Below are 56113 nucleotides of genomic sequence, written 5' to 3'. Positions count from 1 at the left end.
TGGCCGAGGCCGGGCGCGGCAACGACGCCCTCACCTGGTTCCACCGCACCGACGCCGTCGACCCCGAGCGTGCCACCGACGCCACCGAGCGGGCGCGCACCCTCGAGAAGCAGCTCGAGGACCAGGCGTGAGCCTGCTGGGATCCAGCGGGACCCCGCTCCAGGAGGCGTACGACGTCGCGGTGCTCGACCTCGACGGCGTGGTCTACCGGGGCCGCGACGCCGTGCCCGGTGCCCCGGAGGCGCTCAACGCCGCGCAGGCGCAGGGCATGCACCTGGCCTTCGTCACCAACAACGCCTCGCGTCCCCCGTCGACGGTCGGTGACCACCTGCGCTCGCTGGGCGTGGAGGCCAGCGACGACGACGTGGTGAACAGCGCGCAGGCAGCGGCCCGGCTGGCCTCCCAGCAGCTCGACCAGGGCGCGAAGGTGTTCCTCGTCGGCGGGCAGGGCCTCGACGAGGCGCTGCGCGAGCGCGGTCTGGTGCCGGTGTCCTCCGTGGACGAGGAGCCGGTGGCCGTCGTGCAGGGCTACGGCCCGGACCTGGCCTGGAAGCAGATCATGGCCGGCGCGACGCTGGTGGCCGACGGCCTCCCGTGGATCGCCAGCAACACCGACATGACCATCCCGACCGCGTCAGGGGCGGCGCCCGGCAACGGGGCGCTGGTGAAGCTGATCGCCGACTTCGCCGCTCGCGAGCCCCAGGTGGCGGGCAAGCCGCAGCCGCCGCTGTTCGAGGAGACGCTGGCGCGGGTGGGTGGCGAGCACCCGCTGGTCGTGGGCGACCGCCTCGACACCGACATCGAGGGCGCGGTCACCATGGGCTGGGACAGCCTGCTGGTGCTGACCGGCGTCACCGGGCTCGAGGAGCTCGTCGCGGCGGGTCCCGAGTGCCGACCGACGTACGTCGCGCCCGACCTGGCCGCGCTCGCCGCGCCACAGCCCGCTCCCGAGGTGCCCGAGGACGGCACCGCCACGCTGGGCGGCTGGTCGGCGCGCGTGGAGGAGGGGACGCTCCGGGTCAGCGGGGACGGCGAGCCGGCCGACTGGTGGCGGGTCGTCGCGGAGGTGTCCTGGCGCCACCTGGACGAGCACGGCGGGCCTGTCGCCACCGACGGCGTCGACCTGCCCGGGTAGCCTCGCGCGCATGAGCGACCCGACGCAGGCTCCTGTCTCACCGGTCCCGACGCCCGCGGCCTTCGCGGCGCGACCCGTCGCTCCCCGCGGTGGGGACGCCGAGGCCGAGGTCGAGCGGGTGCTGGCGACCCTGCAGCAGCTGGACGAGGCGCCGGTGTCCGAGCACGTCGTGGTCTTCGAGCAGGCGCACGAGTCGCTGCGCCGGGTGCTCTCCGGCGAGAGCGCCGCGCGCGGCTGAGCCGTGCCACCGCGACGGCTGCGCCTGGACGCCGAGCTGGTCCGTCGGGGGCTGGCCCGGTCGCGCGAGCACGCCTCGGTGCTGATCGCCGCCGGGCGGGTCAGCGTCAACAAGGCGGTCGCGACCAAGCCCGCCACCGGTGTCACCACCGACGCCGACCTCGTCGTGCGCGAGGACCCCGACCGGCCGGAGTACGCCAGCCGGGGCGGTCACAAGCTCGCGGGTGCCCTGGAGGCCTTCGCCCCGCTGGGCCTGCAGGTCGCGGGCCGTCGCGCGCTCGACGCCGGTGCCTCCACCGGCGGCTTCACCGACGTCCTGCTCCGGGCCGGGGTCCGTGAGGTGGTGGCCGTCGACGTGGGCTACGGCCAGCTGGTGTGGGCTCTGCAGAACGACCCACGGGTGGTGGTGCGTGACCGGACCAACGTGCGCGAGCTCGACCTCGGGCTGACCGAGGGACCCGTCGACCTGGTGGTCGGCGACCTGTCGTTCATCTCGCTCACGCTGGTGCTGGACGCCCTGATCGGCGTCACGGACCCCGACGGCGACCTGGCCCTCATGGTCAAGCCGCAGTTCGAGGTCGGGAAGTCGCGGCTCGGCAAGGGAGGCGTGGTGCGCGACCCCGCCCTGCGGGCCGAGACGGTGCTGACCGTGGCGCACGAGGCCGCCCGGCGGGGCTGGGGCCTGCGGGCCGTCGCCACCAGCCCGCTCCCGGGCCCCTCGGGCAACGTCGAGTTCTTCGTCTGGCTGCGCCGCGGCGAGCCGGCCCTGGACGACGAGCAGGTGGTCGACGCGGTCGTGGGCGACCCGGGTGCGTCGGTGCCGGGTGAGAGGGTGGACGAGTGACCCTCCCCGAGCCCGACCACCACCGCGGTCCCGCCCTCGGTGGCCCGCGCCGGATCCTGCTGCTCTCCCACACCGGCCGCGAGGAGGCCCGTGCCGTCACCCGGGCGGTGGTGAGCTCGCTGCTGGGCCACGGCCTGGTGGTGCGGATGCTCGAGGACGAGGCCAAGGAGGCCGAGCTCCCCGCGGACGTGGCGGTCGAGACCGTGACCCTCGACGAGGTCCGGGCCGAGGAGTGCGAGCTGGCCCTGGTCATCGGCGGCGACGGCACCATCCTGCGCGCCTGCGAGCTGACCCACGGGACCGCGACGCCCTTGCTGGGCGTCAACCTCGGACACGTGGGCTTCCTCGCCGAGGCGGAGAGCGAGGAGGTGGAGTCCATGATCGAGCGGGTCGTGGAGCGCCGCTACACCAGCGACGAGCGGATGACGCTCGACGTCTCGGTCTACCGCGACAAGGAGCTCATCGCCTCCACCTGGGCCCTCAACGAGGCCAGCGTCGAGAAGGCCGCCCGATCGCGGATGCTCGAGGTCGTGGTGGAGGTCGACGGCCGGCCGCTCAGCCGGTTCGGCTGCGACGGGATCGTGTGCGCGACGCCGACCGGCTCCACGGCGTACAACTTCAGCGCGGGGGGTCCCGTGGTGTGGCCCGAGGTCGAGGCCCTGCTCATGGTGCCGATCAGTGCGCACGCGCTGTTCTCGCGTCCGGTGGTGGTCGCGCCCTCCTCGGTCCTGGCCGTCGAGGTGCTGGCCCAGACGGCGGGTGCGGGCGTGCTGTGGTGCGACGGCCGCCGCACGGTCGACCTGCCCCCGGGTGCCCGCATCGAGGTGCGCCGCGGCGCCTCGCCGGTGCGCCTGGCCCGGCTCCACGAGGCGCCCTTCACCGATCGTCTCGTGGCCAAGTTCGGCCTGCCCGTCGAGGGCTGGCGAGGCGCCGCCGAGCGCAGGCGCCGCCAGCACGACGCCGACGTCGCCGACGTCGCTGCGGCGCACGACGCGGCCGACGCAACCGCCGGGTCCGCCTCGGGCGCCGCCGGTGCTGCTGTCCGGGCGAGCGACGGCGACCGGCCGTGATCGAGGAGATCCGGATCAGCTCGCTCGGCGTCATCGACGAGTCGGTGCTCGAGCTCGGCCCCGGCCTGAGCGTCATCACCGGTGAGACCGGCGCCGGCAAGACCATGCTGGTGACGGCCCTCGGGCTGCTGCTGGGCGGCCGCGCCGACAGCGGCTCGGTCCGCACCGGCTCGCGCGCCGCCCGGGTCGAGGGAGTCGTGCGGGCGGGACCCGAGGTGGCCGCCGTGACCGACGAGCACGGCGGCGAGGTCGAGGACGGCACGGTGCTGCTGGCCCGCCAGGTCTCCGCCGAGGGCCGTTCGCGCGCCTTCCTGGGCGGGGTCTCGGTGCCGGCCTCGGCGCTGGGGCGCGTGGGGTCGCTGCTGGTCGCCGTGCACGGCCAGTCCGACCAGCACCGGCTGCTGCGGCCCGAGGCGCAGCGCGACGCGCTCGACGACTACGCCGGCGCGCCGCTGGACGCGCTGCTCGCGCCCTACCGCGAGCACCACGCCCGGCTGCTGGCCGTGGAGGCCGAGCTGCGCGAGGTGCTCGGCTCGGCCCGGGAGCGTGCTCGCGAGGCCGACGTGCTGCGCCTGGGACTCGACGAGATCGAGGCCGTGGGTCCGGCGCCGGGGGAGGAGGTCACCCTGGCCGCCGACGAGACCCGGCTCGGCTTCGCCGACACCCTGCAGGCCGCCGCGGAGACCGCGCGCGAGGCGCTCTCCTCCGACCAGGACGCCCCCGACGCGCTCGGCACCGTCAGCGCGGCCCGACGGGCGCTGGAGAGCGTGCGCGAGCTCGACCCGGACGCCGCCGCGCTGGCCGACCGGGTCGCCGAGGTCAGCTACCTGCTCGCCGACGTCGCTGCCGACGTCGCGGGCTACTCCAGCGCGGTCGAGACCGACCCGGCCCGGCTGGCCGCGGTCTCGGAGCGCCGGGCCGCGCTGTCCTCGCTGACCCGCAAGTACGGCGAGACCGCCGAGGAGGTCCTCGCCTGGGCGGCCGAGGCCTCGCAGCGGCTGCTGCTCCTCGACGGCTCCGACGACCGGGTCGAGGAGCTGCGTGCCGAGCGGGCCGACCTGCGGACCCGGTTGGCCGAGGAGGCAGCGGGTCTGAGCGCGCTGCGGCGCGACGCCGCGACCCGCCTGGCCGCCTCCGTCACCGCCGAGCTGGACGCCCTGTCGATGCCGCACGCGCGCTTCGAGGTCGCCCTCGACCGGACCCCCGACGAGCGCGGCCTCGTCCTCGACGGCACCGGGTGGCGCTTCGGCCCCGCCGGCGTCGACGACGTCGAGCTGCTGCTCGCCGCCAACACCGGGTCGGAGCCCCGGCCGCTCACCCGTGGCGCCTCGGGCGGCGAGCTCTCCCGCGTGATGCTCGCCATCGAGGTCTCGCTCGCCGACACCCGCCCGGTGCCGACCTTCGTCTTCGACGAGGTGGACGCGGGCGTGGGCGGCAAGGCGGCCGTGGAGATCGGCCGCCGGCTGGCCGCGCTGGCCCGGCGCTCCCAGGTGCTGGTGGTGACCCACCTGCCGCAGGTCGCGGCGTTCGCAGACCGCCACGTCGTGGTCCGCAAGAGCAGCGACGGCAGCGTCACGACCTCCGGCCTCGAGGTGCTCGACGACTCCAGCCGGGTGCGCGAGCTGTCGCGGATGCTCGCCGGCCTGGAGTCCTCGGACACCGCGATGGCCCACGCGCAGGAGCTGCTCGACGTCGCGCAGGCCTCCCGGGGCTGAGCGGGTCCGAGCGGGTCCGGACGGGCCCGGTGCGCCCGAGCGGGTCTCGGTGCGAGCCGATGGCCACGAACCCGTCCCGGCCTTGATAGGGTCGAACCCCGTGGACAGTCGCACACTTCGAGCCCACGGGGAGCCCTCTTGGTAGCCAGGCAGCAGACCAAGCACGTCTTCGTCACCGGCGGCGTCGCGTCGTCCCTCGGCAAGGGCCTGACCGCCTCCAGCCTGGGACGTCTGCTCCGGTCGCGGGGGATGTCGGTCACGATGCAGAAGCTCGACCCGTACCTCAACGTGGACCCGGGCACGATGAACCCGTTCCAGCACGGTGAGGTCTTCGTCACCAACGACGGCGCGGAGACCGACCTCGACATCGGTCACTACGAGCGCTTCCTCGACACCGACCTCAACCAGATCGCCAACGTGACGACCGGTCAGGTCTACAGCTCGGTCATCGCCAAGGAGCGCCGCGGCGACTACCTCGGCGACACCGTGCAGGTGATCCCGCACATCACCAACGAGATCAAGGACCGCGTCCTGGCCATGGGCGGCGACGACATCGACGTCGTCATCACCGAGGTCGGCGGCACCGTGGGCGACATCGAGTCGCTGCCCTTCCTCGAGGCCGCGCGCCAGGTGCGCCACGAGATCGGCCGCGACAACGTCTTCTTCCTGCACGTCTCGCTGGTCCCGTGGATCGGGCCCTCGGGCGAGCTCAAGACCAAGCCGACCCAGCACTCCGTGGCCGCGCTGCGCTCCATCGGCATCCAGCCCGACGCGATCGTGTGCCGGGCCGACCGGGAGATCCCCGCGTCGGTCAAGCGCAAGATCTCGCTGATGTGCGACGTCGACGAGGAGGCCGTGGTGACCGCGGCCGACGCACCCTCGATCTACGACATCCCCAAGGTGCTGCACCGCGAGGGCCTCGACGCCTACCTGGTCCGCCGCCTCAACCTGCCCTTCCGCGACGTCGACTGGACGCTGTGGGACGACCTGCTGCGCCGGGTCCACCACCCCAACGAGGAGGTGACCATCGGTCTGGTCGGCAAGTACGTCGACCTGCCCGACGCCTACCTCTCGGTCGTCGAGGCGCTGCGCGCCGGTGGCTTCGCCCACGAGGCCAAGGTCACCATCGAGTGGATCCCCTCCGACGAGTGCGCCACCCCGGAGGGGGCCGCCCGGGCGCTCGCCGAGCTCGACGCCATCTGCGTGCCCGGCGGCTTCGGCATCCGCGGCATCGAGGGCAAGCTCGGCGCCCTGACGTACGCCCGGACCCACAAGGTGCCCACGCTCGGGCTCTGCCTGGGCCTGCAGTGCATGGTCATCGAGTACGCCCGCAGCGTCGCCGGCCTCACCGGGGCCGCGTCGAGCGAGTTCGACCCGCAGGTCAGCGAGCCGGTCATCGCCACGATGGCCGAGCAGCACGCCTTCGTCGACGGCGCCGGCGACCTCGGCGGCACCATGCGGCTGGGCCTCTACCCGGCCGACCTGCGCGAGGGCAGCGTGGTGCGGGCGGCGTACGGCGAGGCGCGCGTCGAAGAGCGCCACCGCCACCGCTACGAGGTCAACAACTCCTACCGCGACCAGCTCGAGGACGCCGGCCTGGTCTTCTCCGGCACCTCCCCGGACGCCACGCTGGTGGAGTTCGTCGAGCTGCCCGCCGAGGTGCACCCGTTCTACGTCTCGACGCAGGCCCACCCCGAGCTCAAGTCGCGTCCGACGCGGCCGCACCCGCTGTTCGCCGGCCTCGTCGGCGCGGCCATCCAGCGCCAGCGCGAGCTGCTCATCCCGATCGACGAGAGCGCGCTGCGTCGCCGCTGGGTGCCCGACGCGACCGACTCGCCGGCGCAGCCGGTCGAGGCCTAGGTGGCGCGCGTCGAGGGCATCGACGACGAGTTCCTGTCGTGGCCGGTGGTGGAGTCCCGTGACCTCCACCGCGACGCCTGGGTGGTGGCCCTGCGCGAGGACAGCGTGCAGCGGCCCGGTCACCCCGAGGAGGTGCTGCGCCGCCTGGTGATCGAGCACCCGGGGGCCGCGCTCGTGCTGGCCGTCGACGACCAGGAGCGGGCCTGCTGCATCCGGCAGTACCGCCACGCCGCCGGCGGCGTCTTCACCGAGCTCCCGGCCGGCATCTGCGACGTCGAGGGCGAGGACCCCCAGGTCACCGCCGAGCGCGAGCTGCGCGAGGAGGTCGAGCTGCAGGCCGAGCGCTGGCGCCACCTGCTCACCCTCAACCCCTCGGCCGGCATCACCACCGAGCTGCACCACATCTACCTCGCCACCGGCCTGTCGTACGCCGACCGCGGCGACTTCGAGCTGCACGGCGAGGAGGCGGAGCTGGAGACCGTCTGGGTCCCCGTCGACGAGCTCATCGACGCCGTCCTCGAGGGCCGGATCGCCGAGTCGCCGATGGCGGCCGCCGTCCTGGCGTACGACGCGCTGCGGCGCCGCGGGCGGCTCTGAGGCCGGCGACCCCCGAGGGACGACCACCCGGCGGGCGGGGCAGGGCCGTCGTGATGGGGTGGGGCCATGAGCACCCGTGCCCGTGTGGCCGACCTGCTGCGCGACCACCCCGTCCTCGACGGCCACAACGACCTGCTGTGGGCCGCCCGCGAGCTGGTCGGCTACGACTTCGACCGCCTCGAGCTGACCGACTCCGCGGCGTGCCGCGGGATCGGCACCCACACGGACCTGCCGCGGCTGCGCCAGGGCGGCGTCGGCGCCCAGTTCTGGTCGGTGTTCGTGCCGGCGACCCTGGCCGGTGACGCCGCCGTGGTGGCGACGCTCGAGCAGGTCGACGCCGCGCACACCATGATCGGGCGGTACGCCGACGCGCTGGCCCTCGCGACCACGGTCGAGGACGTCGAGCGGGCCTGGCGGTCGGGCCGGGTGGCGAGCCTGATGGGCGCCGAGGGCGGCCACCAGATCGGCGGGTCGCTCGGGACGCTGCGGATGCTGCACCGGCTGGGTGTGCGCTACCTGACGCTGACCCACAACGACAACGTGCCGTGGGCCGACTCGGCGACCGACGAGCCGGTGCTGGGCGGGCTGTCGGACCTCGGTCGCGAGGTGGTCGCCGAGATGAACCGGATCGGGGTGCTGGTCGACCTCAGCCACACCTCGGCCGACACCATGCGCGACGCCCTCGACACCACCACGCAGCCGGTCGTGTTCAGCCACTCCTCGGCCCGGGCGGTGACCGACCACCCGCGCAACGTGCCCGACGACGTGCTGGGCCGGCTGTCCGGCAACGGCGGGCTGTGCATGGTCACCTTCGTGCCGCACTTCGTGAACCAGGGCGTCCGCGACTGGGACGCGGAGATGCAGGAGGCGCTGGCGCCGCACGGCTACGCGGCGTACTCCCCGGAGGAGGAGGCGCTCGAGTCCCGCTGGGCCGAGGAGCACCCGCCGCCGCGGGCGAGCGTCGCCGACGTCGTGGCCCACCTCGAGCACGTCCGCGAGGTCGCCGGGATCGAGCACGTGGGCCTGGGGGGCGACTACGACGGCGTCGGGATGCTGCCCGACGGGCTGGAGGACGTCACGGGCTACCCGGTGCTGCTGGAGGCGCTGGCCGAGCGCGGCTGGAGCGACTCCGACCTCGCCGCGCTCACCAGCCGCAACGTGCTGCGCGTGATGCACGACGCGGGGCTGACCGACGCGGGGGAGGGCCGGGCCTAGACTCGGCCCCACCAGCGAGGAGGCGACGTGCGCGGCGACGGGACGAGCAGGGGTTCGACGCGTGGCTGAGGTCGTTCCCGGGGCCCTCGCGGGATCGGTCGCCACGGGGCCCAACGCCGTCGTGCGGGCCGTGCGCACCTACCTCGACCACCTGGTCGTCGAGCGCGGCCTGGCCCCCAACTCGGTCAGCTCCTACCGCCGCGACCTGCGACGCTACCTCGACCACCTCGACCGGCTCGGCATCAGCTCGCTCGACGCCGTCAGCGAGCAGACCATCAGCGGGTTCCTCATGGCGCTGCGCGAGGGCGACCGCGACCACCAGCCGCTGAGCGCGAGCTCGGCGGGGCGCACGGTGGTGGCGGTCCGCGGCTTCCACAAGTTCGCCCTCGCCGACGGACTGGCCACGAGCGACCCGTCGGCCGGCGTACGACCCCCGCCGCCGGCGAAGCGGCTGCCGAAGGCGATCTCGCTGGGCGACGTCGAGCGCATCCTGGACGCGGCCGGATCGGCCGGGACCGCGCTGGCGCTGCGCGACCGGGCGCTGCTGGAGGTGCTCTACGGCACCGGCGCCCGGATCTCCGAGGCCGTCGGCCTCGACGTCGACGACCTCGAGCTGGAGTCGGACGACCCCGCGGCGCACACGGTGCTGCTGCGCGGCAAGGGCTCGAAGGAGCGGGTGGTGCCGGTCGGCAGCTACGCCCGCGAGGCGGTGCGCGCCTACCTGGTCCGCGGCCGACCGGACCTGCTGGCCGCGACGGCGAGCGGGGGCCGGGGCGCGCCCGCCGAGAAGGCCGGCGCGATGTTCCTCAACGCCCGCGGCGGCCGGCTCTCGCGGCAGAGCGCCTGGGCCGTGATCGTGCGCGCCGCCGAGCGCGCCGGCGTGAGCGCCGAGGTCTCGCCCCACACCCTGCGGCACTCGTTCGCGACCCACCTGCTCGAGGGCGGCGCCGACGTCCGCGTCGTCCAGGAGCTCCTCGGCCACGCCTCGGTGACCACCACCCAGGTCTACACGCTCGTCACCGTCGACAGCCTGCGCGAGGTGTACGCCGCCTCGCACCCCCGGGCGCAGGGATAGCCCGGCGGTCCGGCCTGGTGGGTCGGACGTGGTGGGTCGTTGGTGGGTCGGTGGGTGCTCCGGTGGCCCCGATCGCCGCGTGGGCTCCCCGTGGCCGACCACACCGACGGACGGCTCGCGGGCTCGGGCACGTCGAACCGCGATCGGCTCGGCGTCATGCGAGCTGGCTGCTGGGGCGACCGCCTCGTACGACGCCCCGCGGGAGGTCGTGCGGACGGGGCGCCGGGGCGACCACCTCGCATGACGCCCCGGGGCCCCACCGGCCGACCCACCCTGCGACCCACCCGCCGACCCACCCCCCGGAGAGCCCCGGCCGTCCACAGGCGCGTCCACAGGTCTGACATCAGTTGTGGGTCCACGGCGCGGCGCTCCCCACAACCGGAAGGCCACAAGTCGACAATGTTGTGGACGACGTCGGTCTGGCTTGTGGCCCCTCGGAGGGGTGCATACAGTCGCCCGGCGGCTTGGCGGAAGTCGACATCGACGTGAGCCGGCCCCGTGGGGTGGGCTCACCTGGAAGGGGATCCACATGAGCGGCACGGACGGTTTCGGACAGCGTCACGGGAGCCCGACCTCGGGGAGCTCGGCGTCCGAGATGCCCCCGCTCGTGAGTCCGCCCCAGCCGCCGCGGGCCGAGCCCCGGGACGGCGAGCGGCTGGCCGAGACGCTGCCGTTCCGCGCCCGGCCCACCCAGCCGGTCGAGCAGCCCGGCGACCAGCCCGAGACGCTCGTCGACGTGGCTCCCGAGGTCGCGCCGGACGACGTGCCCGAGGTCGTCCTCGGCCCCACCGGTCGCCCGATGCCCGAGATCCCCGAGCCGGGGCCGCGCAGCACCACGGCCCGGGCCCGCGTGATCTCGATGTGCAACCAGAAGGGTGGCGTCGGCAAGACCACCACCACGATCAACCTCGGCGCCTCGCTGGCGGAGTTCGGACGCAAGGTGCTGCTGGTCGACTTCGACCCGCAGGGCTCGCTCTCGGTCGGCCTGGGTCTCAACCCCCACCAGATGGACCTGACGATCTACAACCTGCTGATGCAGCGCGACGTCGCGCTCGAGGAGGTCGTGGTCCCGAGCGGCGTGCCCGGGATGGACCTGCTGCCCTCCAACATCGACCTCTCGGCCGCCGAGGTCCAGCTGGTCCACGAGGTCGCCCGCGAGCAGACCCTGAGCCGCGTGCTCGCCCCGGCGCTGGAGCAGTACGACGTCATCCTCATCGACTGCCAGCCCTCGCTGGGCCTGCTGACCGTCAACGCGCTCACGGCCTCCGACGGCGTCATCGTGCCGCTGGAGTGCGAGTACTTCGCCCTGCGCGGCGTCGCCCTCCTCAAGACCACCATCGACAAGGTGCGCGAGCGGCTCAACCCGCGGCTGCACGTCGACGGCGTCCTCGGCACGATGTACGACGGCCGCACCCTGCACGGCCGCGAGGTCATGGAGCGCCTGGTCGAGGCCTGGGGCGACACCGTCTTCCACACCGTGATCCGCCGCACGGTGAAGTTCTCCGACTCGACCGTCGCCGGCGAGCCGATCACCAGCTACGCCTCCAGCTCGCCCGGTGCCGCGGCGTACCGCCAGCTCGCCAAGGAGGTGCTCGACCGATGCCCCGACGCGTGAGCCTGCCGGCCGCCGACGACCTGTTCCGTCCCAGCGGCGCGCCCGAGCAGGGCGACGCGCGCGAGCGGGGCACGGCAGCCCGCCAGCTCGCCACGGTCGCGCCCGTCGAGGAGGCGCCCGCGGCCGAGCCCGTCAAGCGGCCGAGCGGACGGGTGCGCCACGACGAGAAGATGACGGTCTACGTCACCGCCGACGAGCTGCTCGACCTCGAGCACGCCCGGCTCTCGCTGCGGCGCAGCCAGGGCATCGCCGTCGACCGGGGCCGACTGGTCCGGGTGGCGATCGCGATGGCGCTGGCCGACCTCGAGGCCAACGGCGAGGACAGCGTCCTGGTGCAGCGCCTCACCGGTGACTGAGGACGCGGGGACCCAGGTCGAGGCCACCGGCTTCGCCGTCCACCTCGCCAACTTCGAGGGTCCCTTCGACCTGCTGCTGAGCCTGATCAGCCGGCACAAGCTCGACGTCACCGAGGTCGCGCTCTCGCAGGTCACCGACGAGTTCATCGCCCACATCAAGGCCCACCAGGCGGCCGGTCCCGAGGGCGAGGGCTGGGACCTGGAGCAGACGACGTCGTTCCTGCTGGTGGCCTCGACGCTGCTCGACCTCAAGGCGGCCCGGCTGCTGCCGCAGGGCGACGTCGAGGACGAGGAGGACCTGGCGCTGCTCGAGGCCCGCGACCTGCTCTTCGCGCGGCTGCTGCAGTACCGCGCCTTCAAGCAGGTGGCCTCGCTGCTCGAGACCCGGATGCTGGGCGAGGAGCGCCGCCACCCGCGCGCCGTCGGCCTCGACGAGCGGTTCGCCACGCTGCTGCCCGAGGTGCTGATCGGGCTGGGGCTGGAGGAGCTCGCCCGGCTGGCGGCCCGTGCGATGGCGCCCAAGCCGGAGCCCGAGGGCGTCGGCCTGGCCCACATCCACGCCCCCGCCGTCAGCGTGCGCGAGCAGGCTGCCGTGGTGGTGGGGCGGTTGCGGGGGAGCGGCACGACGACCTTCCGCTCCCTGGCCGCCGACGCGCCCGACACGATGACCCGGGTGGCGCGCTTCCTGGCGCTGCTGGAGCTGTTCCGGGAGGGCGTGGTGGCCTTCGACCAGGTCACGCCGCTGGGGGAGCTGAGCATCCGCTGGACGGGCGACGACGACACCGAGGTCGAGATCGACGACGAGTTCGACGGGCCCCCGGCCGGGGCCGACGTACCCCCTGCAGCCGAGGAGCCGCATGAGCCAGCCCACTGACCAGCCCGCTGACCAGCCCGCTGGGGACGCCGCGGACCCGACGGGCGCCGACGCGACGGGCGACGACCCGACGCTCGACGTGCCCCTGGCCCCGCTGCGTCCTGCCCTGGAAGCGCTGCTGATGGTGTCCGACCAGCCCCTCGACGACACCACGCTCGCTGCGGCGGTGGGCCACCCCGTGCCCGACGTGGAGGCGGCGCTCGCCGCCCTGGCCCGGGAGTACGACGAGACCGGCCGCGGCTTCGAGCTGCGCCACGTGGCCGGCGGCTGGCGCTACTACACCCGCGAGGAGCTCGCCGGCGTGGTCGAGCGCTTCGTGCTCGACGGCCAGCAGGCCCGGCTGACGCAGGCGGCGCTCGAGACGCTCGCGGTCGTGGCCTACCAGCAGCCGGTCAGCCGCAGCCGGGTCTCGGCGATCCGCGGCGTCAACGTCGACGGCGTGATGCGCACCCTGCTTGCCCGCGGCCTGGTCGAGGAGGCCGGCCACGACGCGGAGACCGGCGCGCACCTCTACCGGACGACCCGCTACTTCCTCGAGCGCATCGGCATCGGCTCGCTCGACGAGCTGCCCGAGCTGGCGCCGTTCCTGCCCGGGATCGAGGACCTGGAGGACGAGCAGGAGGTCGCGGCGGTGCCTCGGGTCGAGGCCGGGTCCGGGCCCGATGACAGCATGGCCCCATGAGGGAGATCGAGACCGACGAGGAGGGACTGGTCCGGCTGCAGAAGCTGCTGGCCCAGTCGGGCGTGGCCAGCCGTCGCAAGTGCGAGGAGATCATGCTCGCCGGGCTGGTCGAGGTCGACGGCGAGGTCGTCACGCGGCTCGGCACCAAGGTCGACCCGCGGCGCGCGGTCATCCGGGTCGACGGCAAGCGGCTGCCCCCGGTCAGCGACCACGTCTACCTGGCCCTCAACAAGCCCCGGGGCGTCGTCTCGACCATGTCCGACCCCGAGGGCCGGCGCCACCTCGGCGACGTCGTGGCCGACCGGCCCGAGCGGCTCTTCCACGTGGGTCGGCTCGACACCGACACCGACGGGCTGATCCTGCTCACCAACGACGGAGAGTTCGCCCAGCGGCTGGCCCACCCGTCGTACGAGATGGACAAGACCTACGTCGCCGAGGTCGACGGCGTGGTCGAGAAGGCCGTCCTCAAGCGGCTGCTCGCCGGGGTCGAGCTCGAGGACGGCCCGGTGACGGTCTCGCGGGTCAAGGTCGTCTCCAGCACCCGCGAGCGCTCGATCGTCGAGCTGGTGATCCACGAGGGCCGCAACCGGATCGTGCGGCGGCTGCTCGATCACGTCGGTCACCCGGTCAGGCGCCTGACCCGGACCGCGATCGGGCCCGTGGTGGTGCGCGGCATCCGGAGCGGGGAGCTGCGCGACCTCACCTCCGACGAGCTCGGCGCCCTGCTCGAGGCCGGCCAGCTCTAGTCGCCCGTGACGGCGGCCCGACCCGTCACGGCGCCCGGCGGTAGGCTCGGCGCGCCCGCCGCCCGCGAACGCCAGGAGGACCCGTGCACGTCCGTGCCGTCCGGGGAGCCACCCAGCTCGACGCCGACAGCCGCGACCACATGCTCGACCGGGTCGCGGAGATGGTGCGCAGCGTCATGGAGGCCAACGAGCTCGAGGTCCACGACTTCATCAGCATCATCTTCACCGCGACCTCCGACCTCCACAGCGAGTTCCCGGCGTACGCCGCCCGCCAGCTCGGGTTCGACGACGTCCCGCTGATCTGCGCCCGCGAGCTCGAGATCGAGGGCTCGATGCCCCGCGTCGTGCGCCTGATGGCCCACGTGGAGACCCAGCTCTCCCGCGAGGAGATCACCCACGTCTACCTCCACGGGGCGGCCGCGCTGCGGCGCGACCTCCACCGGGTGCGCGCCCTGCCCGATGAGTAGCACCCGGTGAGCGACCACCTCCTCGGACCGGTCCACGTCGTCGGAGCCGGCCTGCTCGGCACCTCCGTGGGCCTCGCCGCGCGTCGGGCCGGGCTCGAGGTGTGGCTCTCCGACCGCAGCCCCGAGCACGTGCGCACCGCGGTGGGCCTGGGCGCGGGCGACCCCGCGCCCGCGTCCGGGGTGGCCCAGCTGACCGTGGTCGCGGTGCCGCCCGACCACGTGGCCGAGGTCGTGGCCGACGCGCTGCGGCGCGGTGGCGTGGTCACCGACGTCGCGAGCGTCAAGAGCGGCGTGCTCGACGACGTGCGGCGGCTGGCGCCCGGGGGTGTGCAGCGCTACGTCGGCAGCCACCCGATGGCCGGCAGCGAGCGCTCGGGGCCGCTGGCCGGCAGCGAGGCGCTCTTCGACGGGCGTCCCTGGGCCGTGACGCCGCACCCCGACGCCGACCCGGCCGCCGTCGCGCTGGTCGAGGAGCTGACCCGGCGCTGCGGCGCGGAGTCGCTGCGGATGAGCGCGCTGGACCACGACCGCGCCGTCGCCCGCACCTCCCACCTGCCCCACCTGCTGGCCGTGCTGACCGCCGGCCAGCTGGCCGGCGTCGAGCCGGCCGAGCTGTCGCTCTCGGGCCAGGGCGTGCGCGACGTGACCCGGATCGCCGGCGGCGACCCGGCCCTGTGGCGCCAGATCCTGCGCGCCAACCGGCCGGCGGTGACCGACCTGCTCCGGCAGGTCAGCGACGACCTGGTGCGCCTGGTCGGCGTCCTCGACGCCGCCGACGACGACGCGCTGGGCCAGATCCTGGAGCGTGGCGTCGCCGGCACCCGGGCGATCCCGGGCAAGCACGGCGGGCCGTCGCTGCCCACGCGCCCGGTGTACGTCGCGGTGCCCGACCACCCGGGCGAGCTGGCCCGGCTGTTCGCCGACGTGGGGGAGATCGGGGTCAACATCGAGGACCTGCGCATCGACCACGACCCCGGCCGGCCCGTGGGCCTGGTGGAGCTGCTGGTCGCCGACGAGGCGGCCGAGCCGCTGCGCACCGCGCTCGAGGCCCGGGACTGGACGACCCACCGGTAGCATGAGCGGCTGCGACCGGGTCGGCGAGGCCCCCGGCACCGCCCCCACCCCGCAGCCAGCACCAGGAGGTACCACGACCGTGGCCAGCACGATCGTCGTCGCGATGGACGGGACCTCCGGGTCCGGCAAGTCGAGCACGTCCCGCCGGGTCGCCTCGCGGCTGGGCCTGCGCTACCTCGACACGGGTGCGCAGTTCCGCGCCGTCACGGCCGCGATGATCGACGCCGGCGTGGACTTCGCGGCCGCCGACGTGGCCGAGCAGGTCGCGGCGCTGGCTGCGCGTCCCGTCGTGGAGTCCGGGACCGACCCCGACGCCCCGACCATCACCGTCGACGGCCACGACGTGGCCGAGCGGATCCGCACCCAGGAGGTGACCGACCACGTCAGCGCGGTCGCCTCGGTGCCGCAGGTGCGCCAGCGGCTGCTCGACCTGCAGCGCGAGATCATCGGCGCGGGCGGCATCGTGGTCGAGGGCCGCGACATCGGCTCCGTGGTCGCGCCCGACGCCCAGGTCAAGCTCTACCTCACGGCCGACCCGGCCGCGCGGGCCGCACGGCGCACGGCCGAGAACGGCGCGGGCGACCTCGACGCGACGCAGGCCGACCTGCTGCGCCGCGACGCCATCGACTCCGGGCGGGCCACCGCCCCCGCGGTCGCGGCTGACGGCGCGGTCCACCTCGACACCACGCCCTACACCCTGGAGCAGGTCGTCGACCTCGTCGCCGGCCTCGTCGAGCAGGCCGGCGCGACCTCGCCCGAGGGGTCCGGGAGACCGGCGTGACCGCCCTGCTCGTGCGGGGCCGCCCGGCAGCCCAGCGGCTGCTGCGCGCGTGGTGGCGCATGGAGGTCCACGGCGCCCGCCACGTCCCCGCCCGCGGCCCGGCCGTGCTGGCGGCCAACCACGTGGGCTGGCTCGACGGCCCGTTCCTGGCCATCGCCTCGCCGCGCCCGGTGCAGGCGCTGACCAAGCGCGAGATGTTCGCGGGTCCGGCGGCGCCGGTGCTGCGGGCCGCGGGGCAGATCCCGCTCGACCGCGACGTCGTCGACCGCCGGGCGATCCGCACCGCGGTCGCCGTCCTGGAACAAGACCGGGTGGTCGGGGTGTTCCCCGAGGGCGGACGGGGTGGTGGCGAGATGACCACCTCGCGCTCGGGGGCGGCGTACCTCGCCCTGGTGACGGGGGCACCGGTCGTCCCGGTGGCCTTCCTCGGCACCCGGGAGCCCGGCGGTGACGCCGGCTCGCTGCCGCCGCGGGGCAGCAGGATCGCGATGACCTTCGGGGAGCCCGTGCTCCTCGGCCGCAGTGGCTGGCCCCGCACCCAGGCCCAGGTGGCCGAGGCCGCCGCGCGGGTCACCACCGCCATCGTCCGCACCACCCGCGAGGCCGAGCGCCTCACCGGACTGCGACTCCCGGGCCCGCTGGGCCCGACCCTCACGACACACGAAGAGATGACGCCATGAGCACCGAAGACCGCCCGACGCCCGCCGACCGCTCCTCCGGGGCCTCGTCCGACGCGGCCCTGCCCGGGTCCGACCTCGAGGTGCTGGCGCCCGTCCTGGCCGTGGTCGGGCGCCCCAACGTGGGCAAGTCCACGCTGGTCAACCGCATCATCGGCCGCCGCGAGGCGGTCGTGGAGGACAAGCCCGGCGTGACCCGCGACCGGGTGTCGTACGACGCCGTCTGGAACGGCCGCGCCTTCACCGTCGTCGACACCGGCGGCTGGGACCCCGACGCCAAGGGCCTGGCCCAGTCGATCTCGGCCCAGGCCGAGATCGCGGTGCAGATCGCGGACGCCGTGCTGTTCGTCGTCGACGCCGGGGTCGGCATCACCGACGGCGACGCCCAGGTGGTGCGGATCCTGCGCAAGTCCGGCAAGCCCGTCGTCCTGGCGGCCAACAAGGTCGACGACCAGCGCGCCGAGGCGGAGGCCTACGGCCTGTGGAACCTCGGCCTCGGCGAGCCCATGCCCGTCTCGGCGCTGCACGGCCGCGGCTCCGGCGACCTGCTCGACGCGTGCCTCGCCGCGCTGCCCGAGACCCCCGCCCAGCAGTTCGGCGAGATCGGCGGCCCCCGACGCATCGCCATCGTCGGGCGCCCCAACGTCGGCAAGTCCTCGCTGCTCAACAAGCTCGCCCGTGAGAACCGCGTCGTGGTCGACGACGCCTCGGGCACCACCGTCGACCCGGTCGACGAGCTGATCGACCTCGGCGGCCGGACCTGGCGCTTCATCGACACCGCCGGCATCCGCAAGCGGGTCAAGACGGCGTCGGGCCACGAGTACTACGCCTCGCTGCGCACCGAGACCGCCATCGAGCGCGCCGAGGTCGCCGTGCTGGTGATCGACGGCTCGCAGTCGGTCTCCGAGCAGGACATGCGCATCATCCAGACCATCCGCGACTCCGGCCGCGCCCTGGTGATCGCCTTCAACAAGTGGGACCTCGTCGACGACGAGCGCCGCTACTACCTCGACCGCGAGATCGAGCGCGACCTGGTGCAGGTGCAGTGGGCGCCGCGGATCAACCTGACCGCCCGCACCGGGTGGCACGTCGACCGGCTGGTGCCGGCCCTCGACCGGGCCCTGGAGGGCTGGGAGACCCGGGTGACCACGGGTCAGCTCAACAGCTTCCTCGGGCGCCTCGTCGCCGAGCACCCCCACCCGGTGCGCAGCGGCAAGCAGCCCAAGGTCCTCTTCGGCACCCAGGCCTCCGCGGCCCCGCCCACGTTCGTGCTCTTCACCAGCGGCAAGCTCGACGCGGGCTACGAGCGCTTCATCGAGCGCCGGCTGCGCGAGGAGTTCGGCTTCGTCGGGACGCCGATCAGCCTCGAGGTGCGGCCGCGGGAGAAGCGCAAGCGCTAGGGCCCTAGGCGACCGGGCCCTCGGCGAGGGTCACGGTGGCGGTCCTCGTGGCCCCGGCCGCGGTCCGCCAGGTGACCTCCACCGAGTCGCCCGGGTCGTGCGCGGAGACCAGCGACCGCAGCTGGTCGCCGCTGCTCACGGTCGTGCCGTCGACGGCGGTGATGGTGTCGCCCTCGGCGATCCCGGCGCGGGCGGCCGGGGTGCCGGCGTACGCGCCCTGGACGGTGGTGCCGGTCTCGCCGAGCCCGATGCCGAGGAAGGCCGGGCGGCCGTAGGCGTACGACGCGTCCTGGACGCCCTGCTCGAGGTCCTGGGCGATCCGCAGCACGGTCGAGATCGGGACGGCGTACCCGACCACGTCGTCGGTGCCGGTCGAGGCGGCCGTGGTCATGCCGACGACCTCGCCGTCCGCGTCGTACGTCGCGCCGCCGCTGTAGCCCGAGACCACGTCGGAGCTGATCTGGATCAGGCCCGTGAGGCTCTCGCCCTGGGTGCTGCCCTCGCTCTGCGTGGTGATCTGCTGGTCGGTGGCGAGCACCTGGCCGGTGGCGGCCGAGAGGTGGTCGACCGTGCCCTCGCCGTCGCCCACCGCGGTCACGGCGTCGCCGACACCGACCGCCGAGGTGTCGGTCTGCACGGTGGTCAGGCCGGACGCGTCCTCGAGCTGCAGCACGGCGACGTCGGCGGTCGCGTCGGTGCCGACCACGTCGGCGGTGTACGTCGTGCCGGTCGACATCACCGTCACCTTGATCGAGGTGGCCCCCGCGACGACGTGGTGGTTGGTGATGACCTCGCCGTCGGAGGTGAGGACCATGCCGGTGCCGGCGGCCTTGGCGCCGTCGTACTTCAGGGTGGTCGCGATCCGCACCAGCCCGACCACCTGGTCGCTGCTGGCCGTCCCGCTGGTGTCGCCGCTGGTGTCGACACCGCTGCCGGTGCCGCCCGGGGCCTGGCCCTGGCTGCCGAAGGGGTCGTCGCCGGCGTACGGCAGCTGGCCCTGGGGGACCCCGGAGCCGAACCCCTGGCCGTCAGGCGCCTGGCCCTCCTCGGTCTGGTCCGGTGCGGTCTGCGGCTGGCCGCCGGTGAGGGTCTGCGAGGGGGCGCCGGCGGTCGGGGTGGTCGCGTCGGGCCGGCCGATCGCGTAGCCGACGCCGCCGGCACCGAGGGTGAGCGCGAGGGCCAGCGCGGGCAGCGCCACGCGGCGCACGCGGCGGGAGCGGGGAGCCGGGCTGAGGGTGTCCGGGCCCCAGCTGTAGGTCCAGCTCGGGTCGCGGTCGTACGCCGCGGGCGCGCCGGTCGGCTCGGCGCTCGACGGGACGCGGCCGTCGTCGGCGCCCGGGATCGGCAGGGGGCGGGTCTGGTCGTCCATGGGGGCCTCCGAGACGTCGGGTGGTGGGAGGACCCAGACAACCGGGCGTTCCGGAGAGGAACCTGTGAGCCGACCGACCGCCGCCTGTGCGTCCGGGCGCACCCGTGGCGGGACCCGGGTTGTGGGCTCGGCAGGCCCCTGGGGTAAGGTCGCTCTCGCCTTCGTGGAGGTCCTCGGACCAGCTTTCCGCGGGGGCATCGGGCTGTGGCGCAGCTTGGTAGCGCACTTGACTGGGGGTCAAGGGGTCGCAGGTTCAAATCCTGTCAGCCCGACCGATGCACCGCCCCTGACCTGCACAGATGCAGGTCAGGGGCGTTCTGCAATTGACCCTCACTCCCCAGATGACGCACATGTTCGCCACCTATTCGCTGCGTCCCACCCGGGGCATCTGGCGCAAACGCCGTCACGACCGGTCGTGACTCAGCGCCTCGATCCAGGGTCTCGGATGCTGCCGGCGAGCTCTTGGAGCACGTCGGAACGTCCGCGGCGAGGGCGGGCTTGGCAATGCAGAACTCGCGTGAGGACCCGGTGACGGTCGTCGCGGACGACCCGGACGAGCTGTGGCAGGACCTGCTCGAAACCCTGCGGCCGGAGGGTGCGGTGCGTGAGGTCGGACCGGGCAGGCTCGAGGTGGCGTCGGACGAGACGACGGTGACCGTGCTCGTGACCCCGGACCAGTGGGTCGAGGTCGTCGCTGCCTACGTCGACGATGACCTGGGAATGTACGTGGCCGAGCTGTTCGGGTCCCGCGATGACGACGAGGGGTTCGTGGTGTTCTGGGACGGGCGGCTGACCGGTTCGACGCGCGAGGAGCTGCCGCCCGTGCGGGGCCGAGCGTCAGAGCGCACCGTGGCGAGGCTGCGTGCCGAGCACGGCGATGGTCAGCTGCACTGGCGGGCGTGACACCCGACAACGCCTAGACGGTGCCCCCTCGACCGTTCGGCGACGCTGTTCGCGCCCACCTGCTCACCGTTGGGCGGTGCGCCTCGGGGGGCAGCTGTCCCGCGGTGCTGGTCTGCCGATCTACGCTCGACTGCGTGCAGCGTGGTGATGAGCTGGTGTCGTGGGGTCAGCGGGGCCGGTGGTGGTTCATCAAGGTCTTCGCGCCACTGGTGGTCCTCAGCTACGTGCCGAGGCTCCTCGAGGTCGTCGGGCTCGACGCCAGGCCGGTCCTGATCGATGCGGGCCTGATGCCGTTGGTCGCGGCGGTGGTCCTGGTCGCGATGGCGGGCCTCGTCGTCAGCGGCGCGACCTGGTTGGCCGGTGAGGTGCGCCGGGGTTGGCACGAGACCCCCGAGCGTTAGCGACCGAGGGGGCGGCTGCGGGTACCGGCGGGGCGGGTCGCGCGCTGCTGGGTGCGTCAGACGGAACCGGGGCACAGCTCTCCTCAGCAGAGCCGCGGCGACCGTGTGACCGTTGACCGGGACGGAGGCGACCGGGACGCCAGGCGGCCACCATGCTGGGGCGGCGACGTCGTTGGGGCGTGCAAGCGGGTGCTGACGAGCCGGGCCGCGCTCACCCGCACCCGCCGGCTGCCCGGCGGGGTGACCTGGCCCCGGTCCTCGTCGCCCACGTCCATCCGGCGTCCTCTGGCCTTCTGTCGAGCGCTGCTGTCGCAGCCAGCGCCACAATGAGCCCCGTGACGGACGCCGCCGACAAGTCCCTGTGGTTTGGGGAGCTGAGGGTGACGCGGCACGAGGTGGTAAGCAGCGGATCGTCGCTGTGGGTCTCGTTCCGGGTCTGCGGCCCGAACCCGGGGTCGTGGGAGGCATCCGATCACGTCGTGTTCGCACGCGACGGCGACACCCGCAAGCTGCGCATCCTCGAGAGCTCCGCAGGCACGGACGCGCCGGACTCGGCGTTCGAGATCGTCCGCGTCGAGTGGCCGGGTGGACCCGAGCTGCAGATCCGCTACGGCCACGACGGCCAGCACCTCGACGGCGAGGCGGTTCGGGTACCCGCCGCCGTGACCGACCAGGTCCGCGACCCGTCAGCAAGGCGCGGCCCCGGTCTGCTCAGCGACGTGTGGGCGCGCGACCTCGAGACCTGAGGACCGAACTCCGGCAAAGCCGCGCAACCAGCGCGTCACCGCCCCTACGCTGCGCTGCATGATCGGCATCGCTGGTGGCGTCATCGGCATCGTCGGCGGACTCGCCATCGTCATCTTCAACCGCCAGTTCGTCCGACTCGTCTACCCACGAGCCGAACGGCGGCCGACATGGAGACCCATCTTGAAGAGCAGGCTGTACGAGCCGGACGAGAGCGGCCGTGTCCCGATGCTCTACGTCATCGGCGCCGGGTGGGTCCTCGTCGGATGTCTGGTGCTGTCCAGCGAGCTGACCGGCTGACCCACACCACCCCCACAGACCGTCCCCAGGGCCGGTGGCGCGCTCACCGGGCCCACGTCGCGGAGCGCGAGGCGCCGCGGCGCAAGCGCGAGCTCGTTGTAGACGTCGCGGTACCGCGGAGCAGACCACGAGCCTGCTCGCCCATCCACCCGGGTGTCTCGCTAGTCTGCGCCGACCGACGGACGCGGGCTTGGTGACGCATCGCCACGCAGATACGCATCCGATACCACCGTGGAGACGCCTCCGTCGCGGTCGTGATGACGGGGCGCGCCGGCAGCCGCGGGGCCTGGTGAGGCGGGAGGCGCACCGGGGTTGGGTTGGGGCGCCCTGGCAGGAGCTCCTGCGGCGATGGCTGCGGGAGCCGGGAGCGTCGCGGGCCTCACGACCGACCGCCCGGACCGCCCGGACCGCCCGGACCGACCGGACCGCCCGGACCGACCGGACCCGGACCGCGGGCCTCGTGACGTCCGTCCGCGCGTGGGCCGAGGGCCTCGTGCGGCGGCCTGTCGTGCGGTCGTTCCCACGGTGCGTCCTGGCCGTAGGCGACACGTCTGACCAGGCCCGGCAGCGCCTCCTCGAGAGCAGACGCGGCTGCGTCGGTGCAGCCGATGCTGAACTCGATCTCCTCGTCGACCTCGCACGCGAGGCACCACGCGTGGTCGGCCGGCCACACCAGATCGGGTTCCGCGTCGATACCGGTGTCCGGTACACCCCCGGCGAGGGACCACACGACCTGCTGGGCGTACCTCATCGCCGAGACGGGGCCGGTGAACAGGTACATCCACGCGTTCGGCAGCGGCACCACCGGCGCGTCCGGGTCGGGGCCGGACGCGAACCCGTAGCCGTGCCACACACCGACGTACGCGACCTCGGGGGTGGTCGTGTGGCCGGCGAGCACCCGCAGCGCGATCTCCATCGCATCTACGTCCGCGTCGAGGCCCAGGCCCAGCGCGACCGGTCCGACCGGATCCACGGGCAGACGCAGGTACGCGTCGAACCCGGGCGGGCCGTAGCGCAGCACGACAGGCGCGTCTCCGGTCAGCGCAGCATCGAGCACCCATGCGGCTGGCAAGAGGTCGCTGGCAGGGCGCAGGTCGGACACGGCACCAGTGTGACGCGGCTGTTCGCGGGCCACGTGTAGCTGCCCCTGGACCACTACTGGGTCCAGGAAACTCGCCGTGGATCAGGTGTCAGTGCTCGCGGGGCCACCGGATGGCGTCACCCGGCCCGGCCTGCAGGGCACCGTCGAGGCGACAGCCACCAGGCGCAGCCGGTAGCGCACATCGGCCGCACCCGGCCCCTTCGCCGGGGACTCACACTCGGGGGGTGTTTCACACCACGACCGAGGGCGATCTAGGTGCTCTGCCTCTTCGAGGCAGCCCCCACTCCGTGGACGACGAGGGAGAGCAGGAGCAGAGCCACGACCGTCAACACGGTGGACACCACCCACGCGCCATCGACGCCGGCCGTCACAGCGGCGAAGGTCGTGCCGGCGAAGGCGGTGCTTGTCGAGATGCGGTAAGGCAGAGACATGCGTCCCAACGCCCCCTTCCCGGTCACGTCAGGTCGCCCTCACCACTGGTGTGAGTGCGGGCCTGCATCGAGTCGCGTCGGCCCACGCGAGCTGGGCTGACCTCGCCACGACGAGCTGCCATCGTTTGCGCGTGACGCCACTCGCGCACACCCGCGGTGACGCACCAGACCACGATGCCGCACCCTCGGGAGCCCTCAGATGTACGAGGCAACCAGGAGATGGCGGATGTTTCGTCGCCCTCAGTCGGGGGAACTGCGGTTGTCCAGGGAGCCCAAGTCCCCGCTCGGACGCAACGCCTGGGCCCGGCACTGCGGCCCTTCATCATTCTTCGGACACGCGCTTCTGGCCTCCGGTCGACACGTCCCGCTCGGCGCTCGCAGGGCACGACCCCGGTCAGGACACGGGTGGCGCGGGGGACTCGACGCCGGACCGTTGCAGGGCGAGAGCCTGCCGGCGCCAGCGGGCTGCGCGCTCTGCCAGGCGCTCGGTGTCCTCCCGGCGTGGCTCAGCCGCGTGGGGACGTGGCGCGGGGGAGGGCGGGAGCACCTCGACGCCGATGGCGCGTCCCGCGAGGAGAGCCGCGCCGAGCCCCGAGGCACCGGGCGTGTCGACCGCGTCGAGCGGACGACCGAGCGCGTCCGCGAGCAGCTGCCGCCACGCGGGTGCGACGGTGCCGCCGCCGGCCAGCCGCACTGGTTCGGCGCTCGCGGGCAGCGACAGGCTGCGGGCCGCCTCGTGGACGGCGATGGCCACGCCCTCGAGCGCGGCGCGCGCCAGACGCGCGCGGTCGTGCCTGGGGCTGAGACCGGTCCAGGCCCCGAGCAGGGGCTGCGACGTCGGCGCGGTCCGCTCTCCGTGCAGGTGGGGGAGGAACAGGGGGTCGTCGTCGTGGGCCGGCAGCGCGGCGGTGGCGTAGAGCTCGGGCCACGACATGCCCAGGACCTGGCACACCCAGGCCAGCGTCGAGCCGCCGTTGATGCTGGCGGCCATGGCGTACCAGCCGTGCTCGTCGACGGTGCGGTAGGTGTGGGTGAGAGGCCGCCGGGGGAGCGGGGTGGGCAGCTCGGCGAGGGGGGTCACGAGCTGGACGCCCGTGCCGATGGTCAGCTGGACGCTGCCCGGCTCCGAGAGCCGCGTGCCGAGCAGCGCGACGGCCGTGTCGGCGCCGCCCGCCGCGACCGGGATGCCGGGAGGGAGCCCGAGGTGCTCCGCGGCAGTCGTCGTCAGGGCGCCCGCGAAGGCGCCACCCGAGCGCAGGACCGGGGGGAGCAGGCCGAGGTCGAGGCTGAGCGCGGAGACCACGTCGGGGTCCCAGCGCTCACCCACGACGTCCCAGAGCAGGGTGCCCGACGCGTCGCTCGGCTCGGTGGCGACGATCCCGGTCAGCCGGAGCCGCAGCCAGTCCTTGGGCTGCAGCGCCCACCGCGCCCGGGACATGAGGTCGGGCTCGTGGCGGGCCACCCAGGACAGCTGGGGGCCCGCCATGCCGGGGACGACCGGGTTGGCCAGCCGAGCGCGCACGGTCGCCGGGAGGGTGTCGTACGCCGCGGTCTCGGGCGCGGCGCGGGAGTCGGACCAGAGCACGGCGGGTCGCACCGGCTCGTGGTCATCGGCCGTGAGCACGACGCCGTGCATCTGACCCGAGAGCCCTAGGGCCAGCGGTCGCCCGGGTCGGTGGGCCGCGACCTCGCGGACGGCCTGCCCCACGGCCTCCCACCAGTGCTGCGGCGCGGTCTCGGACCAGCCGGTCCGGGGGTGGTCCACGTCGTAGGCCCGCTGGGCCTGGACGAGCGGACGTCCCTCGGTGTCGGTGAGCACGACCTTGACCGAGGCGGTGCCCAGGTCGATGCCCAGCAGCGTCCCCGGCTGGTCCGGCGGGGTCACTGCCCCAGACCCGAGGCGACGACCTGGTCGAAGACCTCGACCGCGCGAGCGGTCTGGTCGTCGACGAACATCTGCTCGGCCAGAGGTGCTCCCATGGTGAAGCAGTCCACACCTGCCCGGGCGAGGCTCACCATGGCGCTCACGGACCGGATGCTCGCGAGCAGGATCCGGGTGGTGGCCTCGGAGGAGGCCAGCACCTCCTGCATCGCCACGACCGTGCCGAGACCGTCGAAGCCGTTCTCGTCGAGCTTGCCCAGGTAGGGAGCCACGTAGTCCGCGCCGGCTGCTGCTGCCAGCATCACCTGCACGGGTGAGTAGACGGCCGTCAGCAGCGTGGGGATCCCCTCGGCGGCGAGCGCGGCCAGGGCCGCGGTGCCGGCACGGGTCGCCGGCACCTTCACCACCACGTCCTGCCCGAGGTCGCGGAGTCGGTGGCCGCAGTCGACGAGCTCGTCGGTGGTGCTGCCCCACGCCTGGAAGAAGATCTCGGCGGCGCCGGCAGCGCGGGCCCACTTCGAGACGTCCTCGATGTCGCCGACCCCGAGGCCGGCGCGGTCGAGGATGGTGGGGTTGGTGGTCAGACCGGCGAACAGGCCGGTCGACAGGAGGGACTCGGCCGCGGTGCGGTCGGCTGTGTCGAGGTAGAGACGCATCGTCAGTCCTTGGTCTGGTCGTCGGGTGGAGGCGGTCTCAGCTGCACTTGTCGACGTAGAAGTACCGGGAGATCTCGAGGTCGTCGGCGTTGTCGGTGGTGGCGATGACGTTCTTCAGGGCGACCTGCTTCTCGATCTCGCCCTCGTCGCCCGACAGCGCGGCAGCGGCGTACCGGACGCCGAGCTTGCCCTCGGTCGCGAAGTCCTGCACGACCAGGATGGCGATGTTGCCGGCCTTGAGCTCCTCGACGGTGGCGGGCTCGGCGTCGTACCCGGCGACGGTGATCTCGCCCTTCTTGCCGCCGTTGTCGACCGCGTTGGCCGCGCCGGTGGCGGAGTTGCCGTTGACGCCGAAGACGCCGACCAGGTCGGGGTGCTTGAGCATCAGGGCCTGGGTCTGGCTCTCCGCGGTGGCCACGACCGACTTGGAGAACTGCGGCTCGAGGATCGTCAGGCCGGGGTGCTCGGACTTCATGCGGTCCACGAAGCCCTTCACGCGGGCCTCGTCGGTCGAGGCGCCCGGGGCGCCGCTGATGATGGCGACGGTGCCGCTGTCACCGACGGCCTCGCCCAGGGCGTCGGCGGCCGCGGCGCCGCCCTGCTCGTTGCTCGAGGAGATCTGGGAGGTGAGCCCCTTCGGGTCGTCGAGGGTGGTGTCCATCGCGATCACGGGGATGTCGGCGGAGGTGTACTGCTGCACGACCGGGGCGAGGGCAGCCCCGTCGGTCGGGGTGAGCAGCAGGGCGGCCGGGCTCTTGGCCAGCAGGGACTGCACGATCGGGATCTGCAGCGACGGGTCCCAGGTGGTGGCGCCGGCGTACTCCAGGTCGAGGCCGAGCTTGTCGGCCTCGGCCTTGGCGCCGCAGTACATGGTGCGGTAGGCGGGGTGGGTGGTCAGCCCGGGCACCAGGTAGATGGTGCCGTCCTTGCCCGTGCTGCCGGCCTGGGCGTCGGCGCTGCTGCCGCAGGCGGCCAGGGTGCCCACCAGGCAGGTGGAGAGGGCGAGGACGCCGGTCGTGCGGGCCAGGCGGGTGGTGAGCGAGCGGTCGGGTCGTGACATGGGACGGGTCCTGTTCTGTGGTGGGGCGGGGGTGGGGTGTGGTGGGACACCTGCGTGCGGGCAGGCGACGGCCGGGGTGGGGTCGGTCGAGAGGCGTGCAGGAGCGCGCGGGAGGCGGCCCGTCGGGGCGCTAGCGAGCGGCGACGCGGGAGCGGGTCTGGTCGGCGTAGACGGCGAGCAGGATGATCACGCCGATCACGACGGTCTGCCAGAACGACTCGACGCCGGCCAGGATGAGCCCGATCTGGAGGACACCGGTGATGGCGGCGCCGATCGCGGCGCCGAGCACGGTCCCGCGACCGCCGGTCAGGCTGGCCCCGCCGATGACGGCGGCGGCGATCGAGGCCAGCTCGGTGTTCTGGCCCGCCAGCGGCGAGGCGCCCACGAAGCGGGACATCAGCAGGATCCCGGCGATGCTGGCCAAGAGTCCCGAGAGGACGTAGATCCGCAGCAGGTGCCGCTGGGCCCCGATGCCGGCGCGCCGAGCGGCACCCGGGTTGCTCCCGATGGCGTAGGTGCGCAGCCCGAAGCGGGTGCGGGCCAGGGCCAGGCCGGCCACCACGGTGATGACGGCCGTGACCAGGACGGGGACGGTCAGCCAGCCCCCGAGGTGTGCCACGTTGCCGATGGTGCCGAGCTGGGGCGGCAGCCCGACCACCTCGGCGCCGTTGCTGAGCAGGTTGGTGGCGCCGGTCCCGACCCCGAGCATGCCGAGGGTCGCGATGAAGGGGGCGATCCCGAGGCGGGTGATGAGCAGCCCGTTGACGAGTCCGAAGAGGCCTCCGAGGGCCAGGGCGACGGCGAAGCCGACCACGATGGTCTGCGTCGGCGAGGACCCGGCGGCGTACAGGTCGCGCATCACCACGGCCGCGCCCATCGAGGAGCAGGCCAGCACGGCCCCGACCGAGAGGTCGATGCCGCCGGTGACGATGACGAAGGCCTGGCCGACGGCCAGCAGCATGATCACCGTCGTGGACTGGGACGTGGCCAGCCACGACGCCTGGGACAGGAAGCTCGGGGCGACGACGCCGATGGCGAGGACGAGCAGCGCCAGGATCAGCAGCCGCGCGACGTCACCGTCCCAGCGACCGAGCAGGCGTACGGCGCGGTGCAAGGGGCTCGCCGGGCGAGCGGCGTACCGCGGGTCGAGGTCGGGAGTGGGTCCCGCGTCGGTGGTGGCGCTCATGTGCGTGTGGTCCTCCGGGGGCCGGCTCGGGTGCGGTGGGGTGTGCTCGTGCGGGTGCTGGTCCGGACGAGGGGTGGTGTGGTCGAGGGTGCTCACGAGGCCAGCTCCCGCTGCGCCGCGCCGGTGATCCAGCGGATGATCTCCTCGACGGGGGTCGCCTTGGGGTCGAGGTCGGCGGCGATCCGGCCCTGGTACATGACCAGGACCCGGTCGCACAGCTCGCGCACCTGGGGCAGGTTGTGGCTGATGATGAGAACCGGGAGGCCGGTGGCTGCGACGTTGGTGACCAGCTCGCCGACGCGCTGCTGCTGCTCCACGCCGAGCGCGGCCGTGGGCTCGTCCATGAGCACCAGCCTGGATCCCCACGAGACGGCCCGGGCCACCGCGATGGCCTGCCGCTGGCCGCCGGAGAGCGCCTCGGCGCGCGACCGCGTCGACGCCATCCGGATGCGGGTCAGCTTCAGCTGGGTGTCGGCCTCGGCGATCATGGCCGCCCGGTCGAGGAAGCCGAGCCGACCCAGGAGGCCCGCCCGGAGCTTCTCGCGCCCGAGGAACAGGTTGGCCCAGATCGGTAGGTCGAGCGCCAGCGCCAGGTCCTGGTAGACGGTCTCGATGCCCAGCTCGCGGGCCTCCTGCGGGCTGCCCATCTCGATGGGCTCGCCGTGGAAGGTCAGCTGGCCCTCGGTCGGGCGGGCGACCCCGGACAGGATGCTGACGAGGGTCGACTTGCCGGCGCCGTTGTCGCCGACCAGTCCGACGACCTCTCCGGGGTGGATGTCGAGGTCGACCCCGCGGAGCGCGGCGACGTGGCCGTAGTGCTTGGTGATGCCGCGGGCCGACAGCACGGGGGCGGACGCCGTGGTCGTGCTGGGAGCCGGCGAGGAGGGGGAGGTGTGGGTCATGTGGAGGTCCGATGTGTTCAGGCGCTCATATGAGCGGTAACGTCTCATCCGTGCAGCAAAATATGACGACAGTCACAGCGACCTGTCAAGGGACACGCCGTTCCGACCTCCGCCGACGGGGCGGGTGGGCCCGCGGGGTCGGGGCTCGTACGCTTGCGCCGCACCGGAGGGGGACGAGATGCCACGAGGGATGGTCCGCAGCGCGCTGGACAGCATGAACATGGTCGTGGCGGCGCGACGTCACTACCTGGAGAAGGCCACCAAGAGCGAGATCGCCGACGAGCTGGGGGTCTCGCGCTTCAAGGTCGCCAGGATGCTCGACGAGGCCGTCGAGCGCGGGATCGTCACCTTCGAGATCCACTCCCCGACCGATGTCGACCTCGACCTCTCGCTGGCCATCGCCAGCGCCTACGGCCTCCGACAGGCGCTGGTGCTGACGCTGCCCGACGGACCTGAGGACTTCCGCCGCGCGCAGCTGGGGCGGGCCAGCGCCGCCGCGCTGGGCAGCCTCATCGAGGAGGGCGACGTCGTCGGGGTGGCCTGGGGTCGCACCCTCCACGCGATGGTGACCTCGCTGCCGCCCCTGGCGCGCTGCACGGTGGTGCAGGTCGTCGGGAGCATCCCGACCTCGGACCTGAGCGTCAGCTCGCTCGACCTGGCGCGGACGATGGCCGAGCGTGCCGACGGCGAGGTCAGGGCGCTGCAGGTCCCGATGGTCGTCGACAGCGCGCAGACCGCCAGCCGCCTCCGGGATGATCCGTTCGTCGCCGCCACGGTCGACTGCTTCGACCACCTCGACCGGGCGATCGTCAGCGTCGGGGCCTGGCGCGAGGACCAGTCCGCACTGGCCGCCGCGCTCCCGGTCGACCTGCGCCAGAGCATCGTCGCGGCGGGCGCCTGCGCGGACATCTGCTCCACCGTGCTCGACGCCGACGGACGGCCCGTCGCGTCGGACCTGGTCGACCGCTCGATCTCCATCACCACCGACCAGCTGCGCCGGGTCCCCGACGTGACGGCCATCGTCGGGGGTGGTCAGGAGCGCGCGCCGGCGATCCACGCGGCCCTGCGCAGCGGCCTGGTCCACCGGCTCATCACCGACGTCCACACCGCCCGGGTGCTGGCCGACCTCCCTCGGTGACGGCCTGCCGGGTGGGCGTCACGACAACTGCCGTGCGTCGCCGGTCGGTGCAGCCAGCGGAGCGTCGCGGGATCCAGCAGGGCGAATGCCTCGGCGAGCACTTTCCGAACGGGACGGCGCCGTCCTGGTCGGCCCGCTCTGCGCAGCTGACACCCGGACCGGGTCATGGCGCCGTGTGGCCGCGATCAAGTGGGACCACGACCGACCCGTCGCAGCACTGGGGCGTGGGCCACGGCACACGCCGGCGGTGCACGCGCACACCCGTCCCGTCCACGCCGTGATCAGGGCGCTGCTCGAGCGTCACCCCGGGCTCGAGATCGGGTCGTGCTGCGGAGGCGGTGGTCGCCTCGACCTCGGCATCGTGGAGCACGCCAGCCGCTTCTGGCCCTCCGGCGTCGTCGACCCGCACGAGCGCCACCGGGTCGTCCGATGGGCCGGGCTCACGCTGGCTCGAGCTGATCGGGACTTACGTGGGGTCGCGTGGTGCGAGGTGACGCACCGAACCCGGCCCTGCAGCTCGACGGTGTGGTGTCAGAGGACGGTCGAGAAGGACTGTTCCGGGCACTCGAGCCGGCGGAGCTCGACGGCCGGGTCCTCGGTGAGCTGGGTCTGACGGCGCCGCTTCTGAGGCCAGACGAGCTGATCCTGGTTTGACTGGTGGCTAGTTCGTCATACGTGCACCTCTGAGCACGGGTCGCGTCAGGTGGCTCCGGGTGCCCACGGTCGTGCTGCCGGCGGGGTCGGTCCGGCTCAGGCGGGGCCGAGGAAGCGGACGGCGACGGGGGCGAACTGCTCGTGGAACTGGAAGATGCCGCCGTGCCCCGAGTTGGGGTAGATCACCAGCTCCGAGCCCTCGATCCGACGGTGCAGGTCCTCGGACAGCGGCGAGGGCACCATGCGGTCGTGGTCACCGTTGGCGATCAGCGTCGGCGCGGTGATGACCGACAGGTCGGAGGGGGCGGACCGGCCGTAGGCCTTGATCGCCTTGAGCTGGGTCGAGAACGCCTTGGTGGAGATCTTCGCGTCGCGGTCCGTGGTGCGCTCGGCGAGCCGGCCGATGAACTCCCTGGCAGCCTTCTTGCCGACGGCGTCGCGGTGGAAGAAGAGGAACTCCTTGGGGTCCGAGCGGGTCAGCGTCGCCCGGAGGATGTCGTAGTACGTCGTGCCGGCGACCTTGTCGATGTCCTTGCCGCCGCGGGGCCCGGTGCCGGTCAGCACGAGGCGTCGTACGAGCGTGGGGTGGGCGACCACGAGGTCCTGGGCGATCATGCCGCCCATCGAGAACGAGAACACGTCGATGACGTCGTGGCCCAGCGCCGTGACGAAGGTGTACGCGTCCTTGGCTGCTGCCTCGATGGTGTCGGGGACCGACCCCGACGAACCGCCCACGCCGAGCTGGTCGAACGCGATGACGTGGCGCCCGGCGGCGACCGCGTCCACGATCCGGGGGTCCCAGTTGTCGAGGGTCGCGGCCAGGTGGACGAAGAACACGACGGGGACGCCGCCGCGGGGGCCGAGCTCGCGGTAGGCGAAGGTCTCGCCCCCGGCGGTGATGGTCCGGGTCGGGGCGAGGGCGTAGGAGGTGACGACGGGGTCGTCACGGCGGGACGGGGCGCTCATGGGGTGGTCCTCCGATGGGTGCTGGATGCGAGCTGGGGGTAGAGGGTGGTGACCGGACCGGCGAGGCCCGCCTTGACGTGGCGGGAGACCTCGTCGGCGAGCACCTCGTGGTCGCCGGCCTCGACCGCGTCGTACGCCTGCCGGACGACGTCGGCCGGGTCGTTCTTGGCGACCTCGAGCCCGGCCGTCATGGGGGTGTCGGTGTAGCCGAGGTGGAGGGCGGTCACCGTGGTGCCGTCGGCGGCCAGGGCGAGCCGCTGGGTGTTGGTGGCCGACCACAGGGCGGCCTTGGAGGCGCTGTAGCCGTCGCCGGTGCCGAGCCACGACAGCACCGAGAGCACGTTGAGCAGGCTGCCGCCGCCGTTGCGGGCCAGCACCGGCGCGAAGGCCTCGGCGACCGCGAGCGGGCCGAAGAAGTTGACCTCGAACATCTCCCGGAGCGCGGCGGACCCACCCAGGACGCCGGCGCCGTTGGACGCCCCGGCGTTGTTGACGACGACGGTGACGTCCGGCGCCGCGGCGGCAGCGGACGCCACCGCCTCAGGGCTGGTGACGTCGAGCGGGAGCGGGACCACGCGCTCGTCGTCCCACGTTCGTGGCGTCCTCGCGGTGGCGTAGACCCTGGTCGCACCGCGCTCGAGCGCCTGTCGGACGAACTCGGTGCCGAGCCCGCCGTTGGCGCCGGTGACCAGCACGACCGCGCCGTCCAGTCGGGTGGTCATCGGGTCACCACGACCTTGCCGCGGGCCCGGCCGTGCTCGACGTGGGCGACCGCCTCGAGGGTCTGGTCGAAGTCGAAGGTCCGGTCCAGCACGGGGCGCAGCGTCCCGTCCTCGTACAGGGCGGCGAGCTGGGCGAGCCGGGCGCCGTCGGCCCGCATGAAGAAGAAGGAGTAGCGGACCCCGAGCCTGCGGGCCCGACGGCGGACCCTGCGGCTGAGCAGTGCCATCACCGGTCGCAGCAGGGGGTGGCCGAGCTGGGTGGCGAAGGCGGGGTCGGGCGGGCCGACGACGCTGATCGCCAGGCCACCGGGCCGCAGCAGCGTGAGAGACGTGTGCAGGCTGTCCGCGCCGAGCGAGTCCAGCACCACGTCGTACCGGGTCGGCAGGTCGGCGACGTTCGTCGTGGTGTGGTCGACCGCCTCGTCGGCGCCGAGGGCCCGCACGGCTTCGAGGTCCCGGGTGTGGGCCGTGGTCGTGACGTGGGCACCCAGGTGCTTCGCGACCTGGATCACCGTCGACCCGAGGCCTCCTGCACCGGCGTGGACGAGGACCTCCTGGCCGGGCCGGACGTCGGCGACCTCGACGAGGGCCTGCCAGGCGGCGAGCGCGACCAGGGGCACGGCTGCCGCCTCCGCGAAGGACAGCGATGTCGGCTTGAGGGCGACGTCGGCGGCGTCCACGGCGAGCTGCTCGGCGAACGCGCCGATCCGCAGGTCGCGCGGGCGGGCGTAGACCTCGTCACCCACGCGGAACCCGCGTACGTCGCTCCCGACCGCCCTCACGACACCGGCGAGGTCGTGTCCCAGCACGAAGGGCGTCCGGTAGGGCAGCAGCCGCTTGAACTCGCCGTCGCGGACCATCCGGTCCAGGGGGTTGATGCTCGCCGCACGCACGTCGACCAGCACGTCGCCGGGCCCGGGTCGCGGCGTGGGCACCTCGGCGGGACGCAGCCCGTCCGGGCCGTGGTGGTCGACGACGAAGGCCCTCACAGCGGCACCGTGTCCGAGGCCGGGGTGAGGGGGTGACCCACGATGCGGGCGGCGTTGGCCCGGCCCGCGGCGAGGACCTCGTCGGAGAGGTCGGGATCGGTTACGGCGCGAGCGAGCTGCAGCGACGAGACGAGGAGCGTGTAGAGCCCGATGGCACGCTGCCGCGCCTCGTCGTCGTCGTCGAGGTGGTGGGCGATCGCGTCGACCAGGCGTGCGGCGCCCTGCGTGTAGGCGTGACGGGTGGCCTCGGGCTGCCGCACGATCTCGTCCAGCAGCGCGGCCGACGGGCAGCCTTCGGCAGGGTCGTCGCGGTGCGCGGGGGAGAGGTAGGCCTCGACGTACGCTGCCATCGAACCCGGCCCGACGGGCAGGTCCGCCACGAGGTCGGCTTGCGCCTCCAGCTGCTCGGACACGATGGTCGCGATCAGGTGGTCCTTGGAGTCGAAGTGGCCGTAGAAGGCGCCGTTCGTCAACCCGGCGTCGCCCACCAGGGCCGCGATCCCGGCGCCGTCGAAGCCGTCGCTCTTGAAGCGCCGGCCCGAGGTCTCGATGATCCGGCGTCGCGTCGCGGCCTTGTGCTCGGGGCCGTACCTGGCCATGTCGTGCCTCCTTCGCCCGGTGGTTGTCAGAACCGTAACAGTATGATCATACTCTTACGACCGTACGTCAATCCGGAGGAGCCCCGATGACCCTGCTCAGCGATCCCCTCGACCTGCCCTGCGGGGTGCGGCTGCCCAACCGCATCGCCAAGGCAGCGCTCAGCGAGGCCCTCGGGGACGCCCGGAACTCACCCGACGACCGGATCGTCGCCCTCTACCGCCGCTGGGCGCAGGGCGGCTACGGGCTGCTGGTGACGGGCAACATCATGGTCGACCGCCGGCACCTCGGGGAGCGCGGCAACATCGTGGTCGAGGACGACCGCGACCTCGCCGCGCTCACCGCCTGGACCAAGGCCGCGCACGACGGCGGGGCCGCGATCCTCGCGCAGCTCAACCACCCGGGCCGACAGTCCAACCTGTTCGCCCTGGGCCACGAGCCGGTCGCGCCGAGCCCGGTGCCGCTCGCCCTGCCGGGTGCCGCGACCCCGCGCGAGCTCACCCCGGCCGAGGTCGACGACGTCGTCGAGCGGTTCGCCCGTGCCGCCCAGGTGTGCGAGGAGGCCGGCTTCGACGGCGTGCAGCTGCACGCGGCCCACGGCTACCTCGTCACCCAGTTCCTCTCGCCGCTGACCAACCTGCGCACCGACGAGTGGGGCGGCACCCCGGAGCGCCGGATGCGGTTCCTCCTCGAGGTCGTCCGAAGGGTCCGGGGCCGGGTCAGCCCTGGGTTCGCGGTCGCCGTCAAGCTCAACTCGGCCGACTTCCAGCGCGGCGGGTTCAGCGAGGAGGACTCGCGCGCCGTCGTGGCCGCACTCGCCGCGGAGGCCGTCGACCTGATCGAGGTCAGCGGGGGCAGCTACGAGACCCCGGCCATGTCGGGGTCGACCGCCCCGTCCACCCGGGCGCGCGAGGCCTACTTCCTCGACTACGCGCGCTCGGTGCGTCGCGAGGCCGGCGACGTGCCGATCGCGGTCACCGGCGGGTTCCGGACGCCCGCCGCGATGGAGGACGCCGTGAGCTCCGGCGACTGCGACGTCGTCGGGCTCGCCCGCCCGACGGTGCTGGCCACCGACGCCGCCGCCAGGGTGCTCGACGGTCGGACCGACGCGCTCGCGACGCGCGAGATCCGCGTGGGCCTGCGACGGGTGCTGGGCCGCGTCGCGGACCTGAAGGCGCTGGACGCGGCGGTGAACCTCGGCTGGAGCACCGAGCAGCTGCACCGCCTGGCCCGCGGGCTGGAGCCGGACCTCGACCGGGGGGCGCTGGCGATCGTCGTGGGGATGGTCCGGCGCAACGGCCGGGTGGCGCTGCGTCGCAAGCGCGGCCTGCTGTGAGCCGCCCCCGGTACGACCTGACCGGCAAGGTCGTCCTCGTCACCGGCGGGAACGGCGGTATCGGCGCGGCCACCGGCAGGGAGGTCCTGGGCCGAGGCGGTCGCCTCGTGGTGGCCGACCTCGACCCGGAGACGCCGCGACGTGCCGCCGCGCTCGGTGACGCCGCGCTGGGCTGCGTCGCGGACGTGCGCGACCGATCGTCCCTCGACGAGGTCGTCGCCCGCGCGGTGGAGCGGTTCGGTCGGCTCGACGTCGTCGTGGCCAACGCCGGTCTGCTGGCCCGGGCGGCCACGCTGCGCAACACCCCGGTGGCTGACGTGGAGGCCACCCTGTCCGTCAACGTCACCGGGGTCGTGAACACCATCGGAGCGGGGATGGAGGAGCTGGTCCGCCACCGGGGACAGGTCGTGCTGATCAGCTCGGTCTTCGCCTATCTCAACGGCATGGGCACCATCCCGTACGCCATGAGCAAGGCCGCCGTCGAGCAGCTCGGCCGGGGCCTGCGCGTGGAGCTGGCGGACCACGGCGTCTCGGTGCTCACGGCCTACTTCTCGCTCGTCGACACCGACATGATCAGGCGCGGTGTCGACGCGGACGACGTCGTGCTGGAGCTGCTGTCGACCCTGCCTGCGGTGATGCTCGAGCGCGTCACGGCGGCCTCCGCCGCCGCCGCGGTGGCGGACGGGCTCGAGCGCCGTGCCGTGCGGGTCGTGCACCCGCGCCGGTGGCAGCCCGTCTCGGCCCTGCGCGGCCTGCTCGGGCCCGTGCTCGACGACCGCTTCGCCACTGACCGGCGCATCCTCGACGTCCTCGCCCGGCTCGACGCCCGACCCACCACGACCGACCGCACCGGCCACCCCAGCAACGCCGACGAGATGAGCTGACATGACCTGGACAGACACCCCGACCAAGACCGTCGCAGTCGACGGGATCCCGTACGCCTACCGCGAGCTCGGCGAGCGCGGTGGCGTGCCGGTCGTCTTCCTGCACCACTTCACCGCCGTCCTCGACGACTGGGACCCGCGCGTCCTCGACGGGGTCGCCGAGCGGCACCACGTCGTCGCCTTCGACAACCGCGGCGTCGGCGGCAGCGGCTCCACCGTTCCCGGCGACCTCGAGCAGATGGGCACCGACGCCATCGCCGTGATCCGGGCGCTGGGGCACGACCACGTCGACCTGGTCGGGTTCTCGCTCGGCGGGGCCGTGGCCCAGATGGTGGCGCTGCAGGCCCCCGACCTCGTACGCCGCCTGGTGCTGGCCGGCACCGGGCCCCGCGGCGCCGGCGGGGTCTGGAAGATGCCGTTCATCGTCGGCGGCGCCTACGCCAAGGCCTTCCTCGCCCGCAAGGACGCCCGGCACTTCCTGTTCTTCCCGCGCACCACGGCGGGCAAGCTGGCCGCCACGGCGTACTTCGAGAGGCTGTCCGAGCGCACCCGCGACCGCGACCGCCCCATCTCGGCGCAGGCGCGCCTCGCCCAGCTGAGGGCCATCACCGCGGGCGGGCTGCACGCGCCCGACGACCTGTCGGCCATCAAGGTCCCCGTGCTCGTCGCCAACGGCGACCACGACCTCATGGTCGCCACCGCGCACTCGGCCGACATGGCCCGACGGCTCCCGGACGCGAAGCTGGTGGTCTACCCCGACTCGGGTCACGGCGGCGTCTTCCAGCACCACCAGGCGTTCGTCTCGGAGGTGCTCGACTTCCTGGCCGACTGACCGCTCCGTCGACACCCACGGCTCGGGCATCCCTGGTCGAGGTGACCCTGGACCGAGGCCCTGGGCCGAGGCCCTGGCACCACCCGGCCCTCGGCCGTGATCGCGCGTCGCTCGTCCGAACTGCCCGGCGTGCCGTCCTCAGGTGGTCGGTCGCCGGCCGCCGCCGGCGTCTCCCGGGGGCGGCGCCTCCCTATCGCACCGCGACGGGGTTCACCGGGGAGCCGACGGCGCCGGTGATGCGCAGCGGGGCGGCGGTGAGGAAGACCTCCCACCGGCCGTCAGCGGCGCAGGCGTCGGCGAGCGCGTCCAGGTCCCACATCTCGCCGAGGAACAGGCCGATGTGGGGGATGGCGACCTGGTGCAGCGGCTGGAAGGCGACGTCGAACTCGTTGGGCCGGACCTCGAAGCCCCAGGTGTCGGTGGCCACGGCCGCGATCTCCGAGCCGTGCAGCCAGTCGGCGGTGGTGAAGGACAGGCCGGGGGAGTCGCCCCCGGCGTACTCGCCCCACCCCTCGCGCCGGGCCCGGGCCAGGCGACCGGTGCGGACCATCACGAGGTCGCCACGGCGCACGACGGAGGAGGGGCCCTGCGCCTCGATGGTGTGGCGCAGGTGCTCCTCGGTGATGGCGAACCCGTCGGGCAGCTCGCCGTCGTCGCCGATCGCGCGTCCCACGTCGAGCAGCACGCCGCGACCGCAGACGACGTCGGCGACGGTCTCGATGCCGGTCACGCCGTCGCCCAGCGAGGTGACGACCTGGTCCGCGGGACGGCCGTTCCAGGCCACTCCGTGGTCGAAGATGTGGCCCAGGCCGTCCCACTGCGTCGAGCACTGGAGCGGCATCGAGATGACGTCGTCGGCGCCGCCGATGCCGTGGGGGAAGCCCTGCACGCCGGCGACCGCGTCGGTGCCGGTGTCGAGCATGGTGTGCACCGGGTTGGTGCGCCGCCGCCAGCCCTTCTGCGGTCCGTCCATGTCGAAGGACTGCGACAGCGAGAACGACTCCCCGGTGCGCACCAGCGCCGCGGCCGCTCGCCGCTGCTCGGGACCGAGGAAGTTCATGGTGCCGCGGACGTCGTCGGGCCCCCACCGTCCCCAGTTGGAGACGCGGGCCGCCGCGGCCGCGACGGCACCGGCGGGGTCGGTGCGGTCGAGGTCGGCGGGGGCGGTCGGTGAGCTGCTCATCCGAGGTCGGCGAAGGTGTCGGTGACCCAGTCGGCGATGAAGGTGCCGACGTGCCCGAGGTGGTCCAGGCCGATGTGCTCGGTCGCGCCCTCGTCGGGGGTGAAGACCCGCAGCTCGCGCTTGGGGCTGTTGACGGCCTGCTCGTAGGAGCGGTGGGCGTAGGCCAGCGGGATCTGCCGGTCGTGCTCGCCGTGCGCGATCAGGAACGGCACCGTGATCTGCTCGACGACGCCGTCGAGCTGCACCGCCTCGGCCTTGGTGATGAAGGTGTCGAGGTCGGTCTCGCCCCACACCCACAGCACGTGGTCCCAGTAGTGCGGCACCGGGTTCTCGCCCTCGCGGTCCAGACGGCGCTTCTGCACCGCACCCCAGTCGTGGTTGGCGCCCCAGGCGACGACCAGGGCGAGCCGCTTCTCGTACGCCGCGGCGCGCGGCGCGTAGTAGCCGCCGAGCGACCAGCCGACGAGGCCGATCCGGTCGTGGCGCACGTCGGAGCGCTGCTCCAGGTAGTCGACGCACGCGCTCGCCCACTCCTCGCTCTCGACCTGCGAGGTCAGCCCGCGCAGCCGCAGCGCCTCGCCGCTGCCGGGGCAGTCGACCATCAGCGTGGAGATGCCGCGCGCGGCCAGCTCGTCGGCGAAGCCGGAGGTGTACATGTGCTCCTTGGTGGAGTCCAGGCCGTTGAACATCACCATCACCGGGGCCGGCTCGCCGTCGACCGAGGCGTCCTTGAAGTAGGCGGGCAGCGCGGTGTCGCGGTAGGGGACCTCGACGCGGGCGGTTCGGGGGTCGAGCAGCTCGAAGACCTTCTCGGTCAGGTCGAGGCAGTGCTGGTAGACCGCGTTGCGGCCGGGGTCCTTGCTGCTCTGCATCCGCTCGGCCTGGGCGACGTACCCCGCGGCGCGGTGGTACTTCTGCCCCGCCGTACGCCGGTGGCCGGCCTTCTCGGCCTCCTGCGCCTGCTGCTCGAGCTGGTCGGCGACCGCCGCCCAGGCCTGCATGAACTCGGCCGTGCCGACGTCGGACCCCTGGGCCGCGAGCTCGCGGATCGGCCGGCAGGCGCGGTCGACCTCGTCGATGGTGCCGCCGCTGTTGAGGGCGGCGACGACGCCCAGGTTCCAGACGTAGTTGCCGGGGAAGTACTCGAACATCGTGTTCTCCAGGTGGTGGGTCGGGTCAGGGGAGGAAGGGGCGGAGCGCGTCGGAGACGGCCTTGGCGCCGCCGTGGGAGCTGGTGCCGCCGTCGACCGGGATCTCCGCGCCGGTGACGTAGGAGGCGGCCTCGCCGAGCAGGAAGCACACGACGGCGGCGACCTCCTCGGGACGAGCGGTGCGCCCGAGCGACGCGGCTCGGACGGAGGCCTCGCGGAAGGCCGGGGAGGCGGAGTCGGTCATCGGGGTCTCCACGAACCCCGGGTGGACCGCGTTGACCCGGATGCCGCGCGGTCCCAGCTCCAGCGCCGCGGCGTGGGTCAGGCCGCGCAGCGCCCACTTCGAGGCGGTGTACGCGACGGGGTAGTGGCCCTGGAGCGCGGCCAGCGAGCCGACGTGGACGACCGAGGCGCCCGGCCCCATGAGCGGCGTCAGCGCCTGCAGCCCCAGGAGCGGCCCGAGGACGTTGACGGCCTGCACCTGCGTGAACGCCTCGGCGGTGACCTCGCCGAGGCGGGCGCGCCAGGTCGCGCCGGCACAGGAGACCAGACCGTCGAGCGGACCGTCCGGCCCGTCGGCCAGTTCCTCCGCCAGGGCGGACCAGGCCGCCTCGTCGCGCACGTCCAGCGCGCGGACGTCGGCCGAGGCACGCACGTCGAGCCCGATCGCGGTGCCGCCCTGCTCGCGGACGGCCTCGACGACGGCGGCCCCGATGCCGGACGCAGCACCCGTGACCACGACCCGACGTCCCGCCAGCGCCGTCACGACGGCACCGAGGCCGTGCGGGCGGCGTCCCGCTCGGCCGGCGTGCGGCGGCTCACGGCCGGGGCGGCGGGGGAGGCCGGCGCCGAGGTGACCCGGTTGGAGAGTCGGCCCAGGCCCTCCACCTCGAGGGTGACCACGTCGCCGTCGCGCAGCGGGGGCGGGTCCTGGCGTCCGTGGCGGCCCCACAGCTCGGCCAGGCAGCCGCCGTGACCGGTCGTGCCCGAGCCCATCACGTCTCCCGCGACCACCCGGCTGTCCCGGGAGGCGTGGGCGATCATCGCCTCGAACGTCCAGCCCATGTGGGCCAGCCGGTCCTCGCCGATCACGTCGCCGTTGACCAGCACCCGGCACGCGAGGTCGAGGAAGCCACCAGGGTCGCGGCGGTCCTCGAGCTCGTCGGCGGTGACCAGCCAGGGGCCGAGCGAGGTGGCGAAGTCCTTGCCCTTGGCGGGCCCGAGGCCGACCTGCATCTCGCGGGCCTGGAGGTCGCGGGCGGACCAGTCGTTCATCAGGGTGTAGCCGAAGACGTGGTCCCGCGCGGCGGCCTCGTCGAGGGAGCGGCCCTCGCCCTGCACCACCACGGCCACCTCGAGCTCGAGGTCGCGGGCCACGCTGCGGGCCGGGAAGGCGACCTCCTCGTCGGCGGCCACCAGGGCGTGCGGGTTGGTGAAGTAGAAGGTCGGGGCGTCGTACCACGCGTCGGGCACGCCGCTGCTGCGGTCGATGCTGCGGCGCACGCCCTCGACGTGCTCCTCGAAGGTGACGAAGTCACGGATGCTCGCGGGGCGCAGCGGCACCTGGAGGCGTACGCCGGCCAGCGCGGTGCCCTCCCCGGTGACGGCGCGCGCGCCCATCTCGAGCGCGGCGCTCAGACCGCGCTCGACGAGCTGCTCGACGGTGGTGTCACCGGGCAGCGCGAAGACGCGGTCCTCGACCACGACACCGGCCCGGCGGGTGCCGGCGGGGTCGAGGTAGGTGGCCAGGCGCACGGCGACCTCAGACCGGCGGCGCGACGAAGACGCCGCGGTCGGGGTCGTTGAACGACTTCTTGGCCACGAACTCGCTCATCGGGTTCGCGGTGCCCCACTGGTCGGTGACCTCGGGGTCGGAGAAGTCGTAGAGGTGGGGGTGCCAGGTGTCCTCGTCGAGCTCCTCGAGCTCGGTCGTGTACTCGATGGTGTTGCCGTGCGGGTCGAGGAAGTAGCTGAAGGTGTTGTTGCCCGCCATGTGACGCCCGGGACCCCAGACCTTCTCCACACCGGCGCGCAGCAGCCGGCCGGTGCCGCGCATGTACTCGTCGATGCCGCGCATCTCGAACGAGGCGTGGTGCAGCGAGACGTGCGGGCAGCGGGCGATGGCCAGGCTGTGGTGGTAGCGGTTGGTCCGCATGAACCACATCACGTCGCCCACGTGCGGCGAGGTCAGCGTGTCCGAGAGCGCGAAGGACAGGTGCCGGTCGTAGAAGGCGACCGTGGCCTCGGGGTGGGGCGAGTTGATGACGACGTGGGAGAGCTTGACCGGGATCGACTCGCCCTCCTCGACCTTGCGGTGCTGCCGCACGGCCACGTCGGAGGAGACCTCGATGGTGCGGCCGTCGTTGTCGAAGAAGCGGAAGCCGTAGCCGCCGCCGGGGGTCTGGAGCTTGTCGGGCTCGCTGACCAGCTGCACGCCCTCGGTGCCCAGCCGCTGGGCCAGGGCGTCGACGTCGGCGGCGTCGGCGGCGCCGAAGGAGATCAGGTCGAGGCGCTTGGCGTCGTCCTTGCGCAGCCGGACCGAGTACTGCTCGGGCGAGCCCTCGGCGGCCAGGAAGGCGATGCCGTCGTCGGTGGTCTCGGCGCTCAGGCCCCAGGTCTCGGTGTAGAAGCGCAGCTGGGCGTCGTAGTCGGGGACCGCGAGGTCCACGTGGCGCAGGTGGGTGATGAGCCGGTCGTTCACGGGGTCGTTCACGGGGTCTCCAGGGTGGGTGGGAAGCGGGGGGAGGAGGACGGATCAGGCGGGGTCGCGGAGCATCGCGGCGGTGCGGCCCATCAGGCCGGGCACGTCGCCGCGCTCGCCGTCGAGCAGCCACTGGCCCAGCTGGAGCGAGGCCTCCACGACCGTGCGCGCTCGGTCGACCCGGCGGGCGTGGAACTGCTCCCAGACGCGGTCGTCGAGCACGTCGGCGGCGAGCAGCACCTCGGCCAGCACCGAGGCGTCCTCCAGCGCCTGGGCGGCACCCTGGGCCAGGGTGGGCGGGCAGGTGTGGGCGGCGTCGCCGACGAGCACCACGCGCCCGCGGTTCCAGGGGGCGTCGAGCACGTGGCTCTCGAACCACGTGTAGTTGACCCGGGTGGGGTCGTCCATCCGCTCGCGGATCTCGTCCCACGGCCCGTGGTACGCCGCCGCGAGGCCGCGCATCACCTCCAGCTGCTCGTCGGGGCCGAGGGTGCTGCGGTCCTGGGCCCGCTCCACGACGTAGGCGTAGAGAGAGTCCTCGCCAGTGGGGCAGTAGCCGGCGATGTAGCAGGGACCGCCGTAGTAGAGGTCGGTCCGGGTGACGCTCGCGGGTCGGGTGGTGAACACGCGCCAGATGCCCATGCCCGTGCTGCTCGTCTCGAGCGGGATGCCGAGCTGCCGCCGGGTCCAGGACCGGATGCCGTCCGCGCCCACGACGAGGTCGTAGCGAGCGGTGGACTCGTCGGCGAAGAGCACGTCGACGCCGTCCGCGTCCTGCGTCAGGGAGGTGTACGTCGTGGCGAAGCGGACCTTCACGCCCACCGCGACGGCCCGGTCGAGCAGGATCCGCGCCATCGTCGGGCGGGGCATGCCCAGGGTGGCCGGGAGGTCGTCGCCGCCGGTGCGGATGTCGTCGAGCTCGGCGACCAGGGAGCCGTGCGGGTCCGGTGCCCGCAGGCCGAGGCCGTCGAAGGCGTACCCGTGCTCGCGCACGGCGTCCCAGACGCCGAGCTCCCGCAGCACGCGCAGGGCGTTGCCCTGGAGGGTGATGCCCGAGCCGTGGGTGGCGATGTCGGGGGCGATGTCGACGAGGTCGACGGAGACCCCCTGCTCGGCGAGCAGCACGGCGGTGGCGGCTCCGGCGGCTCCGCCCCCGACGACGAGGACTGATCGGACGGCGGGCATGGCGTGCTCCCGGGGTGGTCGGTGGCTGTGACGGGCACCACTGTGCGGCGTACGACAGCCATCGCGGAACCGCCAACTTCCGATGGCATCCATCCACGCGATCTATGCTCGCCCGCGTGACCTCCACCGGCGGCCCGAGCACGCGCAACCTCGACCTCAACCTGCTGCTGGCGCTCGACGCGCTGCTGCAGGAGCGCAACGTCACGCGCGCGGGCGCCCGGCTCGGTCTCAGCCAACCGGCCGTGTCCGCGGCGCTGGCCCGGTTGCGCCGACACTTCGGCGACGAGCTGCTGCACCGCACCGGCAACCGCTACGAGCTGACCCCGCTCGCCGAGCAGCTCCTCAGCCGGATCACCCCGGCCCTGGCGGCGGTCACCCGGGTCTTCGACGCGACGCCGGACTTCGACCCGGCGTGCTCGCGGCGGGAGTTCACCCTGGTCGTCTCCGACTACGCCGCGACCGTCCTGGGGGACCACCTGGCCACGATCGTGGCGACCCGGGCGCCCGGGGTGCGGCTGCGGTTCCAGCAGCAGACGCCCTACCACGTCGGTCACGCCCTCGAGGTGCTCCGCACCGTCGACGGCCTGGTGCTGCCGCACGGGTTCCTCTCCGACATCCCGGTGGTGGACCTCTACGAGGACACCTGGGTGTGCGTCGTGGCCCAGGACAACCCGCGGGTCGGCGAGGAGCTCACGATGGATGACGTCGCGACGCTGCCCTGGGTGGTCACCTACCACCAGCCGACGGCGTTCACGCCGGCCGCGCAGCAGCTGCGCAGCATCGGCGTGGAGCCGGACGTCCGGATCGTGGTGGAGAGCTTCCTGGCGGTCCCCTTCCTCGTCGCCGGGACCGAGCGCGTCGCGCTGCTCCAGCGGGGCCTGGCCGAGCGGCTCGCCGGCGCGGCGGGGGTGCGCGTGCTGGCGTGCCCGTGGGACGTCGTGCCCCTCAAGGAGGCGTTCTGGTGGCACCCGTCGCTGCGCGCCGACCCGGCCCACCGGTGGCTGCGCGAGGTCCTCGCCGAAGCGGGCCGGGCCGCCTCGCCCATCCACGAGGCTGATGGTGGCCCGCAACAGGATCTATTTCCCCGCTGACCTGACGTGCGCTCAGGCTGTGCCCCGTGACGCCCGTCACGTGAGCACCAGCCACCAGGAGCACGCCATGGCCGACACCACCGCGCCGACCACCTCGTCCGCCAGCCCCGCCCGCGACCGGCGGACCGACCGGGTCCCCGGCCGCACCCAGGGCGTGCTGCTGATGTTCGTCAGCTGCCTGCCCATCCTGGGCGCCGTGCTGCTGGCCCCGGTGCTGCCGAGCATGCAGGACGCCTTCGCGGGCACCCCCGGCGTCGAGGCCCTGGTGCCGGTCACGCTGACGATCCCGGCCCTGATGATCGGCCTGCTGGCCCCGTTCGCCGGCGGCATCGTGGACCGCTTCGGTCGCACCCGGCTGCTCGTCGTCGCCCTCGTCGTGTACGCCGCCTTCGGCACCGCGCCGCTCTGGCTCGACGGCCTCCCCGCGATCGTGCTGAGCCGCGCCGGGGTCGGTGTCACCGAGGCCGCGATCATGACCTGCTGCACGACCCTGATCGCCGACTACTTCTCGGGGGCCGAGCGCGACCGCTGGCTCGGCCTCCAGACGGTCTTCGCCAGCGTCTCGGCCACCGTCTTCTTCGCCGTCGGCGGCGGGCTCGGCGCCGTCAGCTGGCGGGCGCCGTTCTGGCTCTACGCCTCGAGCCTGGTCTTCGCCGTGCTCGCCGCCCGCCTGCTGTGGACGCCGACCGGCGGCGCCGCCGACCCCGCCGACACCGGCCGCCCCGGTGGCGCGCTCCCGCCCGTGCCGTGGCGCTCGGTGATGCCGGCTGTAGCGGTCACGCTGTTCGGCGGCGTCGTGTTCTACACGCCCATCGTCGAGCTGCCCTTCGCCCTCGACAGGGTCGGCGTGACCGCGGTGTCCACCATCGGGGCCATGGCCGCCCTGGCCTCGGCCGCCACCGCGGTCGGTGCCTTCACGTTCGGTCGCGTGGCGGGTCGCGGCACGTCGGCGCTGCTGCCCGTCGCCTTCGGCCTCGCCGGCCTCGGGCTCGTCCTCATGGGCGCCACCGACGCCGTCGCCCCGACCGTCGCCGGCGCGGTCCTGGCCTCGGCTGGCACCGGCCTGATGCTGCCCACGCTGCTCGTGTGGGCCATCACCCCGCTCGGCTTCCAGCAGCGCGGCCGCGGCACCGGGCTCTGGACCGCCGCGCTGTTCATCGGCGAGTTCCTGTGCCCGCTCCTCGTGCTGGCGCTGACCGCGGTGGTCGGCGGCCTCGGAGGTGCCCTCGTGGCCCTCGGCGTCGCCGCGCTCGCGATGGCCGCCGGCACCCGGGTCGGACTGACCCGGGTGCGCTAGCCGGCTCGACCGGAACGGGGCGCGACCGCCGGCGACAGCGCGTGGCGCCTGCGCGGTGCTCGCGATCCTCCTGGCCGGGCTGAGCGCTCGAGGTGCGGGACTCGCTGGTCGCCGCCACCCGAGCCGTGGGCGCCGCCGTCAGTACGTCCGTCGCAACCAACCTGCGCGGACAGCCTCGTCGAGGCTCACGGCTCGTGCCCAGAGCCAACCCTGCGCCCCGCCGCAGCCCAGGTCCCGCAGGATGGCGGCCTGCGCGGCGTCGGACATCTGCTCCCTCGGCCGGGATCTGGAGTCGACGAGCTGCTCGTCCCCGCGCAGCGCCACGTGGGCGAGCTGTGGGAGTCGAACCGCCTCAACATCGCCGACGAGCACCTCGTCACAGGGAGCTGCGAGGCCTCGCTGCACGCCCTGGCCATGGCGAGCTCCAGGAGGGTCGTCTCCGGTGACCTGTGGTTCCCGTGGAGCGCCGCGGGGACAGCGTCAGGTGGTGCGTGCCCAGGCGGCGTGCAACGGGTCGCCGCCCCGCCGGCGTTCCGTGCGCAGCTCGGTCCTCACGTCGGTGAAGCCGGCTCGCTCGAGGTAGTCACGGACGATCGCGACGCGACCGTCCTCGTCGGTGGCCAGCCACCCGCGGATGGCCTTGGTCGGGAAGCAGCGGTTGCTGAAGGTGAGCACCACCAGGCCGCCGGGACGCAGCACCCGTGCGGCGTCGCGCAGCACCTCGACCGGGTGGACGAGGTAGTCGACCGAGACGCAGCACACCACGGCGTCGAACGACGCGTCCTCGAAGGGCAGGCGCGGGTCCACGTTGAGGTCCTGGACGACGACCTCGTCGGCCAGGGGGTTGGCGTGCAGCTCGCGTGCGTTCATGCCGAGGACGGTGAGTCCGTCGACCGGCGCGCGGGACAGGTGCGACACCCAGGACGACATCAGGTCGAGGGTCCGGCCGTCGGGGACGCCGAGCTCGTCGTACAGGTCGGAGACCGCCCGGACGGCGTCGTCGTCGATGTGGGTGACGAACCGCGGCGGCGCGTAGAAGGCGGCGTCGTCGCTGGGGTCCTGCCGGTCGAAGAAGCCGGGTGGCCAGGCGTGGTCGGACATGCCCCCAGTCTGTCTCGGTCCCCGGCACCAGAGCCCCCGCCGACGGTCGGTGCTCGAGGCCCTGGCCGTCCGCTCGCGGACCGAGACCACCGGCCCGGCGAGGCCTCGTGGGTCCGCGCGTGCGACCGCGCCACCGGCACGTCCGCACGGCGTGCGGCCCGATCGTCGAGGCTCGCGGGTGGCCCGTGGCGGCTGCCGTCGGCACCGCGTGTCACGACCGGACCCGATCCTCGACAAAACGGACCAAAGTCCTCCGGCGGGGATACGCTCCCCCCGGGACGCGAGTCGTACGACGGTCGAGCAGCTCGGCCCGGTTCGCGTGGTGTCGATCGACTCGGGTGGGTGCTCCTGCATGAGCGTGCTCAGGTCTCGCCTCGTCGTCGTCCTCGCGCTGATGGCTCTCGCGGCCGTCGTGGTCGCCGTGGCGTCGCCCTCCGGCAGCCTCGTCGCGACCCTGTGGCCCGTGGGGCTCGCGTCGGTGCTCCTGACGGTCGACCACCGCGCGAGCCAGCCGGTGCGGTGGACGGCCATCGGCGTCGTCGCGCTGGTGTCCTTCGCCGTGGGCGGTCTCCCGGTTGCCGTCTCGGTGGTCCTCTCCGCGGGCGTGGTCACGGAGGCTGGGCTGACCAGGCTGCTGCTGGTCCGCCGGCTCGGCCCCCGCCTCGACTTGGCCGAGGACCGCGACGTGGCGTCGTACCTCCTCGGCACCGCGGCGGGAGCGGCCGCGGGTGGGCTCGTCCTCGGGCTGGCGGCGGCGCTGACGGGGGCGGACGACTGGGCGTACGTCGCGCTGGCGGCCTTCCTGCTCCACTGGCTCTCGCACCTGCTCCTGCTGGGCGTCGTCGCCAGGGCGGTGCCGTCCTCCTGCGCCCAGGGCACGACCGGGCGGTGCGTCCGCTGGGCGGTGCTGCTGGGCCTCCTGGTCGGGTCCGCCATCGCGGGCGACCAGGCTGCGCCCCCGCTGCTGGCCTTCCCCGTGCTGGTCTTCCCGGTGCTGGCCTGGGGTGCCCTGCGCGCGCCCCTCCGCGAGACCGCGCTGCAGCTGGTCGTGGTCGGCGCCGCGCTCGTCGTTCCCACCGCTGCGGGTCGCGGCCTGTTCTCGCTCCTGCCCGGGCCGCCGGGTCCGGCCGAGCTGGTCCCCGTCGCCCTGGCCGTCCTGGCAGCGACGCTGACCTGCCTGCCCCTGTCCGTCACCGTCGGACGGGCCCGCACCGGTGCGCGGGAGGCCGCGACGACGGCCGCGCGCCTGGAGAACATCACCGCGACCGCTCCGGGCGTCGCCCTCATGGAGCTCGACGCCACCGGACGCATCGCGCTGGTGAACCCGGCGGCGGCGAACCTCCTCGGACCCGAGTCCGAGGTGGTCGGGCGTCGGCTCGACGAGCTCGGCTCGCCCCAACCCGTCGTCACGCACAGGGTGCGCAACCACCGGAGGGCGTCGGGTCGCGACCTGGCGGCCACCCCCCAGGACTGGCGTCCCCACCGCGCTCCCGGCGACGAGGTCCTGCTGGCGCTGTCGCTGGTGGCCGTCGAGTCCGAGGACGGCGAGGTCGTCGGTCACGTCGCGTCCGCGCAGGACGTGACCGCACGTCTCCACGCCGAGCAGGCCCTGGGCGCGGCGCGGGAGGCGGAGCGACGGGTGGTGGCGCAGCTGGAGGAGGCCACCGCGACGAAGGACGCCTTCGTCTCCACGGTCAGCCACGAGCTCCGCACGCCGCTGACGAGCATCATCGGCTGGCTCGAGATCCTCACCGACGACGACAGCGTCACCAGGCCGGCCAACGAGCGCTCGGCCCTGTGGAAGATCCAGTCCAACAGCCAGCGCCTCCTGCACCTGATCGACAGCCTGCTGCTGCTGTCGAGGCTGGAGACGACGGGGGCCGGCGACGACGACGCGGACGCGGCGACGGACGGCCCCGAGGCGGCCACGGTGGACCTGACCGAGGTCGTGCGGTCGGCCACCGCGGCCTTCCTGCCCGGGGGGTCGAAGGCGCAGCACTGGCACCAGGTGGTGGTCCACCTGCCGTCCGAGCCCCTCCCGGTCCGCGGTCACGCCGACCAGCTGGGACGGCTCGTCACCGAGCTGTGCGACAACGCCGTCACCTACACGCCGGGCGCCGGGGTCGTCACCGTGACGTTGCGCGCCGACCCCGCGGCCGGCCTGGTGATCTCGGTCGCCGACACGGGCGTCGGCCTGTCCCCGTCGGAGGCGGCCCGCGTCTTCGGGCGGTTCGTCCGCGGCTCGTACGCCGAGGAGCACGCCATCGAGGGAGCCGGCATGGGCCTCAGCCTGAGCCGCGACATCGCCCGGAAGCACGGCGGTGGCCTCACGGTGACGTCGGCGCCGGGGAAGGGCTGCACCTTCACGGCGTGCCTGCCGCCGGTCGTCCCGCCGCCGGAGGCCACGCCCGCCGAGGAGGAGACCGGCTGAGGTCGTGCAGGTGCTGCTGGTCGCCCCGTGGCGCTTTGTGATCCCGGTCGAGGTCGCGCGCATGCGCGCTCGCACTCGCACGAGCAGGCGGAGCGGCGAGCAGAAGCCAGGGACGCTCAGCCCCGCCAGTCGGGGCGGTGCTCGCCCCGGTCGTCCAGCTGTGCGCGCAGGACGCGACGCCGGTCCACGAGCTCGGCGACGTGGGCGTCGAGCTTCTCGCGCTCGCGCCGTGGTGTCCGCCGGAGCTGGAGGGTAGGACGCGAGCGACTGCGGTGGGGGCGGCACCACCAGGACTCCGGCGCGCCCGGCCAGGGCGCCTCAGCGACGGCAGTGGTGGTCCCGACGTCGCTGGTTCACCACGGCCGCTGGCCCGGGGCGTCGTCGGGCTCTCGGCCCTCCGGCAGCGGGTCGGGCCGGTCAGCGTGTCGTTCCGCCGTCCGCCGTCGGCCCCAGGGCCTCGCCGGGTGGTCGGGTGTGCGGACGCTCCCACGGTGCGTCCTGGCCGTACGCCACTCGCCGGGCCAGTCCCGGGGGCGCTTCCTCGAGTGCCTGCGCCGGGTGTCCTGGACGGGGATCGGCCTCGCGTGCCTGGGGTTCGCCGTCGCCCTCGTGGAGGTCGCCCTCACGCACTGACGCAGACCGGTCGTGTGGCCGGCCCGTCGTGCGGCGCGCGTCCCGCGTGGTTCCCGGGGCATCGGGCACAGGAGGACCCCCACCAACGCGACGTTCCCCATGCGAGCACTGACCTTCCACGGCAAGCGCGACCTGCGGGTCGAGGACGTCCCCGACCCGCGCATCGAGCAGCCCAACGACGCCATCGTCAAGGTGACGTCGTCGGCGATCTGCGGGTCCGACCTGCACCTGATGGAGGTGCTCGGCCCGTTCATCGGCCGGGGCGCCGTCCTGGGCCACGAGCCGATGGGCATCGTCGAGGAGGTGGGCCCCGAGGTCACCCACATCCGGCCGGGCGACCGGGTGGTGGTGCCGTTCAACATCTCGTGCGGCCACTGCTGGATGTGCACCCGCGGGCTGATGGCGCAGTGCGAGACCACGCAGAACCGCGCCACCGGCAAGGGCGCCAGCCTGTTCGGCTACACGGACCTGTACGGCGCGGTGCCCGGCGGCCAGGCCGAGCACCTCCGCGTCCCGCAGGCCCAGTTCGGCCCGATCCCGGTGCCCTCGGACGAGCCCGACGAGCGCTTCCTGTTCCTCTCCGACATCATCCCGACCGCCTGGCAGGCCGTCGTCTGGGCCGACGTCCAGCCCGGCAGCACCGTCGCGGTCTTCGGGCTCGGGCCCGTGGGCCAGTTCGCCACCCGCATCGCCAAGCACCTGGGCGCCTCCCGCGTCATCGGCATCGACCGCGTGCCCGAGCGGCTGGCCATGGCCCAGCGCCACGGCATCGAGACCCTCGACGACTCGGGCGTCGACGACGTCCCGGCCGCCCTCCTCGAGCTGGTCGACGGTCGCGGCCCCGACTGCGTGGTCGAGGCCGTCGGCATGGAGGCCCACGGGTCGCCCTTCGGCAAGCTCGCCCACGGCATCGTCGGGATGCTGCCCGACGCCGTGGCCGCCCCGCTGGCCGACAGGATGGCCCTCGACCGCCTCGGTGCCCTGCACAGCTCGATCAAGTGCGTGCGCCGGGGCGGGACGGTCTCGGTCAGCGGCGTCTACGGCGGGGAGATCGACCCGATGCCGATGATGGAGATGTTCGACCGCGGGATCACGATGCGCTTCGGGCAGTGCCACGTGAAGCGCTGGATCGACGACATCATGCCGGTCGTGCTCGACGACGCCGACCCGCTCGGCACCCTGGACCTCACCACCCACCACCTGCCGCTCGAGCAGGCGCCGCACGGCTACGACCTGTTCCAGGAGAAGCAGGACGGCTGCATCAAGGTGGTGCTGAAGCCGTGACCGTCGCCGGGCCGGCCCGCCGCGTCCTGGTCACCGGGGCGTCCTCGGGCATCGGTCGGGCGACCGCGCACCGGCTGGCGACCGAGGGCGCGCGACTGGTCCTGGTCTCCCGGTCGGTCGAGGTGCTCGAGGAGGTCGCTCGCGAGTGCACCGCCCGCGGGGCGGCCGAGGTGCTGGTGGTGCCCGCCGACGTCGGCGACCACGCGGCCGTCGACGCGGCGCTGGCGACCGCCGTCGCCGCGTACGACGGGATCGACGGGGTGGTGCACGCCGCCGGCGTCGCGGCGTACGGCCGGTTCCAGGACGTGCCCCCGGAGGTCTTCGAGGGCGTCGTGCGGACCAACCTGGTCGGCACCGCCAACGTCGCGCGGGCCTCGCTGCGCGTGTTCGAGGAGCGCGGGGGCGGTTCGCTGGTGCTGCTCGGCTCGGTGCTGGGCAAGATCGCCACGCCCTGGATGTCGCCGTACGCCGTCAGCAAGTGGGGCGTGGCCGGGCTGGCCCGCTCGCTGCAGATCGAGGCCCGGCGCCTGCCCGGCACACGCGTCACGCTGGTGTCCCCGGGCGGCGTCGACACCCCGATCTACGACCTCGCCGCGACCGTCACCGGCCATGCCGGCAACCCACCGCCGCCGGTGACCACCCCGGAGCGGGTCGCCGCCGCCTGCGTGCGGGGGCTCGACCAGCAGCGCCGCGACGTCGACGTCGGACGGGGCAACAAGCTGATGGTCACCGGGTTCCGCCGGCTGCCGGGCGTCTTCGACCGGCTCGTGACCCCGCTGATGGACCGCTTCGGCCAGGACGGACGCACCAAGCCGGCCACCACCGGCAACGTGCTCGCCCCCGCCCGGGGCGAGGCAGTCCGGGGCCGCTGGCCCCACGTGTGGGGGCAGCTGCGCTAGCAGTGCCGCCTCAGTCGCCGAGCGGCCGGGGCGTCCAGGTCGAGGAGTAGGACAGCCCGCTGCGGCGGAAGAGCTGGGTCACCGGGCAGCGCCGCTCGAGCTCGGCGACGAAGTGGTCGAAGGTCTCGCCCTCGGCGTCGGTCTCCACGGTCGCCTGCACGCTGACCGAGCGGAAGTTGGCGTCGCCCTGCGCGCCGCCCACGAAGACGGACGGGTCGAGGTCGCCCTGCGCGGTGAACGTGAAGGCGCCGACCCGGAGCCCGAGGTCCTTGGCCACCAGCTGCGCACTGATCTGGTTGCACGACGTCAGCGCCCCCAGCGTGTAGGCCAGCGGGCTGGGGGAGGAGTCCTCGCCACCGAAGGCCGGGTAGGTGTCGGAGGTGAACCGGTGGGCGTGCTCGCCCTGCACGGTGATGTCCTGGGCGACACCCGAGCCGTGGCTCTCGACGACGAAGGGGACGAGGGGCATGACGTGCTCCGATCAAAAAAAGAGTAAGTAGACTTAGATACTACTTAATTCTTCAAGCACGATCGCGCCCGTCCGCTCGCCGGGCCCGCCCTCAGAGCCGCAGGCCGCCCTTGCGCAGCAGCGGCATGACCTCCTCGCCGAACTCCTTCAGCTCCTTCGCGTAGTCGAGGAAGCCGAAGATCGCGCCGCCCATCCCCGCCTCGTGGAGCTCGTGGAACTGCTCGGCCACCTGCTCGGGCGTGCCGATGAGGTTGGGTCCGCCCCAGCCGGCGATGAAGCGCTCCTGGAACTGCTTGATCTGGGTGCCGAAGGACGCGCTCTCGATGCCGAGGACGTACATGATGATCTGGGCCCCGGGCCAGTCGCCGGCGTCGATGATCGCCTGGTGCGCGGCCTTGGCCTCCTTCTCGGTCTCGCGGCAGATGACAAGGCAGGACAGGGCGCTGCTGCCCGAGGTCCGTGACCTGGTCCTCACCCACGGGCGCGCCCTCGCCGACCTGGGTCGCGCGGTGCGTGCGAGCCAGGCGCTGCGGTCGCTGAGGCCGCTGGTCTGACCCGTTGCCGCGCTCGCCCGGCCGGGCGAGGTCGTGGGGCCGGACGGGTCGTCCCCCGGTCGTTCCCCGGTCGTGCGCTAGGCGGACACCCCGGTGCGCCCGTCGGATATCGAGGGGTGGTGCCGCTGCACGAGGCTCGGCCTCGACTGCCCTCGACGACGGGGGCCCAGGAGAGGAGCACGACATGGGCGCACCACCGGTGCCGGAGGCCATCACGCAGGCGGTGCAGGACGCCGACGCGGCCCTGGGGCGGCTCGACGCCGCCCTGGCCCAGCTCGCGGACGGTGACCTCCACCGGGCCCACCGCGACGGCGGCTGGACCGTGGCCCAGGTGGTCTCGCACATCAACCTGTGCTCGATCCTGTGGCTCGGCGACGTCAAGCGCCTCGAGGCCGACCCGGACCTCGAGTTCGTCTTCCGCGAGGAGGTCGGCCACGACATGACCGGCTACCCGCCGCCGACCATCGACCTGGCCCGCCAGCAGCTGGCCAGCACCCGCCGGACGCTGACGACCGCGGGTGCCGCGGTGCCGACCGAGGTCCTGTCCCGCAGCGTCACGATCCCCGACCTGGGCACCATGACCGTGGAGGACTGGACGCCGCTGATCATCGGGCACGCCTCCGGCCACGTCGACCAGGCCTTCGACATCATGCGCGACCGCGACTTCGCCCCCGAGGGGGTCTGAGGTGCGCGCCGCCGTCCTGACGGGCCTGGAGCAGGTCGTCCTGGAGGACCGGCCCGAGCCCGAGGCGGGTCCCGGGTGGGTCGTGGTGCAGGTGGAGTCGGCGTCGCTGTGCGGCACCGACGTCCACCAGTACGACGGCCGCATCGACACGCCGTTCCCGCGGGTCCCGGGCCACGACTTCTCCGGCCGCGTGGACAGCGTCGGCGAGGGCGTCGACGAGTCGTGGGTGGGGCGGGCCGTGGCCGTCAAGCCGTCGCTGCCGTGCGGCCAGTGCCCCGAGTGCCTCACCGACAAGCCGTTCGACTGCAAGAAGAAGAAGCTGATCGGGCTGTGGTCCGACGGCTGCATGACCGAGCGGATCGCCGTGCCGGTCGTCAACCTGATCCCGCGGCCCGACGGTGTCGAGGCGTGGCAGGCCTCGCTGCTCGAGCCGCTGGCCGTCGGGCTCAACACCGTCGACCGGCTGCGGATCGTGCTCGGCGAGAGCGTGGTCGTCCTCGGTCAGGGACCGATCGGCCTCGCGCTGACCCGCCTGTGCGCCCTCTCGGGGGCGGGCAGGCTGATCGTGACCGACGCCCGGGAGGCGCCCTTCGAGGTCTCCCGGGCGTACGGCGCGAGCGACTGCATCGACGTCACGAAGACCGACGCCACGCAGGCGATCCTCGACCTCACCGACGGCGCGGGTGCCGACATCGTCATCGAGACCAGCGGGTTCCCGTCGTCCTCGGCGATGGTGCTCGACGCGGTGCGCAAGGAGGGCAAGGTCGCGCACATCGGCTGGGCCAACGACCTGCCGCCGCTGCCGGTCATCCCGATCATGGCCAAGACGCTGACCGTGTTCGGCGTCGGCGGCAACGGTGGCCGCGGCCAGTACGAGCGCAGCCTCGAGCTGGTCCGCAGCGGCCGGATCGACCTCGACCCGGTCGTCACCCACCGCTTCTCGCTCGACGACGTCGCCGAGGCGTTCGCCGTGGCGTCGTCGAAGAGCGACGGCGCGATCAAGGTCGTCGTCAACCCCTGAGCGGCACCGACGGGCCCCGGGGACCTCCCCGGGGCCCGTCGACGCGTCAGCCCGCGGCGCGCTTGTAGGGGTCCGGCGGGAACCAGCCGCGGTCCACGACGCGCTGGGCCCAGCCGCCGAGGATCCCCACGACCCGGTCGAGGTCGTCGCCGATCGCCGCGACCGCGGCGGCGACCGAGCGGTCGGTGGTGGCCTCGAGCTCCTCGCGGAACTCCCGGCCCGCGTCGGTCAGCCCACCGTCGCGCACCCAGCCGCGCTCCTCGAGGGCGCCGGTGGCGGCCTCCATCGCCTCGGGGCTCCACGCCCGTGAGCCGGTGTAGGCGAGCGCGTCCCACCCGACCCACAGCTCGGTCAGCTGGTTGGCCTGCACACCGTCGACCCCGGCCGCCACGAGGGTCGCGAGGTGGCCGTCGCCGCGGTGCTCGCGCAGGACCGTGCACGCGTGCCACAGCTGGCCGAGCAGGTCCTCGGGCCAGTCCAGGCCGCTCAGCCCGGCGTGCAGGGCCCGACCCGTCGGGTCGGCGGCGTCGGTGGCACGGCGCAGCACGGCCACGACCTCGGCCAGCTCGGCCGGCTCCCCGAGGCACTCGCGCAGGGCCGCCACGGCGCCCCGCTCCTTGGCGGCCCGCACGTCGGCGACCGAGGCCGTCTCGCGGGCCGAGGCGAACAGGCCGGCGACCAGCCCGGGCTCGAAGACCCCGAACGCCGCTGCGGCGACCGCCGGCTCGACGTCGCCCAGCACGCTGGCCCGGCTGTAGACGTAGCCCTGGAGGAAGTCCAGTCCCAGGGCGGCGTACGCGTCGTACGACGGCTCGCTCCAGAAGCAGATCGTGGCCAGCGGCTCGACCGCGTCGCGGAGCCGGCGGGCGGGGGTGCTCCAGTCGAGGTCGTGCACCTCTCCTGGGCGGTCGGTGAAGAACGCGGCCTGTGCCTCGGTGTAGTCCATGGCGGGAT

Annotated in this window: 57 protein-coding genes, 1 tRNA gene and 1 pseudogene (1 of these 59 running past the window's edge); 38 read left to right on the top strand and 21 right to left on the bottom strand. The window is 73.7% G+C overall.

All coding sequences use genetic code 11. From position 1 onward, the window contains the following. The 20 genes from BLU55_RS05760 to der all read left to right on the top strand — a co-directional run. Positions 1-131, top strand: partial view of a tetratricopeptide repeat protein gene (locus BLU55_RS05760; RefSeq protein WP_091727125.1) — the final stretch only. 811 nt of this gene lie to the left of the window's left edge; only the last 131 of its 942 coding nucleotides appear in the window; its start codon lies beyond the left edge, outside the window; the stop codon is at positions 129-131. Then, entirely contained in the window at positions 128-1135 is a 1008-nt protein-coding gene (locus BLU55_RS05755; RefSeq protein ID WP_231917062.1) for an HAD-IIA family hydrolase, read from the top strand. The genes BLU55_RS05760 and BLU55_RS05755 overlap by 4 nt, the downstream gene beginning before the upstream one ends. 10 nt (positions 1136-1145) lie before the next feature. Further along, the gene (locus tag BLU55_RS05750; protein ID WP_091727123.1) at positions 1146-1373 is read left to right on the top strand and encodes a hypothetical protein; all 228 of its coding nucleotides are present in this window, start codon (positions 1146-1148) and stop codon (positions 1371-1373) included. Positions 1374-1376: 3 nt separating this feature from the next. Next, positions 1377-2216, top strand: a complete 840-nt coding sequence (locus tag BLU55_RS05745; protein WP_091727122.1) for a TlyA family RNA methyltransferase — start codon at positions 1377-1379, stop codon at positions 2214-2216. Next, the gene (locus tag BLU55_RS05740; RefSeq protein WP_197681112.1) at positions 2213-3286 is read left to right on the top strand and encodes an NAD kinase; all 1074 of its coding nucleotides are present in this window, start codon (positions 2213-2215) and stop codon (positions 3284-3286) included. Before BLU55_RS05745 ends, BLU55_RS05740 begins: the two co-directional genes overlap by 4 nt. Next, positions 3283-5001, top strand: coding sequence for a DNA repair protein RecN (recN, locus tag BLU55_RS05735; protein ID WP_091727120.1), 1719 nt, complete (start codon positions 3283-3285; stop codon positions 4999-5001). Before BLU55_RS05740 ends, recN begins: the two co-directional genes overlap by 4 nt. 138 nt (positions 5002-5139) lie before the next feature. Next, the gene (locus BLU55_RS05730) at positions 5140-6861 is read left to right on the top strand and encodes a CTP synthase (RefSeq protein WP_091727118.1); all 1722 of its coding nucleotides are present in this window, start codon (positions 5140-5142) and stop codon (positions 6859-6861) included. Further along, on the top strand, positions 6862-7458 hold the full coding sequence (locus tag BLU55_RS05725) for an NUDIX domain-containing protein (RefSeq protein WP_091727116.1): 597 nt from the start codon (positions 6862-6864) through the stop codon (positions 7456-7458). It abuts the gene before it with no gap. A gap of 66 nt (positions 7459-7524) precedes the next feature. Then, positions 7525-8673 carry a dipeptidase gene (locus BLU55_RS05720; protein ID WP_091727114.1) on the top strand — a complete coding sequence of 383 codons (1149 nt, stop codon included), beginning with the start codon at positions 7525-7527 and terminating at the stop codon, positions 8671-8673. Positions 8674-8803: 130 nt separating this feature from the next. Continuing rightward, positions 8804-9748: a site-specific tyrosine recombinase XerD gene (locus BLU55_RS05715; RefSeq protein ID WP_091733483.1), complete on the top strand. Its 945-nt coding sequence runs from the start codon at positions 8804-8806 to the stop codon at positions 9746-9748. 607 nt (positions 9749-10355) lie between these two features. Further along, positions 10356-11363, top strand: coding sequence for a ParA family protein (locus BLU55_RS05710; protein WP_407938410.1), 1008 nt, complete (start codon positions 10356-10358; stop codon positions 11361-11363). Next, positions 11348-11719 (top strand): hypothetical protein, encoded by a 372-nt coding sequence (locus tag BLU55_RS05705; protein ID WP_197681111.1) that lies wholly within the window; start codon positions 11348-11350, stop codon positions 11717-11719. The genes BLU55_RS05710 and BLU55_RS05705 overlap by 16 nt, the downstream gene beginning before the upstream one ends. Continuing rightward, complete coding sequence (locus BLU55_RS05700; protein WP_091727113.1) at positions 11712-12593, top strand: segregation and condensation protein A; 882 nt, start codon at positions 11712-11714, stop codon at positions 12591-12593. Before BLU55_RS05705 ends, BLU55_RS05700 begins: the two co-directional genes overlap by 8 nt. Beyond that, complete coding sequence (gene scpB, locus BLU55_RS05695) at positions 12577-13275, top strand: SMC-Scp complex subunit ScpB (RefSeq protein WP_091727111.1); 699 nt, start codon at positions 12577-12579, stop codon at positions 13273-13275. The genes BLU55_RS05700 and scpB overlap by 17 nt, the downstream gene beginning before the upstream one ends. Next, on the top strand, positions 13272-14021 hold the full coding sequence (locus BLU55_RS05690) for a pseudouridine synthase (RefSeq protein ID WP_091727110.1): 750 nt from the start codon (positions 13272-13274) through the stop codon (positions 14019-14021). Before scpB ends, BLU55_RS05690 begins: the two co-directional genes overlap by 4 nt. 83 nt (positions 14022-14104) lie before the next feature. Continuing rightward, the gene (aroH, locus tag BLU55_RS05685) at positions 14105-14488 is read left to right on the top strand and encodes a chorismate mutase (protein WP_091727108.1); all 384 of its coding nucleotides are present in this window, start codon (positions 14105-14107) and stop codon (positions 14486-14488) included. Between the two features lie 6 nt (positions 14489-14494). Then, positions 14495-15562, top strand: coding sequence for a prephenate dehydrogenase (locus BLU55_RS05680; RefSeq protein WP_091727106.1), 1068 nt, complete (start codon positions 14495-14497; stop codon positions 15560-15562). Between the two features lies 1 nt (position 15563). Beyond that, positions 15564-16343, top strand: coding sequence for a (d)CMP kinase (gene cmk / locus BLU55_RS05675; protein ID WP_091727103.1), 780 nt, complete (start codon positions 15564-15566; stop codon positions 16341-16343). Next, positions 16340-17023: a lysophospholipid acyltransferase family protein gene (locus BLU55_RS05670; protein WP_091727101.1), complete on the top strand. Its 684-nt coding sequence runs from the start codon at positions 16340-16342 to the stop codon at positions 17021-17023. The genes cmk and BLU55_RS05670 overlap by 4 nt, the downstream gene beginning before the upstream one ends. Next, on the top strand, positions 17020-18420 hold the full coding sequence (der, locus tag BLU55_RS05665) for a ribosome biogenesis GTPase Der (protein ID WP_091727098.1): 1401 nt from the start codon (positions 17020-17022) through the stop codon (positions 18418-18420). Before BLU55_RS05670 ends, der begins: the two co-directional genes overlap by 4 nt. Positions 18421-18424: 4 nt before the next feature. On the opposite strand, the gene BLU55_RS05660 is transcribed toward der, so the two are convergent. After that, complete coding sequence (locus tag BLU55_RS05660) at positions 18425-19789, bottom strand: S1C family serine protease (RefSeq protein ID WP_091727095.1); 1365 nt, start codon at positions 19787-19789, stop codon at positions 18425-18427. 198 nt (positions 19790-19987) lie between these two features. Between BLU55_RS05660 and BLU55_RS05655 the strand changes: the two genes are divergently transcribed. The 5 genes from BLU55_RS05655 (at position 19988) to BLU55_RS05635 (ending at position 22137) form a co-directional block, all read left to right on the top strand. Continuing rightward, positions 19988-20061 (top strand) — tRNA-Pro (locus tag BLU55_RS05655). A gap of 226 nt (positions 20062-20287) precedes the next feature. Then, complete coding sequence (locus tag BLU55_RS05650; RefSeq protein WP_157682751.1) at positions 20288-20692, top strand: hypothetical protein; 405 nt, start codon at positions 20288-20290, stop codon at positions 20690-20692. Between the two features lie 104 nt (positions 20693-20796). Continuing rightward, positions 20797-21093, top strand: a complete 297-nt coding sequence (locus BLU55_RS05645; protein ID WP_157682750.1) for a hypothetical protein — start codon at positions 20797-20799, stop codon at positions 21091-21093. Positions 21094-21428: 335 nt separating this feature from the next. Continuing rightward, the gene (locus BLU55_RS19370) at positions 21429-21839 is read left to right on the top strand and encodes a hypothetical protein (protein ID WP_157682749.1); all 411 of its coding nucleotides are present in this window, start codon (positions 21429-21431) and stop codon (positions 21837-21839) included. Between the two features lie 58 nt (positions 21840-21897). Further along, positions 21898-22137: a hypothetical protein gene (locus BLU55_RS05635; protein ID WP_091727085.1), complete on the top strand. Its 240-nt coding sequence runs from the start codon at positions 21898-21900 to the stop codon at positions 22135-22137. A 379-nt stretch (positions 22138-22516) separates the two neighbouring features. Here the strand turns inward: BLU55_RS05635 and BLU55_RS05630 are convergent, their stop codons facing one another. The 6 genes from BLU55_RS05630 to BLU55_RS05595 form a co-directional block, all read right to left on the bottom strand. Continuing rightward, positions 22517-23239, bottom strand: coding sequence for a hypothetical protein (locus tag BLU55_RS05630; RefSeq protein ID WP_157682748.1), 723 nt, complete (start codon positions 23237-23239; stop codon positions 22517-22519). An 825-nt stretch (positions 23240-24064) separates the two neighbouring features. Next, positions 24065-25555 carry a xylulokinase gene (locus BLU55_RS19365; protein ID WP_172833874.1) on the bottom strand — a complete coding sequence of 497 codons (1491 nt, stop codon included), beginning with the start codon at positions 25553-25555 and terminating at the stop codon, positions 24065-24067. Next, on the bottom strand, positions 25552-26208 hold the full coding sequence (locus BLU55_RS05610; protein WP_091727074.1) for a transaldolase family protein: 657 nt from the start codon (positions 26206-26208) through the stop codon (positions 25552-25554). The genes BLU55_RS19365 and BLU55_RS05610 overlap by 4 nt, the downstream gene beginning before the upstream one ends. A 37-nt stretch (positions 26209-26245) precedes the next feature. Beyond that, a complete protein-coding gene (locus BLU55_RS05605; RefSeq protein WP_091727071.1) occupies positions 26246-27268 on the bottom strand; it encodes an ABC transporter substrate-binding protein in 1023 nt (340 codons plus the stop codon). Between the two features lie 130 nt (positions 27269-27398). Further along, positions 27399-28454 carry an ABC transporter permease gene (locus BLU55_RS05600; protein ID WP_157682746.1) on the bottom strand — a complete coding sequence of 352 codons (1056 nt, stop codon included), beginning with the start codon at positions 28452-28454 and terminating at the stop codon, positions 27399-27401. A gap of 92 nt (positions 28455-28546) precedes the next feature. Next, positions 28547-29356 (bottom strand): ATP-binding cassette domain-containing protein, encoded by an 810-nt coding sequence (locus BLU55_RS05595; RefSeq protein WP_091727065.1) that lies wholly within the window; start codon positions 29354-29356, stop codon positions 28547-28549. A gap of 178 nt (positions 29357-29534) precedes the next feature. On the opposite strand from BLU55_RS05595, the gene BLU55_RS05590 reads away from it, so the two are divergent. Beyond that, a complete protein-coding gene (locus tag BLU55_RS05590; RefSeq protein WP_091727063.1) occupies positions 29535-30494 on the top strand; it encodes a sugar-binding transcriptional regulator in 960 nt (319 codons plus the stop codon). 85 nt (positions 30495-30579) lie between these two features. Continuing rightward, positions 30580-31107: an alpha-galactosidase gene (locus BLU55_RS20130; RefSeq protein WP_091727060.1), complete on the top strand. Its 528-nt coding sequence runs from the start codon at positions 30580-30582 to the stop codon at positions 31105-31107. A gap of 137 nt (positions 31108-31244) precedes the next feature. On the opposite strand, the gene BLU55_RS05580 is transcribed toward BLU55_RS20130, so the two are convergent. The 4 genes from BLU55_RS05580 to BLU55_RS05565 are packed head-to-tail and all read right to left on the bottom strand — an operon-like array spanning position 31245 to position 34424. Further along, on the bottom strand, positions 31245-32114 hold the full coding sequence (locus BLU55_RS05580; protein ID WP_091727057.1) for an alpha/beta fold hydrolase: 870 nt from the start codon (positions 32112-32114) through the stop codon (positions 31245-31247). After that, positions 32111-32836, bottom strand: coding sequence for an SDR family oxidoreductase (locus BLU55_RS05575; RefSeq protein WP_091727055.1), 726 nt, complete (start codon positions 32834-32836; stop codon positions 32111-32113). The genes BLU55_RS05580 and BLU55_RS05575 overlap by 4 nt, the downstream gene beginning before the upstream one ends. Next, positions 32833-33825 (bottom strand): NADP-dependent oxidoreductase, encoded by a 993-nt coding sequence (locus tag BLU55_RS05570; RefSeq protein ID WP_091727052.1) that lies wholly within the window; start codon positions 33823-33825, stop codon positions 32833-32835. Before BLU55_RS05570 ends, BLU55_RS05575 begins: the two co-directional genes overlap by 4 nt. After that, on the bottom strand, positions 33822-34424 hold the full coding sequence (locus BLU55_RS05565; protein WP_091727049.1) for a TetR/AcrR family transcriptional regulator: 603 nt from the start codon (positions 34422-34424) through the stop codon (positions 33822-33824). Before BLU55_RS05565 ends, BLU55_RS05570 begins: the two co-directional genes overlap by 4 nt. Positions 34425-34510: 86 nt before the next feature. On the opposite strand from BLU55_RS05565, the gene BLU55_RS05560 reads away from it, so the two are divergent. From BLU55_RS05560 to BLU55_RS05550, 3 genes are read left to right on the top strand one after another with little or no spacing between them, the layout of a single operon-like run. Then, positions 34511-35758, top strand: a complete 1248-nt coding sequence (locus tag BLU55_RS05560) for an NADH:flavin oxidoreductase/NADH oxidase family protein (protein ID WP_091727047.1) — start codon at positions 34511-34513, stop codon at positions 35756-35758. Then, positions 35755-36642, top strand: a complete 888-nt coding sequence (locus BLU55_RS05555; protein ID WP_197681110.1) for an SDR family NAD(P)-dependent oxidoreductase — start codon at positions 35755-35757, stop codon at positions 36640-36642. The genes BLU55_RS05560 and BLU55_RS05555 overlap by 4 nt, the downstream gene beginning before the upstream one ends. Position 36643: 1 nt before the next feature. Further along, on the top strand, positions 36644-37474 hold the full coding sequence (locus BLU55_RS05550) for an alpha/beta fold hydrolase (protein WP_091727044.1): 831 nt from the start codon (positions 36644-36646) through the stop codon (positions 37472-37474). A gap of 190 nt (positions 37475-37664) precedes the next feature. Here BLU55_RS05550 and BLU55_RS05545 read toward each other — a convergent pair whose 3' ends face one another. The 6 genes from BLU55_RS05545 to BLU55_RS05520 are packed head-to-tail and all read right to left on the bottom strand — an operon-like array spanning position 37665 to position 43694. Then, complete coding sequence (locus tag BLU55_RS05545) at positions 37665-38657, bottom strand: cyclase family protein (RefSeq protein WP_091727041.1); 993 nt, start codon at positions 38655-38657, stop codon at positions 37665-37667. Further along, positions 38654-39808 carry an alpha/beta hydrolase family protein gene (locus BLU55_RS05540; protein ID WP_091727038.1) on the bottom strand — a complete coding sequence of 385 codons (1155 nt, stop codon included), beginning with the start codon at positions 39806-39808 and terminating at the stop codon, positions 38654-38656. Before BLU55_RS05540 ends, BLU55_RS05545 begins: the two co-directional genes overlap by 4 nt. A 25-nt stretch (positions 39809-39833) precedes the next feature. After that, positions 39834-40574, bottom strand: a complete 741-nt coding sequence (locus tag BLU55_RS05535) for an SDR family NAD(P)-dependent oxidoreductase (protein WP_091727035.1) — start codon at positions 40572-40574, stop codon at positions 39834-39836. Continuing rightward, complete coding sequence (locus tag BLU55_RS05530; RefSeq protein ID WP_172833873.1) at positions 40571-41563, bottom strand: fumarylacetoacetate hydrolase family protein; 993 nt, start codon at positions 41561-41563, stop codon at positions 40571-40573. The genes BLU55_RS05535 and BLU55_RS05530 overlap by 4 nt, the downstream gene beginning before the upstream one ends. 7 nt (positions 41564-41570) lie before the next feature. Beyond that, entirely contained in the window at positions 41571-42521 is a 951-nt protein-coding gene (locus BLU55_RS05525; RefSeq protein ID WP_197681109.1) for a VOC family protein, read from the bottom strand. Positions 42522-42563: 42 nt separating this feature from the next. Beyond that, a complete protein-coding gene (locus BLU55_RS05520) occupies positions 42564-43694 on the bottom strand; it encodes an FAD-dependent monooxygenase (protein WP_091727032.1) in 1131 nt (376 codons plus the stop codon). 116 nt (positions 43695-43810) lie between these two features. On the opposite strand from BLU55_RS05520, the gene BLU55_RS05515 reads away from it, so the two are divergent. The 3 genes and pseudogenes from BLU55_RS05515 to BLU55_RS20125 form a co-directional block, all read left to right on the top strand. Then, positions 43811-44785 (top strand): LysR family transcriptional regulator, encoded by a 975-nt coding sequence (locus BLU55_RS05515; RefSeq protein ID WP_231917061.1) that lies wholly within the window; start codon positions 43811-43813, stop codon positions 44783-44785. 40 nt (positions 44786-44825) lie between these two features. After that, entirely contained in the window at positions 44826-46082 is a 1257-nt protein-coding gene (locus BLU55_RS05510; protein ID WP_231917060.1) for an MFS transporter, read from the top strand. Between the two features lie 48 nt (positions 46083-46130). Continuing rightward, positions 46131-46481: pseudogene (locus BLU55_RS20125) on the top strand (B12-binding domain-containing protein); the annotation flags it as partial. Positions 46482-46562: 81 nt separating this feature from the next. Here BLU55_RS20125 and BLU55_RS05500 read toward each other — a convergent pair. Then, on the bottom strand, positions 46563-47183 hold the full coding sequence (locus BLU55_RS05500; protein ID WP_091727023.1) for a class I SAM-dependent methyltransferase: 621 nt from the start codon (positions 47181-47183) through the stop codon (positions 46563-46565). Between the two features lie 352 nt (positions 47184-47535). On the opposite strand from BLU55_RS05500, the gene BLU55_RS05495 reads away from it, so the two are divergent. The 3 genes from BLU55_RS05495 (at position 47536) to BLU55_RS05485 (ending at position 52430) form a co-directional block, all read left to right on the top strand. Then, on the top strand, positions 47536-49614 hold the full coding sequence (locus BLU55_RS05495; protein WP_172833872.1) for a PAS domain-containing sensor histidine kinase: 2079 nt from the start codon (positions 47536-47538) through the stop codon (positions 49612-49614). 732 nt (positions 49615-50346) lie between these two features. Further along, positions 50347-51531: a zinc-dependent alcohol dehydrogenase gene (locus tag BLU55_RS05490; RefSeq protein ID WP_091727017.1), complete on the top strand. Its 1185-nt coding sequence runs from the start codon at positions 50347-50349 to the stop codon at positions 51529-51531. Further along, positions 51528-52430, top strand: a complete 903-nt coding sequence (locus BLU55_RS05485) for an SDR family NAD(P)-dependent oxidoreductase (RefSeq protein WP_091727014.1) — start codon at positions 51528-51530, stop codon at positions 52428-52430. The genes BLU55_RS05490 and BLU55_RS05485 overlap by 4 nt, the downstream gene beginning before the upstream one ends. Before the next feature lie 10 nt (positions 52431-52440). Here BLU55_RS05485 and BLU55_RS05480 read toward each other — a convergent pair whose 3' ends face one another. Together BLU55_RS05480 and BLU55_RS19360 are read right to left on the bottom strand one after the other, a co-directional pair. Continuing rightward, positions 52441-52899 (bottom strand): OsmC family protein, encoded by a 459-nt coding sequence (locus BLU55_RS05480; RefSeq protein WP_091727012.1) that lies wholly within the window; start codon positions 52897-52899, stop codon positions 52441-52443. A gap of 91 nt (positions 52900-52990) precedes the next feature. Then, positions 52991-53374, bottom strand: coding sequence for an LLM class flavin-dependent oxidoreductase (locus tag BLU55_RS19360; protein ID WP_157682744.1), 384 nt, complete (start codon positions 53372-53374; stop codon positions 52991-52993). A 263-nt stretch (positions 53375-53637) separates the two neighbouring features. Between BLU55_RS19360 and BLU55_RS05465 the strand changes: the two genes are divergently transcribed. Next, entirely contained in the window at positions 53638-54138 is a 501-nt protein-coding gene (locus BLU55_RS05465) for a DinB family protein (RefSeq protein ID WP_091727004.1), read from the top strand. 1 nt (position 54139) lies between these two features. After that, positions 54140-55159, top strand: a complete 1020-nt coding sequence (locus tag BLU55_RS05460; RefSeq protein ID WP_091727001.1) for a zinc-dependent alcohol dehydrogenase — start codon at positions 54140-54142, stop codon at positions 55157-55159. 46 nt (positions 55160-55205) lie between these two features. On the opposite strand, the gene BLU55_RS05455 is transcribed toward BLU55_RS05460, so the two are convergent. Next, a complete protein-coding gene (locus tag BLU55_RS05455; RefSeq protein ID WP_091726998.1) occupies positions 55206-56105 on the bottom strand; it encodes an SCO6745 family protein in 900 nt (299 codons plus the stop codon). Between the last annotated feature and the right edge of the window lie 8 nt (positions 56106-56113).

The organism is Nocardioides scoriae (assembly GCF_900104965.1).
In the GTDB taxonomy this organism is placed as follows: domain Bacteria; phylum Actinomycetota; class Actinomycetes; order Propionibacteriales; family Nocardioidaceae; genus Marmoricola; species Marmoricola scoriae.
This window is presented reverse-complemented; position numbering and strand designations above follow the sequence as displayed.

Excerpts from the sequence above, each read along its gene's own strand:
- BLU55_RS05490 (WP_091727017.1), top strand. The coding sequence starts at position 50,347 with ATGCGAGCACTGACCTTCCACGGCAAGCGCGACCTGCGGGTCGAGGAC.
- der (WP_091727098.1), top strand. The coding sequence starts at position 17,020 with ATGAGCACCGAAGACCGCCCGACGCCCGCCGACCGCTCCTCCGGGGCC.
- BLU55_RS20130 (WP_091727060.1), top strand. The coding sequence starts at position 30,580 with ATGCCTCGGCGAGCACTTTCCGAACGGGACGGCGCCGTCCTGGTCGGC.
- BLU55_RS05605 (WP_091727071.1), bottom strand. The coding sequence starts at position 27,268 with ATGTCACGACCCGACCGCTCGCTCACCACCCGCCTGGCCCGCACGACC.
- BLU55_RS05705 (WP_197681111.1), top strand. The coding sequence starts at position 11,348 with ATGCCCCGACGCGTGAGCCTGCCGGCCGCCGACGACCTGTTCCGTCCC.
- BLU55_RS05465 (WP_091727004.1), top strand. The coding sequence starts at position 53,638 with ATGGGCGCACCACCGGTGCCGGAGGCCATCACGCAGGCGGTGCAGGAC.
- BLU55_RS05495 (WP_172833872.1), top strand. The coding sequence starts at position 47,536 with ATGAGCGTGCTCAGGTCTCGCCTCGTCGTCGTCCTCGCGCTGATGGCT.
- BLU55_RS05550 (WP_091727044.1), top strand. The coding sequence starts at position 36,644 with ATGACCTGGACAGACACCCCGACCAAGACCGTCGCAGTCGACGGGATC.
- BLU55_RS05635 (WP_091727085.1), top strand. The coding sequence starts at position 21,898 with ATGATCGGCATCGCTGGTGGCGTCATCGGCATCGTCGGCGGACTCGCC.
- BLU55_RS05500 (WP_091727023.1), bottom strand. The coding sequence starts at position 47,183 with ATGTCCGACCACGCCTGGCCACCCGGCTTCTTCGACCGGCAGGACCCC.
- BLU55_RS05720 (WP_091727114.1), top strand. The coding sequence starts at position 7,525 with ATGAGCACCCGTGCCCGTGTGGCCGACCTGCTGCGCGACCACCCCGTC.
- BLU55_RS05660 (WP_091727095.1), bottom strand. The coding sequence starts at position 19,789 with ATGGACGACCAGACCCGCCCCCTGCCGATCCCGGGCGCCGACGACGGC.
- BLU55_RS05565 (WP_091727049.1), bottom strand. The coding sequence starts at position 34,424 with ATGGCCAGGTACGGCCCCGAGCACAAGGCCGCGACGCGACGCCGGATC.
- cmk (WP_091727103.1), top strand. The coding sequence starts at position 15,564 with ATGAGCGGCTGCGACCGGGTCGGCGAGGCCCCCGGCACCGCCCCCACC.
- BLU55_RS05560 (WP_091727047.1), top strand. The coding sequence starts at position 34,511 with ATGACCCTGCTCAGCGATCCCCTCGACCTGCCCTGCGGGGTGCGGCTG.
- scpB (WP_091727111.1), top strand. The coding sequence starts at position 12,577 with ATGAGCCAGCCCACTGACCAGCCCGCTGACCAGCCCGCTGGGGACGCC.
- BLU55_RS05580 (WP_091727057.1), bottom strand. The coding sequence starts at position 32,114 with ATGAGCGCCCCGTCCCGCCGTGACGACCCCGTCGTCACCTCCTACGCC.
- BLU55_RS05545 (WP_091727041.1), bottom strand. The coding sequence starts at position 38,657 with ATGAGCAGCTCACCGACCGCCCCCGCCGACCTCGACCGCACCGACCCC.
- BLU55_RS05590 (WP_091727063.1), top strand. The coding sequence starts at position 29,535 with ATGCCACGAGGGATGGTCCGCAGCGCGCTGGACAGCATGAACATGGTC.
- BLU55_RS05690 (WP_091727110.1), top strand. The coding sequence starts at position 13,272 with ATGAGGGAGATCGAGACCGACGAGGAGGGACTGGTCCGGCTGCAGAAG.
- BLU55_RS05540 (WP_091727038.1), bottom strand. The coding sequence starts at position 39,808 with ATGTTCGAGTACTTCCCCGGCAACTACGTCTGGAACCTGGGCGTCGTC.
- BLU55_RS05455 (WP_091726998.1), bottom strand. The coding sequence starts at position 56,105 with ATGGACTACACCGAGGCACAGGCCGCGTTCTTCACCGACCGCCCAGGA.
- BLU55_RS05595 (WP_091727065.1), bottom strand. The coding sequence starts at position 29,356 with ATGACCCACACCTCCCCCTCCTCGCCGGCTCCCAGCACGACCACGGCG.
- BLU55_RS05575 (WP_091727055.1), bottom strand. The coding sequence starts at position 32,836 with ATGACCACCCGACTGGACGGCGCGGTCGTGCTGGTCACCGGCGCCAAC.
- BLU55_RS05520 (WP_091727032.1), bottom strand. The coding sequence starts at position 43,694 with ATGCCCGCCGTCCGATCAGTCCTCGTCGTCGGGGGCGGAGCCGCCGGA.
- BLU55_RS05600 (WP_157682746.1), bottom strand. The coding sequence starts at position 28,454 with ATGAGCGCCACCACCGACGCGGGACCCACTCCCGACCTCGACCCGCGG.
- BLU55_RS05610 (WP_091727074.1), bottom strand. The coding sequence starts at position 26,208 with ATGCGTCTCTACCTCGACACAGCCGACCGCACCGCGGCCGAGTCCCTC.
- BLU55_RS05480 (WP_091727012.1), bottom strand. The coding sequence starts at position 52,899 with ATGCCCCTCGTCCCCTTCGTCGTCGAGAGCCACGGCTCGGGTGTCGCC.
- BLU55_RS05750 (WP_091727123.1), top strand. The coding sequence starts at position 1,146 with ATGAGCGACCCGACGCAGGCTCCTGTCTCACCGGTCCCGACGCCCGCG.